The sequence below is a fragment of the Streptomyces sp. 1331.2 genome, from assembly GCF_900199205.1.
Taxonomy (GTDB): Bacteria; Actinomycetota; Actinomycetes; order Streptomycetales; family Streptomycetaceae; genus Kitasatospora.
This window is the reverse complement of record NZ_OBMJ01000001.1, coordinates 4,454,719-4,511,611: the sequence shown is the minus strand read 5'-3', so window position 1 is coordinate 4,511,611 and position 56,893 is coordinate 4,454,719. Positions and strand designations below refer to the sequence as shown.

At 74.0% G+C, this 56,893-nt stretch carries 45 protein-coding genes and 1 pseudogene (2 of these 46 running past the window's edge); 12 read left to right on the top strand and 34 right to left on the bottom strand.

What is annotated here, in order from left to right:
• Together CRP52_RS19340 and CRP52_RS19335 are read right to left on the bottom strand one after the other, a co-directional pair.
• Positions 1–101 carry the beginning of a DUF3017 domain-containing protein gene (locus tag CRP52_RS19340; RefSeq protein ID WP_097237542.1) on the bottom strand. 325 nt of this gene lie to the left of the window's left edge, so 101 of the gene's 426 nt are visible here — the first part of the coding sequence; the start codon lies at positions 99–101; its stop codon lies off the left edge, out of view.
• 19 nt (positions 102–120) lie between these two features.
• The gene (locus CRP52_RS19335) at positions 121–975 is read right to left on the bottom strand and encodes a bifunctional methylenetetrahydrofolate dehydrogenase/methenyltetrahydrofolate cyclohydrolase (protein WP_097237541.1); all 855 of its coding nucleotides are present in this window, start codon (positions 973–975) and stop codon (positions 121–123) included.
• 488 nt (positions 976–1,463) lie between these two features.
• Between CRP52_RS19335 and CRP52_RS19330 the strand changes: the two genes are divergently transcribed.
• Entirely contained in the window at positions 1,464–2,075 is a 612-nt protein-coding gene (locus CRP52_RS19330) for a hypothetical protein (protein ID WP_097237540.1), read from the top strand.
• Positions 2,076–2,188: 113 nt separating this feature from the next.
• On the opposite strand, the gene purH is transcribed toward CRP52_RS19330, so the two are convergent.
• Together purH and purN are read right to left on the bottom strand one after the other, a co-directional pair.
• Positions 2,189–3,766, bottom strand: coding sequence for a bifunctional phosphoribosylaminoimidazolecarboxamide formyltransferase/IMP cyclohydrolase (gene purH, locus CRP52_RS19325; protein WP_097237539.1), 1,578 nt, complete (start codon positions 3,764–3,766; stop codon positions 2,189–2,191).
• Positions 3,763–4,422, bottom strand: a complete 660-nt coding sequence (gene purN, locus CRP52_RS19320; protein WP_097237538.1) for a phosphoribosylglycinamide formyltransferase — start codon at positions 4,420–4,422, stop codon at positions 3,763–3,765. The genes purH and purN overlap by 4 nt, the downstream gene beginning before the upstream one ends.
• A gap of 417 nt (positions 4,423–4,839) precedes the next feature.
• Between purN and CRP52_RS19315 the strand changes: the two genes are divergently transcribed.
• Positions 4,840–5,523 (top strand): hypothetical protein, encoded by a 684-nt coding sequence (locus tag CRP52_RS19315; protein WP_097237537.1) that lies wholly within the window; start codon positions 4,840–4,842, stop codon positions 5,521–5,523.
• Between the two features lie 24 nt (positions 5,524–5,547).
• Here the strand turns inward: CRP52_RS19315 and CRP52_RS37050 are convergent, their stop codons facing one another.
• Positions 5,548–6,996, bottom strand: coding sequence for a cell division protein PerM (locus CRP52_RS37050; RefSeq protein WP_101948211.1), 1,449 nt, complete (start codon positions 6,994–6,996; stop codon positions 5,548–5,550).
• 132 nt (positions 6,997–7,128) lie between these two features.
• Between CRP52_RS37050 and CRP52_RS19305 the strand changes: the two genes are divergently transcribed.
• Entirely contained in the window at positions 7,129–9,054 is a 1,926-nt protein-coding gene (locus CRP52_RS19305) for a sigma factor-like helix-turn-helix DNA-binding protein (protein WP_097237536.1), read from the top strand.
• Between the two features lie 105 nt (positions 9,055–9,159).
• Here CRP52_RS19305 and sucD read toward each other — a convergent pair whose 3' ends face one another.
• The 5 genes from sucD to CRP52_RS19280 form a co-directional block, all read right to left on the bottom strand.
• Positions 9,160–10,050, bottom strand: a complete 891-nt coding sequence (sucD, locus tag CRP52_RS19300; RefSeq protein ID WP_097237535.1) for a succinate--CoA ligase subunit alpha — start codon at positions 10,048–10,050, stop codon at positions 9,160–9,162.
• Between the two features lie 18 nt (positions 10,051–10,068).
• Positions 10,069–11,241, bottom strand: coding sequence for an ADP-forming succinate--CoA ligase subunit beta (sucC, locus tag CRP52_RS19295; protein ID WP_097237534.1), 1,173 nt, complete (start codon positions 11,239–11,241; stop codon positions 10,069–10,071).
• Positions 11,242–11,543: 302 nt separating this feature from the next.
• Positions 11,544–12,725, bottom strand: a complete 1,182-nt coding sequence (locus CRP52_RS19290) for a VWA domain-containing protein (protein ID WP_097237533.1) — start codon at positions 12,723–12,725, stop codon at positions 11,544–11,546.
• Positions 12,726–12,831: 106 nt separating this feature from the next.
• The gene (locus CRP52_RS19285; protein ID WP_097237532.1) at positions 12,832–15,207 is read right to left on the bottom strand and encodes a DUF5682 family protein; all 2,376 of its coding nucleotides are present in this window, start codon (positions 15,205–15,207) and stop codon (positions 12,832–12,834) included.
• A complete protein-coding gene (locus CRP52_RS19280; protein ID WP_097237531.1) occupies positions 15,204–16,286 on the bottom strand; it encodes an ATP-binding protein in 1,083 nt (360 codons plus the stop codon). The genes CRP52_RS19285 and CRP52_RS19280 overlap by 4 nt, the downstream gene beginning before the upstream one ends.
• Before the next feature lie 178 nt (positions 16,287–16,464).
• Here CRP52_RS19280 and CRP52_RS19275 point away from each other — a divergent pair, with 178 nt between their 5' ends.
• Complete coding sequence (locus CRP52_RS19275; protein ID WP_097237530.1) at positions 16,465–17,766, top strand: SWIM zinc finger family protein; 1,302 nt, start codon at positions 16,465–16,467, stop codon at positions 17,764–17,766.
• A gap of 11 nt (positions 17,767–17,777) precedes the next feature.
• Positions 17,778–19,388, top strand: a complete 1,611-nt coding sequence (locus CRP52_RS19270) for a DUF5691 domain-containing protein (RefSeq protein WP_097237529.1) — start codon at positions 17,778–17,780, stop codon at positions 19,386–19,388.
• Positions 19,389–19,489: 101 nt separating this feature from the next.
• Here CRP52_RS19270 and CRP52_RS19265 read toward each other — a convergent pair whose 3' ends face one another.
• A complete protein-coding gene (locus tag CRP52_RS19265) occupies positions 19,490–19,894 on the bottom strand; it encodes a cobalamin B12-binding domain-containing protein (protein WP_030059180.1) in 405 nt (134 codons plus the stop codon).
• A 338-nt stretch (positions 19,895–20,232) separates the two neighbouring features.
• Between CRP52_RS19265 and CRP52_RS40545 the strand changes: the two genes are divergently transcribed.
• A complete protein-coding gene (locus CRP52_RS40545; protein WP_097237528.1) occupies positions 20,233–21,036 on the top strand; it encodes a M23 family metallopeptidase in 804 nt (267 codons plus the stop codon).
• 47 nt (positions 21,037–21,083) lie between these two features.
• Here CRP52_RS40545 and pcrA read toward each other — a convergent pair whose 3' ends face one another.
• The 3 genes from pcrA to CRP52_RS19245 form a co-directional block, all read right to left on the bottom strand.
• Positions 21,084–23,723 carry a DNA helicase PcrA gene (pcrA, locus tag CRP52_RS19255; protein WP_179852852.1) on the bottom strand — a complete coding sequence of 880 codons (2,640 nt, stop codon included), beginning with the start codon at positions 23,721–23,723 and terminating at the stop codon, positions 21,084–21,086.
• A gap of 100 nt (positions 23,724–23,823) precedes the next feature.
• Positions 23,824–24,501, bottom strand: a complete 678-nt coding sequence (locus CRP52_RS19250) for a LuxR C-terminal-related transcriptional regulator (RefSeq protein ID WP_097237526.1) — start codon at positions 24,499–24,501, stop codon at positions 23,824–23,826.
• Entirely contained in the window at positions 24,494–25,825 is a 1,332-nt protein-coding gene (locus CRP52_RS19245) for an ATP-binding protein (protein ID WP_097240189.1), read from the bottom strand. Before CRP52_RS19245 ends, CRP52_RS19250 begins: the two co-directional genes overlap by 8 nt.
• A 263-nt stretch (positions 25,826–26,088) precedes the next feature.
• Here CRP52_RS19245 and CRP52_RS19240 point away from each other — a divergent pair, with 263 nt between their 5' ends.
• Together CRP52_RS19240 and CRP52_RS19235 are read left to right on the top strand one after the other, a co-directional pair.
• Positions 26,089–27,498: a PspC domain-containing protein gene (locus CRP52_RS19240; RefSeq protein ID WP_179852851.1), complete on the top strand. Its 1,410-nt coding sequence runs from the start codon at positions 26,089–26,091 to the stop codon at positions 27,496–27,498.
• Positions 27,495–27,722 (top strand): hypothetical protein, encoded by a 228-nt coding sequence (locus CRP52_RS19235; protein WP_097237524.1) that lies wholly within the window; start codon positions 27,495–27,497, stop codon positions 27,720–27,722. Before CRP52_RS19240 ends, CRP52_RS19235 begins: the two co-directional genes overlap by 4 nt.
• 20 nt (positions 27,723–27,742) lie before the next feature.
• Here CRP52_RS19235 and CRP52_RS40825 read toward each other — a convergent pair whose 3' ends face one another.
• From CRP52_RS40825 to CRP52_RS19200, 8 genes and pseudogenes are all read right to left on the bottom strand, one after another.
• Positions 27,743–28,027, bottom strand: a complete 285-nt coding sequence (locus CRP52_RS40825) for a ubiquinol-cytochrome c reductase iron-sulfur subunit (protein WP_257033090.1) — start codon at positions 28,025–28,027, stop codon at positions 27,743–27,745.
• A gap of 207 nt (positions 28,028–28,234) precedes the next feature.
• Positions 28,235–28,762, bottom strand: a pseudogene (locus CRP52_RS40820) (DoxX family membrane protein); the annotation flags it as partial.
• A 196-nt stretch (positions 28,763–28,958) separates the two neighbouring features.
• Entirely contained in the window at positions 28,959–30,554 is a 1,596-nt protein-coding gene (gene guaA, locus CRP52_RS19225; RefSeq protein WP_097237523.1) for a glutamine-hydrolyzing GMP synthase, read from the bottom strand.
• A gap of 1,019 nt (positions 30,555–31,573) precedes the next feature.
• Complete coding sequence (locus tag CRP52_RS19220; protein ID WP_097237522.1) at positions 31,574–33,313, bottom strand: hypothetical protein; 1,740 nt, start codon at positions 33,311–33,313, stop codon at positions 31,574–31,576.
• 241 nt (positions 33,314–33,554) lie between these two features.
• Positions 33,555–35,360, bottom strand: a complete 1,806-nt coding sequence (locus tag CRP52_RS19215; RefSeq protein ID WP_097237521.1) for a GMC oxidoreductase — start codon at positions 35,358–35,360, stop codon at positions 33,555–33,557.
• A gap of 120 nt (positions 35,361–35,480) precedes the next feature.
• A complete protein-coding gene (locus tag CRP52_RS19210) occupies positions 35,481–37,112 on the bottom strand; it encodes a succinic semialdehyde dehydrogenase (protein ID WP_097237520.1) in 1,632 nt (543 codons plus the stop codon).
• 161 nt (positions 37,113–37,273) lie between these two features.
• Positions 37,274–39,055 carry a protein kinase domain-containing protein gene (locus CRP52_RS40535; protein ID WP_306458874.1) on the bottom strand — a complete coding sequence of 594 codons (1,782 nt, stop codon included), beginning with the start codon at positions 39,053–39,055 and terminating at the stop codon, positions 37,274–37,276.
• A gap of 161 nt (positions 39,056–39,216) precedes the next feature.
• Positions 39,217–40,269: a protein kinase domain-containing protein gene (locus CRP52_RS19200; protein ID WP_097237519.1), complete on the bottom strand. Its 1,053-nt coding sequence runs from the start codon at positions 40,267–40,269 to the stop codon at positions 39,217–39,219.
• Positions 40,270–40,326: 57 nt separating this feature from the next.
• On the opposite strand from CRP52_RS19200, the gene CRP52_RS19195 reads away from it, so the two are divergent.
• Positions 40,327–40,863 carry an SHOCT domain-containing protein gene (locus tag CRP52_RS19195; protein ID WP_097237518.1) on the top strand — a complete coding sequence of 179 codons (537 nt, stop codon included), beginning with the start codon at positions 40,327–40,329 and terminating at the stop codon, positions 40,861–40,863.
• Positions 40,864–40,871: 8 nt separating this feature from the next.
• Here CRP52_RS19195 and CRP52_RS40530 read toward each other — a convergent pair whose 3' ends face one another.
• On the bottom strand, positions 40,872–42,773 hold the full coding sequence (locus tag CRP52_RS40530; RefSeq protein ID WP_097237517.1) for a serine/threonine-protein kinase: 1,902 nt from the start codon (positions 42,771–42,773) through the stop codon (positions 40,872–40,874).
• A 252-nt stretch (positions 42,774–43,025) separates the two neighbouring features.
• On the opposite strand from CRP52_RS40530, the gene CRP52_RS19185 reads away from it, so the two are divergent.
• Positions 43,026–43,562, top strand: coding sequence for a hypothetical protein (locus CRP52_RS19185; protein ID WP_097237516.1), 537 nt, complete (start codon positions 43,026–43,028; stop codon positions 43,560–43,562).
• Between the two features lie 84 nt (positions 43,563–43,646).
• Here CRP52_RS19185 and CRP52_RS19180 read toward each other — a convergent pair whose 3' ends face one another.
• The 4 genes from CRP52_RS19180 to CRP52_RS19165 form a co-directional block, all read right to left on the bottom strand.
• The gene (locus tag CRP52_RS19180) at positions 43,647–44,774 is read right to left on the bottom strand and encodes a GuaB3 family IMP dehydrogenase-related protein (protein ID WP_097237515.1); all 1,128 of its coding nucleotides are present in this window, start codon (positions 44,772–44,774) and stop codon (positions 43,647–43,649) included.
• A gap of 203 nt (positions 44,775–44,977) precedes the next feature.
• Positions 44,978–46,480, bottom strand: a complete 1,503-nt coding sequence (gene guaB, locus CRP52_RS19175; protein ID WP_097237514.1) for an IMP dehydrogenase — start codon at positions 46,478–46,480, stop codon at positions 44,978–44,980.
• A 285-nt stretch (positions 46,481–46,765) separates the two neighbouring features.
• Positions 46,766–47,350 carry an RNA polymerase sigma factor ShbA gene (gene shbA, locus CRP52_RS19170; protein ID WP_030055869.1) on the bottom strand — a complete coding sequence of 195 codons (585 nt, stop codon included), beginning with the start codon at positions 47,348–47,350 and terminating at the stop codon, positions 46,766–46,768.
• A 497-nt stretch (positions 47,351–47,847) separates the two neighbouring features.
• On the bottom strand, positions 47,848–48,459 hold the full coding sequence (locus CRP52_RS19165) for a response regulator transcription factor (protein ID WP_014136228.1): 612 nt from the start codon (positions 48,457–48,459) through the stop codon (positions 47,848–47,850).
• Between the two features lie 561 nt (positions 48,460–49,020).
• Here CRP52_RS19165 and CRP52_RS19160 point away from each other — a divergent pair.
• Entirely contained in the window at positions 49,021–49,347 is a 327-nt protein-coding gene (locus tag CRP52_RS19160) for a WhiB family transcriptional regulator (protein WP_030055868.1), read from the top strand.
• Positions 49,348–49,444: 97 nt separating this feature from the next.
• Here the strand turns inward: CRP52_RS19160 and CRP52_RS19155 are convergent, their stop codons facing one another.
• From CRP52_RS19155 to groES, 3 genes are all read right to left on the bottom strand, one after another.
• Positions 49,445–50,443 (bottom strand): LysR family transcriptional regulator, encoded by a 999-nt coding sequence (locus CRP52_RS19155; RefSeq protein ID WP_097237513.1) that lies wholly within the window; start codon positions 50,441–50,443, stop codon positions 49,445–49,447.
• Positions 50,444–50,607: 164 nt separating this feature from the next.
• Complete coding sequence (gene groL, locus CRP52_RS19150) at positions 50,608–52,242, bottom strand: chaperonin GroEL (protein WP_097237512.1); 1,635 nt, start codon at positions 52,240–52,242, stop codon at positions 50,608–50,610.
• Positions 52,243–52,358: 116 nt separating this feature from the next.
• Entirely contained in the window at positions 52,359–52,664 is a 306-nt protein-coding gene (groES, locus tag CRP52_RS19145; protein ID WP_014136232.1) for a co-chaperone GroES, read from the bottom strand.
• A gap of 303 nt (positions 52,665–52,967) precedes the next feature.
• Between groES and CRP52_RS19140 the strand changes: the two genes are divergently transcribed.
• A complete protein-coding gene (locus CRP52_RS19140) occupies positions 52,968–54,140 on the top strand; it encodes a class I SAM-dependent methyltransferase (protein ID WP_257032633.1) in 1,173 nt (390 codons plus the stop codon).
• Between the two features lie 20 nt (positions 54,141–54,160).
• Here the strand turns inward: CRP52_RS19140 and CRP52_RS19135 are convergent, their stop codons facing one another.
• The 4 genes from CRP52_RS19135 to rimI form a co-directional block, all read right to left on the bottom strand.
• Positions 54,161–55,069 carry a polysaccharide deacetylase family protein gene (locus CRP52_RS19135; RefSeq protein WP_257032632.1) on the bottom strand — a complete coding sequence of 303 codons (909 nt, stop codon included), beginning with the start codon at positions 55,067–55,069 and terminating at the stop codon, positions 54,161–54,163.
• Between the two features lie 80 nt (positions 55,070–55,149).
• Complete coding sequence (locus CRP52_RS19130; protein WP_097237509.1) at positions 55,150–55,410, bottom strand: hypothetical protein; 261 nt, start codon at positions 55,408–55,410, stop codon at positions 55,150–55,152.
• Positions 55,407–56,498: a tRNA (adenosine(37)-N6)-threonylcarbamoyltransferase complex transferase subunit TsaD gene (tsaD, locus tag CRP52_RS19125; RefSeq protein WP_097237508.1), complete on the bottom strand. Its 1,092-nt coding sequence runs from the start codon at positions 56,496–56,498 to the stop codon at positions 55,407–55,409. Before tsaD ends, CRP52_RS19130 begins: the two co-directional genes overlap by 4 nt.
• A protein-coding gene (rimI, locus tag CRP52_RS19120; RefSeq protein WP_097240186.1) for a ribosomal protein S18-alanine N-acetyltransferase crosses the window boundary here: on the bottom strand, positions 56,491–56,893 show its 3' portion. Its footprint extends 86 nt past the window's final position; 403 of the gene's 489 nt are visible here — the last part of the coding sequence; its start codon lies beyond the right edge, outside the window; it ends in the stop codon at positions 56,491–56,493. The genes tsaD and rimI overlap by 8 nt, the downstream gene beginning before the upstream one ends.

Here is a 56,893-nt window from a genome sequence, read left to right as displayed (position 1 = left end):
GCGTGGTCGCGTCCGAGGGCCGAGGCCGAGCCCTCGGGCGGCATGGTGCCGGTGGTCTTGACCGGCCTGCGCCGGGACCGCGCCGGTCGCGGTTCAGTCATGCTCGCCGTCCCTGGGGTGTCAGATGCCGGCGCGGCGCTCGGCCGCCTCGACGATGTTGTTGAGCAGCATCGCGCGGGTCATCGGGCCCACGCCGCCGGGGTTGGGGGAGATCCAGCCGGCCACCTCGGCCACGCCGGGGTGGACGTCGCCGACGATCTTGCCCTCGCTGCGGCTGACGCCCACGTCCAGCACCGCCGCGCCCGGCTTGACGTCCTCGGGCTTGACCAGGTGCGGCACGCCGGCGGCGGCCACGATGATGTCGGCCTTGCGCAGGTGGGCGCTGAGGTCCCGGGTGCCGGTGTGGCACAGGGTCACCGTGGCGTTCTCGCTGCGGCGGGTCAGCAGCAGGCCGATGGAGCGGCCGACGGTGATGCCGCGGCCGACCACGACCACCTCGGCGCCGTCGATCTCGACGTCGTGGCGGCGCAGCAGCTCGACGATGCCCAGCGGGGTGCAGGGCAGCGGGCCGTCGATGCCCAGGGCGAGCCGGCCGAGGGAGGTCGGGTGCAGGCCGTCCGCGTCCTTGTCCGGGTCCATCAGCTCCAGGACCGGGTTCTGGTCCAGGCCCTTGGGCAGCGGCAGCTGGACGATGTAGCCGGTGCAGGAGGGGTCGGCGTTGAGCTCGCGGACGACGTTCTCGACGTCCTCCTGGGTGGCGGTGGCGGGCAGCTCGCGCTGGATCGAGGCGATGCCGACCTCGGCGCAGTCCTTGTGCTTCCCGTTCACGTACCAGCGGCTGCCCGGGTCGTCGCCGACCAGGACGGTACCGAGGCCGGGCGTGACGCCCTTCGCCTTGAGGGCCGCCACGCGGGCGGCGAGTTCGGACTTGATCGCGGCGGCGGTGGCCTTGCCATCGAGAATCTGGGCAGTCATGACCCCATTCTCCCGGATCGCGACAGGTCGCCGTACCACGGTCGGCCCGGAGATCGGACGGGTACGGAAGGTCGGGGCGACGTTGCGGTTGCGCCACAGTCTCGGCCCGGCCCGGGAACCGGCTGGACAGGGCGCGGCCGTCCGGATCACGATAAGCGGGCATTCCCGCCGCGATCCGGCCCGGTGACGGGCCGACGGATCCCGCGGCGGGGCGTTCCCGGGGGAAAGAGCCAGTGATCCGACCACAGCAGACCGAGCAGCCCGCGCGCCGTCGCGCCGCCTTCACCGCGCCGCGTCCGTCCCGGTCCGGGCTCGCCCGTCCACCGCACTGCTGAGCCGGCCGCCGGACCGGCCGTACCGCCCGTCACCGCCGCCGGGCTGTCACTGCGCCCGGATACCGTCCCGTTCCGTCGTCGACCCGACTCGCGACCGCAACCGGGGCCTCCGCCGTCCCGTCCCCGCGTCCCCGTAACTGCCCGGAGGCATCCATGAGTTACCCGCCCGACCCGAACAACCCGTACGGCCAGCCGCCGGCCGCCCCCGGCTACGGCTACCCGCAGCAGGCCCCGCCGGCCGCCTACGGCTACCCGCCGGCGGCGCCGGGCTACGGCTACCCGCCGGTGGCCCAGCCGCCGTCCATGCCGGGCCTGGTGATGACCAGCCGGGTGCTGCTGTTCGTCGTGGGTGGTGTGCAGGTCCTGCTCGCGGGCTTCCTGATCATCGTGGCCGCGGGCGCCAAGAAGGTCGCCAACGAGCACAGCACGAGCAGTGACACCGCGATCTTCGGCAACGCCGCGGCCGGCGTCCTGCTGGTCCTCGGGGTCGTGTACCTGCTCGCCGCGGTGCTCTCCATCACGCTCGGCGCGAAGTTCGGCAAGGGCGGTCCGGCGACCCGGATCACCACCATCGTGTACGGCTCGATCGCCCTGCTGCTCGGCCTGCTCGTGCTGGCCGGCGCGGTCACCGGGAGCGCCCAGGCCAACGGTGGTGCCGGGTTCGGCGTGATCGTCGGCGTGCTGTGGATCGCGATCTGCCTCATCTGGATCATCGCGATGAGCACCCGGGACGGCGTGGCCTGGTTCAACCGGCCGCGGTACTGACCGGTCCGTAACATGACGAGAGCGGCCCGGCTCCCTCCTCGGAGGGGGCCGGGCCGCTCTGTCATGGCGTCATGGCTTCAGCGGGCCCAGTGGGCTCAGCGGGCTCAGCGGGCTCAGTGGAAGAAGTGCCGCGCGCCGGTGAAGTACATGGTCACGCCTGCCTCGGCGGCCGCCGCGACGACCTCCTCGTCCCGGATCGAACCGCCCGGCTGGACGATGGCCCGGACACCGGCCGCGATCAGGATCGCCGGGCCGTCCGCGAACGGGAAGAAGGCGTCCGAGGCCGCGTACGCGCCCTTGGCCCGCTCCCCGGCGCGCTCGACCGCGAGCTTGCAGGAGTCGACCCGGTTGACCTGGCCCATGCCGACGCCGACCGAGGCGCCGTCCTTGGCCAGCAGGATCGCGTTGGACTTGACGGCCCGGCAGGCCCGCCAGGCGAAGGCCAGCTCGGCCAGCTCGGCCGCGGAGAGCGCCTCACCGGTGGCGAGCGTCCAGTTCGCCGGGTCGTCGCCCTCGGCGTGCACCCGGTCCGCGTCCTGCAGCAGCACGCCGCCGGAGATCGGGCGCACCTCCTGGCGGTTGACCGGAGCCTCGGGGGCGAGCAGCACCCGCAGGTTCTTCTTGCGGGTCAGCACCTCCAGGGCGCCCTCCTCGTAGCCGGGGGCCACGACGACCTCGGTGAAGATCGGGGCGATCTGCTCGGCCAGCGCGACGGTGACCGGGCGGTTGACGGCGATCACGCCGCCGTACGCGGAGACCGGGTCGCACTCGTGCGCCTTGCGGTGCGCCTCGGCGACGTCGGCGCCGGTCGCGATGCCGCACGGGTTGGCGTGCTTGATGATCGCGACGGCCGGCTCGGCGTGGTCGTACGCGGCGCGGCGGGCGGCGTCGGTGTCGACGTAGTTGTTGTACGACATCTCCTTGCCGTGCAGCTGCTGCGCGCCGGCCAGGCCGCCGGTGCCGTCGCTGTACAGCGCGGCGCCCTGGTGCGGGTTCTCGCCGTAGCGCAGCACGTTCTGCCGCTCCCAGGTCGCGCCCAGGAACTCGGGGAAGTCCGCGTCGCTCGGCGCGTAGCCGGCCTCGAACCAGGAGGCGACGGCCACGTCGTAGGCGGCGGTGTGGGCGAACGCGGCACCGGCCAGGCGCTTGCGGGTGGCCAGGTCGAAGCCGCCCTCGCGGACGGCCGTCAGCACGTCGCCGTAGCGGGCCGGGTCGACCACGACGGCCACCGAGGGGTGGTTCTTGGCGGCGGCGCGGACCATGCTCGGGCCGCCGATGTCGATCTGCTCGACGCACTCGTCCGGAGTGGCGCCGGAGGCGACGGTGGCCTTGAACGGGTAGAGGTTCACCACGACCAGGTCGAAGGGCTCGACGCCCAGCTCGGCCAGCTGCGCGCGGTGCGACTCCAGGCGCAGGTCGGCCAGCACACCGGCGTGCACGCGCGGGTGCAGGGTCTTCACCCGCCCGTCCAGGCACTCCGGGAAGCCGGTCAGCTCGGAGACCTCGGTCACCGGGACGCCGGCGGCGGCGATCCGGCCGGCGGTGGAGCCGGTGGAGACGATGGCGACACCGGCGGCGTGCAGGCCCTGGGCCAGCTCCTCCAGACCGGTCTTGTCGTACACGCTGATCAGCGCGCGGCGGATCGGCCGGACGTTCTCGGAGACAGGGGGCGTGGTGGAGGCGGCGCTCATGCCGGAATCCATACCTTTCGGTCCTCGATGCGGTGACCTTCGCGGGCCAGCCGGCCCACGACGTCGACGAGCAGCTTGCGCTCGACAGTCTTGATGCGCTCGTGCAGCGCTTCGCCGCCATCGGCGTGGTCGGCGTCGACGACCTCGACGACGCCCTGCGCGATGATCGGCCCGGTGTCCACGCCGGCGTCGACCAGGTGGACGGTGCAGCCGGTGACCTTCACGCCGTACGCGAGCGCGTCGGTGACGCCGTGGGCACCGGGGAAGGACGGCAGCAGTGCGGGGTGGGTGTTGACGATCCGCCCGGCGAAGGCGGCGATGAACTCGGGGCCGAGGATCTTCATGAAACCGGCCGTGACCACCAGGTCCGGCTCGTACTCGGCGACCGAGGCGGTCAGCGCGCGGTCCCAGGCGGCGCGGTCCGGGTGGTCCTTCACCCGGTGCACGAAGGTCGGCAGGCCCGCCGCCTCGGCACGCTCCAGACCGGCGATCCCGTCCCGGTCGGCGCCCACGGCGAGGATCTCGGCGCCGTACGCCGGGTCCGCAACGGCCTCGATCAGCGCCTGCAGGTTGGTGCCGGAACCGGAGACCAGCACCACCAGGCGGGCCGGTCCGGGCGTACGGGGCGGGAAGTGCTGGGCGGGGGCGGCGGCCACTGCGCGATTCTCCGTAGGTCGGGCGCCGTCCGCTGGTACGTCCACCGGTGGTGGGGCCACTACGAACGGCAGGTCGAGCGAGGGGGAACACCAGGAGAACCCGCCGCGACGCGGGCCCCGGGAACCTGTGAGCTGCTGACCGTCACCACGATAACGGCTGGTCGGACGGCCTCCGAACCCTCCCGGTGGCGCTACGCGCGTAGTTGAGACGGGGATCTCCTCGGGCCCGCCGCACCGGAGTTGCCGCCGGAGCCGGAGTCGCACCCGCAAGCCCACGGGCCCGACCGGGCGCCCGGAACACGTCCCGCCAGGCTCCGGGCAGAGGCCGCCGATGGGCCGACGAACGACTGCGGGATCATTGGGGAGCGCGGGAGACCGCGACGACCGAGTCCCGACCGACAAGGATTGGCTGAACCCATGAGCAGCGGCGACGACACCGGCGAGCGCAACCCCTTCGCTCCGCCGCCGGCGGATGCCCCGGACCAGCCGTGGCAGCCGCGCAGCCCCTGGACCGGCGAGGGCCAGGACGGCACCGGCGGCCAGGGCGGTGAGCGCCCGCAGCTGCCGCCGCCGTGGGGTTCCGGCCAGGGCGACGGCCGGCCCGGCCAGCGGCCGCCGGCCCCGCAGCCGCCCCGGCTCGACCCCGCCAACCCGGCCCACCGCCGCGCTCGCAACGCCGCGCTGGCCGGGCCGTTCGCGCTGGTCTGCCTCTTCGCGGGCTTCCACTGGATCGCGCTGCTCGTCGGGGTGCTCGGCATCGTCTGGGGCATCGGCGCGCTGCGCAGCCCCCGGCCCGCCGCGGCCGCCGCCGCGCCCGCCGGCCAGAGCGGCCCGGTCGGTCCGGTCGGTCCGGTCGGTCCGGTCGGTCCGGTCGGTCCGGTGCCCGGGGCCGCGGCGCCGAACCCGCTCACCCCGGCCGCGCTCGCCGGGATCCTGACCGGCGCGATGACCATCGTGGTCGCCACCTCGGTGATCGGCCTCGGGTACTACTACCGCGACTACGTCACCTGCGTGCAGGACTCGCTGACCGCCGTCGGCGCCGAGAACTGCGACCGCTACGCGCCGCAGTGGTACGTGGACTTCACCGGGAACACCGAGTAACCGCCGGCCCTTGTCGATCCTCCGTCAGTCCACCGGGTCGCCGGCGTCCGGGCCTCCGTCGGCGCGGACCGGCCGGGACAGCCGCAGCACGAGGGCGTACGTCCCGGCGCGCAGCCGCAGCGCGCTCCGGCGCGCCTGCCACCCGAGCCGGGCGTACGCGCTCTGACCGTCCGCCGGACCGAGCGTCGGCCGCGTCGGCTGCCCGGCCGGGGCGAGCCCGCGGTGCCGGACCAGCAGCGCGCCCGGCACGGCCACCAGCGCGAACCAGCCCGCCGCCGCCAGGCCCGTCCACCACGGCACCGGCCCCAGCCAGGCCATCCGCCCGCCGGCCAGCGCCCCGCCCGACAACCAGCCCAGCACGGCCGCCCCCGCCCCGAGCGACAGCGCCGCCGCCAGGCCGGCCGCCGCCGTCGCCGCGGGCGACCAGGGCTCCGGCCCGTCCCCGCCCGCTCCCCCGGGTCCGCCGGGCGGGCGCCGCAGGCCCACCGCCGCACGGCCCAGCAGCACCGCCGGCACCACGCCTGCCAGCAGCGGCAGCGCCAGCGCTGCCAGCCGCCACCCGCCCGGTCCGTCGGCCGGCAGCAGGGCGAACAGCGGGAACTCCGGCACCGGGCCGAGCACGGCGCCGCCCGGCGACACCACCGTCCCCGCCCCCACCACGAACCCGGGGCCCAGCGCGTACGCCGCGCCCCACAGCACCGCGTTCGGCAGCAGCACCAACGCCAGCAGCAGCAGCCCCAGCAGTGCGGCCGGCCCGCGCCCGAGCAGCGTCATCCCGCGCCCACCACCGGTCAGCGCGTCGGACACCGCCGACACCACTACCAGCAGCCCGCCCGCCGCGACCAGCCCCGCCCCGGCCGTCAGCGCCGCGGCCCGCACCACCGGCGCAGCGCCGGCCGGCCGGTACGACGGCGGGAGGCGGTCCAGCGGGGAGTCGGCGGCCTCCTCGGAGCCCGCGGGCTTCGCCGAGCGGACTCCGGCGGCCGTCGCCAGGGCCGCCACCAGTGCCACCACCAGCACGTCCAGCAGCACCCGGCTGCGGAACAGCCCGGCGCCCGCGCAGTGCAGTGCCACCACGACGGCCACCGCGCAGTAGCCCGCCCACAGCGCCACCGGGCCGCCCCAGCGCGAACGCAGCCCGCGCCGGGCCGCGACCCCGGCGCCCGCCCGGTGGAGCCGGACCACGGCCAGCGCGCCGAGCAGCAGCGGAGTGACCGTCAGCGGGGCGTCCGCGCCGCCGCGTAGCACCGGTGCACCGTGCCCGAGCAGCCAGAGCACCCCCGCCAACCGGGTGGCGGCGGCCGCACCGTCGTCCGCGTACGGGGTCATCACCCAGAGCCCGAGCACCGGCACCCCGACCACCGCCAGGCCGACCAGCGCCGTCCGTACGCCCGCCAACAGGTCGGCCAGCGCGGGGCGTCCGCCGAATTCCCCCGGCGCCTCCAGGATCGGACGGCCCATCAACTGCGTCATGCGCCTCATGGTGCCAAGGCGACTCGCCATGCTCCGTGAAGCGGCAAACCGCCGCCGTGTCCCAGATTATTGGCTTATGCGCATTTTCAGACCCTGCCCCCAAGCCGCCTGCGCCCCGGCCCGGAGCGTCTGATGGCCACACCGCCCGCCGCCGACTCCCCCGCACGCCCTGATCGGGACGCGGCCCAGCTGCTGCAGAAACTGACCCCCCGTGAGGCCCAGACCCTCGCCCACCTCGCCGCCGGGCACGACCTCCCGCGCACGGCTGCCGTCCTCGGCATCACCCCCGCCACCGCCCGCAGCTACCTCAGCCGTGCCATGCGCAAGCTCGGTGTGCCCACCGAGGCCGAGGCCGTCACCCTCGCCGCGGGCACCCTGCCGTACCCGCCGACCGCGACGGTGGTGAACTTCGTCGGCCTCACCCCGGCCTCCCTCGGGCCCGCCGCGGTCGGCGGGCGGCCGGCCACCGCCCCCGGCGGCGGGTCCGTCCGGGCGGACGGGGAGCAGCCGGCGCGGCCGCCCCGCCGAGAGCGCGGGGACACGGCGCACACGCCCCCGCCCGGGCACGCGGCGGCCCGGCCGGAGCGCACCGACACCGGCCGGGCGCAGGACAGCGCCGCGGCGGGCTCGGACGAACAGGACGACGCACCGCAGCCCGCCCCGGCCACGGGGAGGCAGCGGCGCCGCTCGGCTGCCGACCGTACGACGCCCCCCGAGGGTGCGGTTCCCCCCGGTGGGGGACGCCCGCAGGCGGGCCATGCGGGCGGGGTGGAGCGTGGCGACGTGGCTGCGGAGCAACGGGCCGCCACCATGGCCGAGGGGTCGCAGCACTCCTCCGGCGGTGGGCGGGCGCAGTCGACGCCCGCGGGCGCGGAGGCGCGTGGCGACACGGCGCCTGCGGCCCCGGATTCCACGACGGACAGCGGGAGGCAGCAGCCCGCGGGGACGGAAGGGTACGGCACCATGGCGCAGCTGGCTCCGCCCGCACCAGCCGCACGCGAGCGTCAGGAGTCGGTGCCTCCGGCCCCGGCCGGCCGCCCTGCGGGGAGTTTCGAGGAGCTGTACGAGTCGGCGTACACCCGCCTGGTACAGCAGGTGTTCCTGCTGACCGCCTGCCGACACCGGGCGGTGCACTGCGTGCGGCGGGCCTTCGGGGAGGCCCGGCGGGGCTGGCGGGCGGTGGCCCGGTCGGGGGATCCGGAGGGGTGGGTGCGGGTGCGGGCGTGCGAGTTGGCGCTGTCGCCGTGGCACCGGGGCGGGCCGCGGCGGGCGCACGCCTGGGCCCTGCCGCACCGGCGGATCAGGGTGCGGCCGGCCGACGAGGCGCAGGCCGTGCTGCCGGACCACGACCGGCTGACCGACCGGGACCGGGCGCTGCTGAAGGCCCTGCGGCGGTTGTCCCGGCCGCAGCGGCGGGCCCTGGTGCTGCACGACGGGCTGGGGCTGCCGGCGGCGGCGATCGCGGTGGAGGTGGAGTCGACGCGGGCGGCCGCCGAGGGCCGGGTGTGGACGGCCCGGGCGGCGCTGGCACGGTCGGTGCCTGACCTGGTGGGGCCCGATCCGGCGGCGCCGGGCTTCGCGGACGAGCTGAGCCGACTGCTGCACCGGGCGGCGGTGCGCGGGTGCCCGCAGCCGCACCGGTCGCCGGTGCCGGTGCTGCGGGCCCGGCACCGGCTGTGGACGGCGAGCCGGACGGGCGCGGCGGCGCTGCTGACGGCGGCGGTGGGCGGGGCGACGCTGGCGACCCTGGCGGGGGTGCGGCCCGCGGTGGTGTTCGGGCCGCCGGCCCCGCCGGCGCCCTCACTGTGCCTGCGCGCGGCCGAGGGAGAGGAGCCGGCCGTACCGCTGGCGCCGGGCGGTGCGCCGAACGGCATCACCAGCCTGTGGTGCAGCCCGGCGCCGGGTCTGGAGGCGGTGCTGGTGGAGCCGCACGCGCAGGCGGTCGCCCGCTGGGAGCTGCCGCCGGCGGCCCGGGGTGCGGGGGCCCCGCCGCCGCAGGGGCCGACGGTCTGCCGGCTGTGGTCGCCGCTGCCGTGCACGACGGGCCCACGGCACTGACGCGGTCGGAACGGACTGACGCGGTCGGAACGGACTGACACGGTCGGAACGGCGAGCGCCCCCGCCCGGGAAGGGCGGGGGCGCTCGTCACGCGCGGTGCGGGGATCAGGCCTTGGCGGCGATGATCTCGCGGGCCAGGCGGGCGGTCTCGGACGGCGTCTTGCCGACCTTGACACCGGCGGCCTCCAGGGCCTCCTTCTTCGCCTGGGCGGTGCCCGAGGAACCGGAGACGATGGCGCCGGCGTGGCCCATGGTCTTGCCCTCGGGGGCGGTGAAGCCCGCGACGTAGCCGACGACCGGCTTGGTGACGTGCTCGGCGATGTAGGCCGCGGCACGCTCCTCGGCGTCGCCACCGATCTCACCGATCATCACGATGATCTCGGTCTCGTCGTCCTCCTGGAAGGCCTTGAGGGCGTCGATGTGGGTGGTGCCGATGACCGGGTCACCGCCGATGCCCACGGCCGAGGAGAAGCCGATGTCGCGCAGCTCGTACATGAGCTGGTAGGTCAGGGTGCCGGACTTCGAGACCAGACCGATCTTGCCGGCGGTGGTGATGTCGGCCGGGATGATGCCGGCGTTCGACTGTCCGGGGCTGATCAGGCCGGGGCAGTTCGGGCCGATGATCCGGGTCTTGTTGCCCTTCGAACCGGCGTACGCCCAGAAGGCGGCGGTGTCGTGCACCGGGACGCCCTCGGTGATGACGACGGCCAGGCCGATCTCGGCGTCGATGGCCTCGATGACGGCGGCCTTGGTGAAGGCCGGCGGCACGAAGAGGACGGAGACGTCGGCGCCGGTCTTCTCCATCGCCTCGGCGACAGAGCCGAAGACCGGGATCTCGGTGCCGTCGACGTCGACCGTGGTACCGGCCTTGCGCGGGTTGACACCGCCGACGATCTGGGTGCCGGAGGCGAGCATGCGGCGGGTGTGCTTCATGCCCTCGGCGCCGGTCATGCCCTGGACGATGACCTTGCTGTCCTTGGTAAGGAAGATAGCCATGGTGTTAAGTCCCCTTCCTTACTTGTTGGCCAGCTCGGCGGCGCGGTCAGCGGCGCCGTCCATGGTGTCCACGCGCTGGACCAGCGGGTGGTTGGCGTCGTCGAGGATCTTGCGACCCAGCTCGGCGTTGTTGCCGTCCAGGCGGACGACGAGCGGCTTGGTGACGTTCTCGCCCTTGCTCGCCAGGAGCTCCAGGGCCTGCACGATGCCGTTGGCGACCGCGTCGCACGCGGTGATGCCGCCGAAGACGTTGACGAAGACCGACTTGACGTCGGGGTCGCCCAGGATGATCTCCAGGCCGTTCGCCATGACCTCGGCGGAGGCGCCGCCACCGATGTCGAGGAAGTTGGCGGGCTTGACGCCGCCGTGCTTCTCGCCCGCGTAGGCGACCACGTCGAGGGTGCTCATGACGAGACCCGCGCCGTTGCCGATGATGCCGACCTGGCCGTCGAGCTTGACGTAGTTCAGGCCCTTGGCCTTGGCGGCGGCCTCCAGCGGGTTGGCCGCGGCCTTGTCCTCCAGGGCCTCGTGCTCGGGCTGGCGGAACTCGGCGTTCTCGTCCAGGGAGACCTTGCCGTCGAGCGCGATGATCTTGCCGTCACCGGACTTGATCAGCGGGTTGACCTCGACGAGGAGGGCGTCCTCCTTGATGAAGACGGTCCACAGCTTCTGCAGGACCTCGGCGACCTGGTCGGCGACCTCGGCCGGGAACTTCGCCGCGGCGACGATCTCGGCGGCCTTCTCCGGGGTGCAGCCCTCGTTGGCGTCGACCGGGATCTTGGCGAGCGCGTCGGGGTTCTCCTCGGCGACGACCTCGATCTCCACGCCGCCCTCGACGCTGGCCATGGCCAGGAAGGTGCGGTTGGTGCGGTCCAGCAGGAACGAGACGTAGTACTCGTCCTTGATGTCCGCGGTCTGGGCCAGCATCACCTTGTGAACGGTGTGGCCCTTGATGTCCATGCCGAGGATCTGCTCGGCCTTGGCGACGGCGTCCGCCGGGTCGGCGGCGAGCTTGACGCCACCGGCCTTGCCTCGGCCACCCACCTTCACCTGAGCCTTGACGACGGCGCGGCCGCCGAAGCGCTCCGCGATGGCGGCAGCGTCTGCGGCGGTCTCGATGACATCGCCGTCAAGCACGGGCACACCGTGCTTGGCGAAGAGGTCCCTCGCCTGGTACTCGAACAGGTCCACGTGTTTGTCCTTGTTCGTGGTCGCGGATTGTGTCTCTACGAGCGTGCCACGGCAGGATCTTCGCTGCGGGTCGTCGGGGCGGTGCGGGTACGCAGAGGTACGGCCTTGCGGCCCACACAGCCACGGGCGCACACGTCAATCAACACGCGCGTCACGTCCGTCTGGCAGGTTATCCCCGTGGGACGGGCCTGTTCCGCCCGGGGCCTGCCCGTCCGGGGTGAGAACCGTCACAGAATGCCCGTGGCCTCGGGGCGAACGTCCGATCCGCCGATCGGGTGAATTGAGCCTTCCGGGTGAGACCGTCACACCCCCTGCTCCGCCCCCTTGACCAGGTGCTGCGGGATCGGACGCTTCTCGATGGCCGCCGCCATGATCCCGGGGAAGGCGTCCGGGGTGCAGGCGAAGGCCGGCGCGCCCAGGGCGGCCAGGGCGGCGGCGTGCGCGTGGTCGTAGGCGGGCGCACCCTCGTCGGAGAGCGCGAGCAGGGCGATGAACTGGACGCCCGCCGCCTTCATCGCGGCGACCCGCCTGAGCATGCCGTCCCGGATCCCGCCCTCGTACAGGTCGCTGATCAGCACCACGACGGTCTCGGACGGGCGGGTGATCTTCGACTGGCAGTAGGCGAGCGCGCGGTTGATGTCGGTGCCGCCGCCGAGCTGGGTGGCGAACAGGACGTCCACCGGGTCGGTGAGCTGCTCGGTGAGGTCGACCACCGAGGTGTCGAAGACGACCAGCCGGGTGTCCAGGCTGCGCATCGAGGCGAGCACCGCGCCGAAGACCGCCGAGTGCACGACCGAGGGCGCCATCGAACCGGACTGGTCGATGCAGAGGATGACGTCCTTCTTCACGGCCCGCTGGGCGCGGGCGTAGCCGACCAGCCGCTCGGGGACGACCGTGCCGTGCTCGGGCAGGTAGTTCCTCAGGTTGGCCCGGATCGTCCGGTCCCAGTCGATGTCGCGGTGCCGGGGCCGGTTGACCTTGGCGCTGCGGTCGAGGGCGCCGCCGAGGGTGGCCCGGGTCTTGTCGGCGAGCCGGCGCTCCAGGTCGGCGACGACCTTGCCGACCACGGCGCGGGCGGTCTCCCGGGTGGTCTCGGGCAGCGCGTGCTTGAGCGAGAGCAGGGTGCCGACCAGGTGGACGTCCGGTTCGACGGCCTCCAGCATCTCCGGCTCCAGCAGCAGCCGGTCCAGGCCGAGCCGGGCGATCGCGTCCTGCTGCATCAGCTGGACGACCGTGGACGGGAAGTACTCGCGGATGTCGCCCAGCCAGCGGGCCACCTGCGGGGCCGAGCCGCCCAGCCCGGCGCTGCGCCGGCCGCCGCGGGAGGCCCGGGCGCCCTCCTCGGGCGCGCCCCGGTAGAGCGCGGCGAGGGCGCCGTCCATCGCGGCGTCCCGGCCGCGCAGGGTGCAGCCGGTGCCGTCGGCCTCGCCGCCGAGCACCAGGCGCCAGCGGCGCAGCCGTTCGTCGGTCGTGGGCGCTGCCATCTCGTCCTCCTTCAGGGGGTCAGGGAGCAGGGGTCGGTCCGGGGACAGGGGTCCGCCCGGGGAGCAGGGGTCCGCCCGGGGGGCAGGTGTTGCGGCCGGTTCGGGGTCAGGTGTTGCGGCCGGTGGCCTGTCTGGGGATCGTCGGGCGGACGCCGAGCAGCAGGGCCACCACGGGGGCGGCGGCGTCGGCCCGGGCCCGGTCCAGCTCGCCCGCCGGGGCGGGCTCCGCCGGGGGCGCGTCGAGCGGGCCGGCCGCGACCCGGCTGCCGATGCCGGTGCGCACGCCCGCCTCCAGCCCGGCGAAGGTGCGGCGCAGCAGGGGCAGGACGTCGGTGAAGACCTCGCCGCTCACCCCGGTCAGCCACTCGTCGAGCAGGGCCAGCAGTCGGGGGTCGTGCAGCAGCAGGGCGCCGCCGCCGGTGAGGAAGCCCTCGACCCAGCCGGCCGCGTCCGCCGGGGCGTTGGCGACGGACAGGACCAGTCGCAGCCGGCGGCCGGCCTCCTCGGAGTCGAGCCGGCCGTCGTCCAGCAGCAGGCGGACGGCCCGGCCGCGGAGCAGGCCGGGGGCGCCGGTGGCCGGTCCGCCGGACGGCTCGCGCAGGGCCAGCGAGCGCAGGGCGGCGGCCCAGCGCCCGGCCAGACCGGCGTCAGCCGGTGCGGGTTCTGCGGGTTCGGCAGGCGTCGGTTCAGTGGTCCCGGCAGCCGTCCCGGGTTCGGCCGTGCCAGCGGCGGTCAGCAGGCCGATCGCGCCGTGCACCTCGTCCAGGCGGCCGCGCATCGCCGCCGCGCTCTCGGCGTCCAGCCCGACGCAGGCGGGCGGCAGTCCGACGCAGACCCGCTCGGCCAGGCCCGCCGCCGCCTCGGCGAGCGCGCCGTGGTCGGTGCCGCGCACGTCGCCGTAGCGCAGCGCGCGGACCAGCGCGGGCAGCGCGCCGGCCAGGTGCGCGACGTCGGTGTCCAGGGCCGCGCAGTCGGCGAGCACCCGCATCACGGCGGGCAGCGCGTCGGACAGCCCGGCCAGCAGGCAGGTCTCCACCAGGCCGGTCAGCTCGGCGAGTTCGACGGCGGCGCGGGCGGCACCGACCGCCTTGCCGCCGGCCGCCTCCTCGACCGTGGTGCCCCACTGGGCGGCCTCGGCGATCCGCACCGCGAACTCCGGCTGCCAGCACAGCCGCCAGCTCTCCCGGAACGTCCCGGTCGAGTTGACCGAGGAGCGGACCGGCACGCCCCAGTCCACGCCCAGCAGCCGCAGCCGGTGCAGCAGCCGGGAGCGGGCCGCGTCGGTCTCCTTGCGCAGGTCCAGGTCGACGTCCTTCGGTGCGGCCTCGGGCTTGAGGCGCAGCGAGCGCTGCAGCCGGGTGAGGTCGCGCTGCAGCGGCACGGCCGGCGCCGCGTCCGGGACCTCGCCCAGCTCGTCGCCGACCACCAGGCGGTCCCGGACGAGCTCCAGGGCGACGTCGGAACCCTCGCAGAGCACCGCGCGGACGGCGTCCAGGGTCTCGGTCAGCCCGGCGAGCGGGCGGCCGCGCAGGACGGCCAGGGCCTCGGCGAGCCGGACCGCCTCGATGACGTGCGCGGAGGAGACCGGGTGGTCCTCGGCCCGCAGGAGGTCGGCCGCCCGGGTGAGCCAGCGCGGCACCGGATCGCCGTCGGTGGTGAACAGGTGGTGGTACCAGCCGGGCGACTGCACGCCCGCGCCGTACCCGGTGGACTGGGCGAGCCGGCGGTGCGTCCACGGCACCCAGGTGATGTCCGTCCGCACCTTCTTCGGCAGCCCGGCGAGCAGCGCCCGGTCGTGCGCGACGGTGGGCATCCGCTCCAGCGCGGGGACGTGGAAGGCCCCGCAGACCACGGCGATCCGGCGGTGCCCGGCGCGGCGGGCGGCGCGGATCTGCTGGCGCATGTACGCCTCGCGCAGCAGGTCCCGGCGGGACTCGGCAAGGCCCTCGGCGCGCAGGGCGCCCATGGCGTCGGCGACGGCGGCGAACGGCGCCAGCGCGTCGGTGCCGGGCGCGCGGTGCTCGACCACGTCCTCCCACCAGCGCTCCGGGTCGTCGTGCCCGGCCGCCTCGGCGAGCAGCGCCAGCGGGTCGGCGGGCGGCGCGTCGGCGTCGTCCGGGCCGGTTGTCCCGTCGGGAGCGTCCCCGCCGGGGACGGCCGCGAAGCCGTGGGCCGCGGGCAGGTCGATGAAGCGGACCGGCAGGTCGTGCTCCACGGCGTGGCGGATCGCCACCCACTCCGGGGAGAACTCGGCGTACGGCCAGAAGGCGGCCTTCGCCGGGTCGTCCACCGCGTGGGCGAGCAGCGCGACCGGCGGCACCAGGTCCTTCTCGGCGGCCAGACGGACGATGCCGTCGGCCTCCGGCGGGCCCTCGACCAGCACTGCGTCCGGCTTCCACTGCGCCAGGGCGGCGGCCACCGCCCGGGCCGAGCCGGGGCCGTGGTGGCGGATGCCGAGGAGGGCGACCTCAGCCTCGGTCATGCCGTCACCTCGCGGGCGGCCCGGTAGAAGTCCTTCCAGCCGTCGCGCTCGCGCACCACCCCTTCGACGTACTCGCGCCAGACGGCCTGGTCCGCCACCGGGTCACGGACGACCGCGCCGAGGATGCCGGCCGTGACGTCCCCGGCGCGCAGCACGCCGTCGCCGAAGTGGGTGGCCAGGGCCATGCCGTTGGTCACCACCGAGATCGCCTCGGCCGTGGACAGGGTGCCGCTCGGGGTCTTGACCTTCGTCCGGCCGTCCGTGGTGATCCCGGCCCGCAGCTCGCGGAAGACGGTCACCACCCGCCTGATCTCCTCGGCGCCGCCCGGCAGTTCGGGCAGTTCCAGGGAGCGGCCGAGCTGGCCGACCCGGCGGGTGACGATCTCGACCTCCTCCTCCAGCGAGCCCGGCAGCGGCAGCACCACGGTGTTGAAGCGGCGGCGCAGCGCGCTGGACAGCTCGTTGACGCCGCGGTCGCGGTCGTTGGCGGTGGCGATCACGTTGAAGCCGCGCACGGCCTGCGTCTCGGAGCCCAACTCCGGTACCGGGAGCGTCTTCTCGGACAGGATGGTGATCAGACTGTCCTGCACGTCGGCCGGGATGCGGGTCAGCTCCTCCACCCGGGCGATCTTGCCGTCGGCCATCGCCCGCATCAGCGGCGAGGGCACCAGGGCGTCCCGGCTGGGGCCGTTGGTGAGCAGCTGGGCGTAGTTCCAGCCGTACCGGACGGCCTCCTCGGGCGTTCCGGCGGTGCCCTGCACCAGCATCGTCGAGTCGCCGCTGATCGCGGCCGCCAGGTGCTCGGACACCCAGGTCTTCGCGGTGCCGGGCACCCCGAGCAGCAGCAGCGCACGGTCCGTCGCCAGGGTCGTCACGGCGACCTCGACCACCCGGCGGGGGCCGATGTACTTGGGGGTGATCCGGGTGCCGTCGGCCAGTTCGCCGCCGAGCAGGTACGTCGCCACGGCCCACGGCGAGAGCTTCCAGCGCTCCGGGCGCGGACGGTCGTCCTGCGCGGCCAGCGCGGCCAGTTCACCGGCGAAGGCGTCCTCGGCGTGCTGCCGCAGAACGTCGGTCATGGGGGCTCCTTCGGGTCGGCCGCCGGGGGCACGGGTGCCCTGGCGGCAGGGTGATCGGGGGGAGCCAGGTCGGCGTCCCGGCCTGTGGGAACCACCCTGCACCGAGCCACTGACATCGGCCGCCGGCCGCCGGACGGACAGTCAGCCGATGTCAGTGCCGCCGCCTACGGTCGGTCGCATGGAGGAACGCTGGAGCACCGAACACGTCCTGTCCCTGGCACCTGACGCCTCATCGCAGAAGGCCGCGGGCAAGCTCTCCGCGCCCGCACCGTGGTCCGGCACCGGCACCGACGGCACCGCGGTGTGGGGCGAGTGCGAGGGCAGCGGCCGTACGCCGTACCGCACCGTGGTCGAACTCGCCACGCCCGCCTACCAGTGCAGCTGCCCCAGCCGGAAGTTCCCGTGCAAGCACGCGCTCGGGCTCCTCCTGCTGTGGAGCGGCACGCCGGAGGCCGTCCCGGCCGCCGAACCCGCCGACTGGGCGGCCGACTGGCTCAAGGGCCGCCAGGAGCGCACCGAGAGGCGGAAGACGCTCCCGCCGCCCGATCCGGAGGCCGCCCGCCGCCGGGCCGAGCGGCGCGGCGCCCGGGTCGCGGCCGGCGCCGCCGAACTGCGGCTGCGCCTCGCCGACCGGATCCGGCACGGCCTGGCCGACCAGTCCACTGCCGGCCCCTGGGAGGAGGTCGCCGCCCGGATGGTCGACGCACAGGCTCCCGGACTGGCCACTCGGGTGAGGGAGTTGGATACCACGCCGCAGGAGCGGCTGCTGGAGGAGTACGCGATGCTCCACCTGCTCGCCACCGCCGCCACCCGGGTCGACGAGCTGCCGCCCGAACTGGCCGCGACCGTCCGCACCCGGATCGGCTACACCCAGGACTCCGCCGAGGTGCTGGCCGGCCCGACCGTGCGCGACCGCTGGCTGGTGCTCGGCAGCCGCGACACGGCGGACGACCGGCTCACCACCCGCCGGGTCTGGCTGCGCGGAGCCAAGACCGGCCGCCCGGCCCTGCTGCTCGCCTTCGGCCGCCCCGGCCAGGCCCCCGACATCGCCCTGCCCACCGGCCACCTGCTGGAGGCCGAACTCGCCTACCACCCCGGCGCCCGACCGCTGCGCGCCCAGCTCGGCGACCGCTACGGCGCCCCCGAGGCCGGGCCGGCCGCCCCGCCCGCCGGGCTCACCGTCGCCGAGGCCGTGGCCGCTTACGGCACCGCCGTCGCCGACGACCCGTGGCTGGAGAGCTGGCCCGCCGTCCTCGCCGACGTCGTCCCGGTCCGCACCCCGGACGGCTGGTACCTGACGGACGGCCACCACACCGTGCCGATCCGCACCTCGACCGTCCCGGAGGCGGCGCTGTGGCGGCTGGCCGCCGTCTCCACCGGGCGCCCGCTGACGGTCTTCGGCGAGTACGGCCACCAGGGCTTCGCCCCGGTCACCGCCTGGCCCGAGGGCCACCGACCGGTCGGCCTCACCACTGCTTAGGAGCACCGAGAATGACGACCACCCAGGATCCGTGGGAGCCCCTGCAGACCAGCGCCCTGCTCGGCACCGAGCGCCGCCCGCTCCCGGCCACCGCCCTGCCGTTCGCCGAGGCCGTGGACCGCACCGACCCGGCCACCGCGCTGCTGGAGCTGGCCGCCCTCGCCACCGTCCGCCGTCGGGCCGGCGCGCTGCCCGTACCGGCCGCCGGACCGCCCGGCCCGGCCGCGCCCGAGGACACCCGCCCGGAGCTGCCCGAGCCGGCCACCCGCCGACTGGCCGTCCTGCTGGCCGGCCGGGCCGGCGGCAGCGGCGGCGGCACCCTGGCCAACCTGGCCGAGCTGCTGCCGCAGTGGCTCGCCACCGCCCGCGCCCGGGGCCTGCGGCCGCCCGCCGCACTGATACCCGGCCTGCTCGACGCGGCCCGCGCCCGCAGCGAACTGCGCAGCGACGCCGTGGCGTTGGCCGGTCCGCTGGGCCGCTGGCTGGCCGAGCAGAACCCCGACTGGCGGTTCGTCCTGCGCACCACCACCCAGGAGGCGGCGCAGCGGCCGGACGCCCCCACCGACCACCACCTGTGGCACGAGGGCCTGTTCGCCGAGCGCGTCACCCACCTCACCCTGCTGCGCCGCAGTGACCCGGCCGCCGGCCTGGAGCTGCTGCGGAGCACCTGGTCCACCGAGCGCGCCGAGGACCGCCTGCTCTTCCTGGACGCCCTCCAGGACGGCCTCTCCCCCGCCGACGAGCCGTTCCTGGAGGCCGCCCTCGGCGACCGCAGCAAGAACGTCCGCGCCACCGCCGCCGAACTGCTCTCCACCCTGCCCGGCTCCGCGCTGGCCCGCCGGATGGCCGAGCGGGCGCAGGCCGCCGTCCGCCTCGCCGAGGCGGGCACACACCTGCTGGTCACCCCGCCCACCGAGTGCGACGCCGCCATGCAGCGCGACGGGATCGCCCCCAAGTCACCCACCGGGCGCGGCGAACGGGCCTGGTGGTTCGGCGAGCTGGTGGCCGCCGCGCCGCTCTCGCTCTGGCCGGAGAGCACCGGGCTGACCCCCGAGGAGCTGCTCTCCCTGCGGGTCGGCGACAGCATCGACGAGACCAGCAGCAGCTGGGCCGACGACCTGCGGGAGGCCTGGGCCCGCGCCGCCGTCCGCCAGCACGACGCCGACTGGGCGCGGGCGCTGCTCGGCCCGGCCCCGGTGCCGCCCACCCGCGGCGCCGGCCGGGCCCGCGCCCCGCGCGCCACCGGCGCCCCGGCCAAGCTGCTGGCCGTCCTCCCGCCCGAGGAACGGGCCGCCTGGACGGCCGCCTTCATCGAGGTGCACGGGCTGGGCGAGGCCTTCCAGCTGCTCGGCGCCTGCACCACCCCGTGGACTCCGCCGCTGTCCACCGCCGTGGTGACGGCGCTGGCCCGGGCCGCCGCCTCCGGCGCGTACCCGTGGAGCCACAGCGGGGTGCTCGGGATGACGGAACGCGCGCTCGCCCCGGAGACGGCCGCCGCGGTGGCGGAGCTGGCCGCCGAGGCCGCCCCGGACTCCGCCTGGGCGGAGACCTTCGGGCGGCTCGCCGGCACCCTGCGCTTCCGGGCCGCGATGCTCGCGGAGCTGGCGGAGCCGACGGGCTGACAGGCTGACGGCACTGCGGGATGCCACCGGATGCGGCGGAGCGGGCCGGCCCCCGAGGGACCGGCCCGCGCCGCCGTACCGAAAGTCGGCTCGCCCGAAAGTCAGCTCGCCCGGAGGTTGGCCTCGACCCAGGCGACCACGTCCCGGGTCGGCGTGCCCGGGGTGAAGATGTCCGCGACGCCCATCGCCTTGAGCTCGGCGATGTCCTCGTCCGGGATGATCCCGCCGCAGAAGACCTTGATGTCCTCCGCGTCGCGCTCCTTCAGCAGCTCCAGCACCCGCGCGCAGAGCGTCATGTGGGCACCGGAGAGGATCGACAGTCCGATGCCGTCCGCGTCCTCCTGGATCGCGGTGTCCACGACCTGCTCGGGCGTCTGGTGCAGTCCGGTGTAGATGACCTCCATACCGGCGTCGCGCAGGGCACGCGCAATGACCTTGGCGCCACGGTCGTGACCGTCGAGCCCCGGCTTGGCGACCACCACACGGATCGGCCCCGACACACTCATCACTGCCTCCTGGACGTCGTCGTCCACCACCCGGCCAGGCCTTGTGGGCCACGGGCGCGGTTAACGGTCAATAACCAACCTGAGGGGAGGTTAGCGCCACCCGGCCCGCTTGACCGTTCCGCCTCCCAAGAGGAGGGCAAAGTCACAGCTCCAGGCCTTGCTACCGGCGGGTAGACCCGTTCCTTCCCGCGACCGGCGCACAGACCGCCCGGCCGACCCCTTGACAACCGGCGGTTTTTCCGGGGCGTCCGCCTTGCGGCTACAGTCACGGCAGTTTTCCCCTCGCCCTTCCCCTCGCCCGACGACGCGCCCGAGGCCCACCGAGGAGGCAGCCCCCGATGGCTCCCGAAGCAGCCGCCCGTCCGACCCGCGCGGAGCTGCGCCTCGCCGCCCGTGAGCAGTCCCGCGCCCAGCGCCGCGGCGCCGCCAAGGCCGCCACCCGGACGGCGCTGCTGCGGGTCGCGCTGCCGTCGGTGGCCGCGCTCGGGGTCGCCGCCGCGGCGGCGATCACCGTGCAGGGGGAGGCCGACCAGCAGCGGGCCGAGGCCGCCGGACGGGTGTCGCCGCAGTCCGCCGCCGCCCCGGACGACACGGCCGCCAGGGCGGCGGCCCAGCAGGTGGCGACGGCCGGCGGCCAGGCCCAGGCCTCGCGCGGCGACGCCCGCCAGCCGCTGGCCGGCGCCCAGCCCACCGATGCCCCGGCCGCGCAGCCCACCGCCGAGCCGACGCCCGAGCCGGTCAAGCCCAAGGTGGTCATGCCGGTCGCCCAGCACGGCCTCGGCGAACTGTTCGGCGAGGCCGGCACCCACTGGGCCAACCGCCACACCGGCATCGACTTCCCGGTGGACGGCGGCACCCAGGTCATGGCCGTCACCGACGGCACGATCCGCACCCAGTGGAACCCGTTCTACGGCTACATGTCGATACTCAAGATGCCCGACGGCACCGAGGCCTGGTACTGCCACCTGCGGGCGTACAAGGTCCGCAAGGGGCCGGTGAAGCAGGGCGACGTGATCGCCTTCGTCGGCAGCAGCGGCAACAGCACCGGGCCGCACCTGCACTTCGAGATCCGGCCCGCCAACGGCAGCGGGCCGGTCGACCCGCTGCCGTGGTTCCTCTCCAACGGCCTGGACCCGCGCTAGGGCAGGCCCTAGGACCGACCGCAGCTTCCGCGAGTCCGGAGCCGGAACTACAGCTTCTCGACGGGCGCGTAGCGCAGCAGCAGCTGCTTGCGCCCGTCCGCGCCGAAGTCGACGGTGGCCTGCGCCCGGTCGCCCACGCCCGTCACGGCCACCACCGTGCCCAGGCCGAAGCTGTCGTGGGTGACCCGGTCGCCGACCGCGAGCGAGACGGCCTCGCGCTCCACGACCCTGCCGCCGCGCCGCGCGGACTGCCCCCAGCCCGCCTTCGGGGCGGCGGCGGACGACGAGGACCGCGAACTCCCGCCCCCGGAGGAGGACTTGCCCCACGAGGAGCCCGAGGAGTAGCCGCGCTGGACCGGCGCCTGCGCCGCCCCCGTGCGCTTCCACTCCACCAGCGTCTCCGGGATCTCCTCCAGGAACCGCGAGGCCGGGTTGTACGCCGGCTGCCCCCAGGCGCTGCGCAGTACCGAGCGGGTCAGGTACAGCCGCTCGCGGGCCCGGGTGAGCCCGACGTACGCGAGCCGGCGCTCCTCCTCCAGCTCCTTGACCTGGTTGAGCGCCCGCATGTGCGGGAAGATCCCGTCCTCCATGCCGGTCAGGAAGACCACCGGGAACTCCAGGCCCTTGGCGGTGTGCAGGGTCATCATCGTGATGACGCCCTGCCCCTCCTCGTCCTCGTCCGGGATCTGGTCCGAGTCCGCGACCAGCGCGACCCGCTCCAGGAAGTCGGCCAGCGAGCCGACCGGCGGGGTGCCCTCCTCCCCGGCGTCCGGCCGCTCGCCCGGGTCCTGCTCGTATTCGAGGGCGACGGAGGCGAGCTCCTGCAGGTTCTCCACCCGGGTCTCGTCCTGCGGGTCGGTGGAGGCCTGGAGCTCGGCCAGGTAGCCGGTCTCCTCCAGGACGGCCTCCAGCACGGCCGCCGGGCCCGCGCCCGACTCGACCACCTGGCGCAGCCCGGCCATCAGGGTGTTGAACTTCTTCACGGCGTTGGCCGAGCGCGCGGCCATCCCGTACGCCTCGTCCACCCGCACCAGCGCCTGGGCGAAGGAGATCCGCTCCCGCGCGGCCAGCGCGTCGATCATCGCCTCGGCCCGCTCGCCGATGCCGCGCTTGGGCACGTTGAGGATCCGGCGCAGCGGCACGGTGTCCTCCGGGTTGGAGAGCACCCGCAGGTACGCCAGGACGTCCCGGACCTCCTTGCGCTCGTAGAAGCGCACCCCGCCGACCACCTTGTACGGCAGGCCGACCCGGATGAACACCTCCTCGAACACGCGGGACTGGGCGTTCGTCCGGTAGAAGATCGCGACGTCGCCGGGCTTGGCCTCGCCCTTGTCGGTGAGCCGGTCGATCTCGTCGGCGATGAACTGCGCCTCGCCGTGCTCGTCGTCCGCGACGTAGCCGACGACCTTCTCGCCGTGGTCCCCCGCCGTCCAGAGCTTCTTCTCGCGGCGGTTGGCGTTGCGCTCGATGACGGCGTTGGCGGCGCTCAGGATCGTCTGGGTGGAGCGGTAGTTCTGCTCCAGCAGGATCGTGGTCGCGTTCGGGTAGTCCTCCTCGAACTGGAGGATGTTGCGGATCGTCGCGCCGCGGAAGGCGTAGATCGACTGGTCCGCGTCACCGACCACGCACAGCTCGGCCGGCGGCACCTCGGCGAGGTGCGCGGCGGCCGGGTTCACGAAGTCCCCGTCCGCGGTGCGCTTGGGCGCGGCGGCGACGGACCCGCCGCTGAGCTCGCGGACCAGCATGTACTGGGCGTGGTTGGTGTCCTGGTACTCGTCGACCAGGATGTGCCGGAACCGGCGCCGGTAGTGCTCGGCGACGTCGGGGAAGGCCTGCAGCAGGTTCACCGTCGTCATGATGATGTCGTCGAAGTCCAGCGCGTTGGCCTCGCGCAGCCGCCGCTGGTACAGCGCGTACGCCTCGGCGAGCTTCTTCTCCATCGGGTTGGCGGCCTGGTCGGCGAAGGTCTCCTCGTCGATCAGCTCGTTCTTGAGGTTGCTGATCTTCGCCATGAAGGACTTCGGCGGGAACTGCTTCGGGTCCAGGTCGAGGTCCCGGCAGACCAGCGACATCAGCCGCTGCGAGTCGGCGGAGTCGTAGATCGAGAAGCTGGAGGTGAAGCCCAGCTGCTTGGACTCGCGGCGCAGGATCCGCACGCAGGCGCTGTGGAAGGTGGACACCCACATGGCCCGGGCGCGCGGGCCGACCAGCGACTCGACGCGCTCGCGCATCTCGCCGGCCGCCTTGTTGGTGAAGGTGATCGCCAGGATCTCCCCCGGCTGCACCCCGCGGGCGCCCAGCAGGTACGCGATCCGGTGGGTCAGCACCCGGGTCTTGCCCGAGCCGGCGCCGGCCACGATCAGCAGCGGCGAGCCCGCGTGCAGCACCGCCTCGCGCTGCGGGTCGTTCATCCCCTCCAGCAGCTGCGCCGGGTCGATCACCGTCCGGGCGGCGCCGTTGCGGTACCAGGCGTCCCGCTCCGCCTCGGCGGCGCCCCCCGGCTGATCGAAAGCCGCGGTGTGGAACAGCCCCTCCGGAATCGCCTCCTCGTACGCGTCGTACGGGAGGTCGTCCTCGTACGGCGGGGGCTCCTCGTCGACGGCGTCGACGGGCACGGCGGGCTGCTTCGACCCGGCGGCGGGTGCCTCGAAACCGGGGAGCGGGAGGTCGTCAAAGAGGCTACTCATGGCAATGACGAGTCTATGGCCACCCACCGACAACCCCGCCCGGCCCGGAGAACCCGGACCGGGCGGTGCGATACCAGGACACGCCCGGACGCCGCGGGGCTCAGACCAGGCGGCGGGCGGTGGCCCAGCGGGTGAGCTCGTGGCGGTTGCTGAGCTGGAGCTTGCGCAGGACGGCGGAGACGTGGCTCTCGACGGTCTTCACCGAAATGAAGAGCTGCTTGGCGATCTCCTTGTAGGCGTAGCCGCGGGCGATCAGGCGCAGGACCTCGCGCTCGCGCTGGGTGAGGCGGTCCAGGTCCTCGTCGACCGGTGGGGTGTCGGTGGCGGCGAAGGCGTCGAGGACGAAGCCGGCCAGCCGGGGCGAGAAGACCGCGTCGCCGTCGGCGATGCGGAAGACCGCGTTCACCAGGTCGGTGCCGGTGATGGTCTTGGTGACGTAGCCGCGGGCGCCGCCGCGGATGACGCCGATGACGTCCTCGGCGGCGTCCGACACCGACAGCGCCAGGAACTTCACCCCTCCCTGCTCGCCCATCAGCCCGGCCGAGCGGCGCAGCACCTCGACGCCGCCGCCGCCGGGCAGATGGACGTCGAGGAGCACCACGTCCGGCCTGGTCTCGGCGACGACCCGGACCGCCGAGTCGACGTCGTCGGCCTCGCCGACCACGTCGATGCCGGTCACCTCGGTGCGGCCGATCTCGGCCCGTACCCCCGTCCGGAACATCCGGTGGTCGTCCACCAGCACGACCCGCGCAGTACGCTCCGGCGCTGCCTCAGTCATCAGTTCTCTCCATCTCCAGCTCGACCTCGGTACCGCCGCCCGCCGCCGGCCGCACCCGAGCGGTGCCGCCGTTGCGCTTCATCCGGCCGATGATCGACTCCCGTACGCCCATCCGGTCCTCCGGCACCGTGTCCGGGTCGAAGCCGGGCCCGTGGTCGCGGACGAACACCGACACCGTCCTCCCCTCCACCTCGGCGTAGACCTGGACCGGTCCCCCGCCACCGTACTTGGCCGCGTTGACGGTCGCCTCCCTCGCGGCCTGCATCTGTGCCGCGATCTTCTCGTCCATCGGGCAGTCGCCGACGATGACCAGTTCGACCTGGACGCCGTGCCGGTCCTCGACCTCCGCGACGGCGGCGCGCAGGGTCTCCGCCATGGTGTCCGGCGCGGCCTCGGCGGCGGCCTCCGGGCGGTACAGCCAGAGCCGCAGCTCGCGCTCCTGCGAGCGGGCCAGCCGCAGCACCTCCTTGGGGTCCTCGGCCCGGCGCTGGATCAGGGTCAGGGTGTGCAGCACGGAGTCATGGATGTGGGCGGCGATCTCGGCCCGCTCCTGGGCGCGGATGCGGGCGGTGCGCTCGGCGCCCAGGTCCTGCCAGAGCCTCAGTCCGTACGGGCCGAGCAGCACCAGCACCCCGGCGAGCACCGCGAGCGAGGCCTCGACGACCGAGCCGATCGTGGAGCCGCTGCCCTGCATGGCGAGCAGCGCGATGGTGCCGACCACCGCGAGCAGCACACCGGCGCCGACCCGGGTGTAGGCGCCGCGCCGCTTCTCGCCCTCCTCGATGCCGAACCAGCGCTGCCAGCGCGAGTCGTCGGCCTGCCGCCAGACCAGCGCGACGCCGACGCCGATGGCCAGCAGCGGCCAGGTGTACGGCTTGGCGGTCTGCCAGCCGAGCACGTTGAGCAGGGCGATCAGGCCGATCACGACCATGACGAGCGCGGCGAGCTGGCCGAGGCCGCCCTGCCCGCCCTTGGCGGCCGGCACCGCCTCCGTCCCCTCGGCGGGCGCCGTCGTCGGCTCGCCCTGCAGGGTGTGCTGGAGCAGCCGGCGCAGTCGGCCGAGCCAGCCGCCGGCGGGGGCCTTGCTCAGCAGGCCGCCCTGCAGCCCGGGCGCGGCCGGGACGAACACGCCGTTGACGTACATCCACTGGGCGCCGCCGCGCGCCGAGGGCTCGCCGATGCCGATCGGCACCACGAACCAGAACGCGGCGTACAGCAGCGCGCCGATCCCCTGCGCGAAGAACAGCAGGACGAAGGCGAGCCGCACCCACAGCACCGGCAGCCCGAGGTGCACCGCCAGGCCGTGCGCGACGCCGCCGAGCATCCGCCCCTGCGGGCTGCGGTAGAGCCGGCGATAGGGCGGCTTGCCGCCGTCGGGCGCGCCGGGGTCGGCGCCGGCCGACTGCGCGGCGTCGGGGGCGATGGTTCGGGGATCGGTACCGGGGGCTGCCACGCCACCGATGGTTCCACGCGCGCCCCTGCGGGCGCATCAGGGTGTGTCCCTTGCCCGTATCAGGGACAACTCAGGGTACGGGCAGGGGTGCTCCCGGTTGGGCCGGACCGGCACCTGCCGGAAGGATGGTGCCCATGACCGAGGACCAGCGCATCGAGGAGGCCGGGCCCGCCGCCCCGCCGGAGCCGGAACGCCCGCCACTGACCAGGGCCGAGCACCACCGCGTGGTGGCCGGCGTCTGCGGCGGCCTCGGCCGGCACCTGGACATCGACCCGGTGGTCTTCCGGGTGGTCACCGTGGTGCTCTGCCTCTCCGGCGGCCTCGGCCTGTTCCTGTACGGCCTGGCCTGGCTGATCGTCCCGACCGACGACGAGTCCAAGGGCCGCGGCGGGCGCACCGAGCTGCAGCGGGTGCTCACCGGCCGGGTGGACGGCCAGTCGATCGGCGCGGTGCTGCTGACCGTGATCGGCACCGGGGTGTTCTTCTCCTCGATGGGCAACGGCGACCAGATGTTCCCGCTGCTGCTGCTCGCCGCCCTGGTCTTCCTGGCGGTGCGTTACGACCCGGAGCGGCGCCGCGGCCGGGGCCGCGGACGCCGGCACGGCGGCCCGTACGACCGTCACTTCCCCGAGTCCGGGGGCTACGCCTGGCCGCGGCCGGCCCGGGGCGAGACGGCCGCCGCCGAGCACCCCGCGCAGCCGGCCGCCGGGACGGCCCCCGGCGCGAGCGGCTACCTGTGGGATCCGCGCCACCCCGAGCGCAACCCGTACGGCGCGGGCTCCGCGACTCCCACCCCTCCGCTCGGCACCCCGGTGCCGCCGGTGGGCGGCCCGGCCCAGCCGTGGTGGCAGCGCACCGACCTGCCCGAGGGCGACCCGCTGCGCAAGGAGCGCGCGAAGCGCCGCCCCGAGCCCGCCGCGGTGCGCCGCCCCCGGGAGCGCTCGGCGCTCGGCTTCTTCGGCTTCCTGCTGGCGATCGGCGCGGCCTCCGCGGTCTGGGCCGTGCAGTCCGGCCACCACGGCAACCCCACCGTGGCGGGCGCGACGGTGCTGGCCACCGCCCTGCTGGTGATCGGTCTGACCCTGCTGGTGGGCGCGAAGTTCGGCCGGGCCCGCAGGCTCGTGGTGACCGGCCTGCTGCTCTCGCTGGCGCTGGCCTTCGTCGGCCACTCGCCGGACGCCATGCGGAACGCCGTCGGTGAGCGCGACTGGACCGTCACCACGGCCGCCGACCTGCACGACCGCTACAACCTCGGCGCCGGCGACATCAAGCTCGACCTGGCTCGGCTCGACCCGGCCGGGGGCACCCTCGCCACCAAGGTCGACCTCGGCGCGGGCGAGATGACCGTCATCGTGCCGGCCGACGTGACGGTGGACCTGACCGCACGGGTCGGCCTCGGCGACATCGACGTCCCCGGCGACCGCAGCAACAGCACCGGCCGCCACACCTATCTGATCGGCCCGGCCGACGGCCAGGCCGCCAAGGGCACGCTCACCCTCGAACTCGGCATCGGGCTCGGCAACATCAAGGTGGTCCAGCAGTGAGGAAGCACCGGCTCGACCTGTTCTCGCTGATCGCGGGCGCACTGTTCACCGTGCTCGCCCTGCTCTACCTCGTCGCGGCGCTCAACGACCAGTCGGTGAACGGACGGATCGTCATCCCGGTCACCTTCATCGTGCTCGGCGCCGGCGGCCTGGCCGGCGCGGTCGCGGCGGTGGCCCGACGCGGCCGCCCGGACCGCGAGGACTACGGCGTCGACGAGGAGTAGCCCCCGGAAGCCCCCTGGCCTCAGCTCTGCTGCGGGCCCAGGGTCAGCTTGTCCCCGTCCTTGGTGACGGCGTACTTCGGCAGCGGCTTGACCGCCGGCCCGTTGACCACCGCGCCGGTGGCGGCGTCGAACCGGGAGCCGTGGCAGGGGCAGTACAGCTGGCCGTTCTTGGGGGCGTCCACCGCGCAGCCGGAGTGGGTGCACACCGAGGAGAGGCCGCAGTACTGGCCGGCCTTGGGCTGCACGATGTAGACGGCGTCCCCGGTGGCCGGGTCCTTGACCTGGGCCGATCCGCCGACCGGCACGCTCGCGGCGGGCACCGTGGGGGCCTGCGCCGGGGCGGCGGAGACCGGGGCGGCCGACTGCTTGGGCGCGGCCTGCTTGCCCCGGCCGAAGGTACGGGTCAGCGAGCCGGTGAGCAGCCCCGCGCCGCCGATCGCGACGGCCGCGATCCCGCCGTCCACCAGCGCCCGGCGCTTGACCTGGTCCTCGCCGAGCCCGCGCTCGCGGTCCCGCCCGGCCCGGCGGGCGAGGTAGCCGTCCACCGACAGGTACGGGGTGCCGGCCAGCACCAGCGGGATCCAGGCCATCAGGTAGGCGAGGTCGTTGCCGAGGTAGTACGGCGCGACGCTCCAGCTGACGGTGAGCCAGAGGCTGAGGTTGAGGAGGGCGCCGCCGAGCGCGGCGACCCGGCCCCAGAGGCCGAGCAGGGTGCCGAGGCCGACCGCCAGCTCGCCGAAGGCGACGGCGAGCGCGAACAGCGTCGGGTGGTCGAGGGCGGGGCCGAGCAGGAAGGAGATCGGGCTGCCGCCGGCCTTGGCCGCCTGGGTCTGCGAGACGAAGGAGGCCGGGTCGCCGGCCCCGGCCAGGAAGTGCGCGTCCGAGAGCTTGTCGAGGGCGGCGTAGACGAAGGTGACGCCGAGGAAGAGCCGCAGCGGGAGCAGCGCGTACCTGGACGCGATCGACCGTCGCTGCACCGCCCGTTCGGCCCGGCCGGGCGCTCCCCCGCCGGCCGGCACCGCGTTGCTGGCCTCCGACATCCCGCACACCTTCCCTCTCGGCCTGCCACTTCCTGACAGGTCCGGTCCGCATTCTGCCCGTTCCTGATGTCTTTCGGTGGGAGGTCCCACCCGGCGGTCGGCACACCCGCACCACGAACGCCCGCGCCGCCGCTCCCTCCAGTACGGGAACGACGGCGCGGGCGTTCAGGCTCCGGTCAGGGACCGGCGGGAGTGCCTACTCCCACTCGATGGTGCCCGGCGGCTTGCTGGTGACGTCGACGACGACGCGGTTCACGTCGCGGACCTCGTTGGTGATCCGGGTGGAGATCTTGGCCAGCACGTCGTACGGCAGGCGCGACCAGTCGGCGGTCATGGCGTCCTCGGAGGAGACCGGACGCAGCACGATCGGGTGACCGTAGGTGCGGCCGTCGCCCTGCACGCCCACGCTGCGCACGTCGGCGAGCAGCACGACCGGGCACTGCCAGATCTCGCGGTCCAGGCCGGCCGCGGTCAGCTCCTCGCGGGCGATCGCGTCGGCCTCGCGGAGCAGGTCCAGGCGCTCCTTGGTGACCTCGCCGACGATCCGGATGCCCAGGCCCGGGCCGGGGAACGGCTGGCGCTGGACGATCTCCTCCGGCAGGCCGAGCTCCTGGCCGACCATCCGGACCTCGTCCTTGAACAGCTTGCGCAGCGGCTCGACCAGCTGGAACTGCAGGTCCTCGGGCAGGCCGCCGACGTTGTGGTGGGACTTGATGTTGGCGGTGCCGGTGCCGCCGCCCGACTCCACGACGTCCGGGTACAGGGTGCCCTGGACCAGGAAGTCGACCGACTCGCCGTGCTCGCCGGCCTCGGCGATGATCTCGGCCTGGGCCTGCTCGAAGACCCGGATGAACTCGCGGCCGATGATCTTGCGCTTCTCCTCGGGGTCGGTGACCCCCTTCAGCGCGTCCAGGAAGCGGTCGGCGGCGTCGACGACCTTCAGCTGCACGCCGGTGGCGGCCACGAAGTCCTTCTCGACCTGCTCGGTCTCGCCCTTGCGCATCAGGCCGTGGTCGACGTACACGCAGGTCAGCCGGTCGCCGATGGCCTTGTTGACCAGGGCGGCCGCGACCGCGGAGTCCACGCCGCCGGACAGGCCGCAGATCGCGCGCTTGGTGCCGACCTGCTCGCGGATCAGGGCGATCTGCTCCTCGACCACGCTGCCGGTGGTCCAGGTCGGGGCGATGCCGGCGCCGCGGTAGAGGAAGTGCTCCAGGATCTGCTGGCCGTGGTCGGAGTGCAGCACCTCGGGGTGGTACTGGACGCCGTAGAGGCGGGCCTCGTCGTTCTCGAAGGCCGCGACCGGGACCACGTCGGTGGAGGCGGTGACGGTGAAGCCCTCCGGCGCGGCGGAGCAGGCGTCGCCGTGCGACATCCACACCGAGTGCTGCGCGGGGACACCCTCGAACAGGGTGGAGCCGGTGCGGGAGACGACCAGGGGGGTACGGCCGTACTCGCGGGCACCGGTGTTGTCCACCGTGCCGCCGAGGGTCTTGGCCATCAGCTGGAAGCCGTAGCACATGCCGAAGACCGGGACACCGGCCTCGAAGATCGCACGGTCGAGCTGCGGCGCGCCCTCTTCGTAGACCGACGACGGGCCGCCGGAGAGGATGATCGCCTTCGGGTTCTTGGCGAGCATCTCGGCGACCGGCATGCTGCTCGGCACGATCTCGCTGTAGACCCGCGCCTCACGCACCCGACGGGCGATGAGCTGGGCGTACTGGGCGCCGAAGTCGACCACCAGGACGGTGTCGTTGTCCGGCGCGGACTGGACGGGAATTGCAGAGGACACAGACGGCCTTCCGGCAGCGGTATCGAGGTGTCGCGCGGAGCCGCCTCCCCGGCGGGGGCTGCGGCAGCGGACGGGTGTGGGGTGTCTGGACACCGATTCTACCGGGCTGTCCGGTTTCACTCGTCTGCACGTCCAAAGGACCGTGACCGGGCGGGGCCGCGGTTCGTTGCTTCTGACGACCGTACGGCCGCGCCGCGTCCGCCAGACGCGCCGCCCGACCCCCGCGGGGCCACCGCCGTACGGCTTGCAGGACCACGCGTGGAGCTACACACCAGTCCACCGGCGCACGTGGCGCCGCCGCCCGGCCCGCCGGGAGCGCGGCTCCGTGGGACCGTGCGCGGGTGCGGCGGCCGGCCAGCAGGGGACAGCGAACCCGGCCGCGACTGGGCCGAGAGGTGGGACGGCCGGACTTCGGGGACGCCCGGGACCGGCCGTCGCACCCCCGGCCCGCGCCGGGGCACACCCCGGGCGCACTCCCCATCCGTCCCGCGCCGCTACGCGCGTCCCCGTGCGCTGCAACCACGCGAACCACTACACACCGTGATCATGCGCGGCCTGGGTGGCAGCAAATGGCCTGTGCCGAACTGTGCCGAATCGGTTGCAGAGCAAGCCCCTCGTCCAGCACGATGCTCCTTGTAAGCGGTTCTCCCGGCGACCTGACGGCTCACCGAGGAGGCCGCCCGCGATGCTCCGCAGTCGCCGCGCAGGGGAGGCGACAGCGATTTTCACTTCACGCTCCGTGAGCGCGGAACCGGCGCAGACCTACCGCTGTCCGCCGCACCACGGGCCCGCGCGCCCCGCTCCGCCGGCCACCCACGCCGGAGCCGCGAGCGCGCACCCCGAAGCCAACCGACACGACGGCGCTCCTCCCCCGGCGCCGTCACCCCAGCACCGGCGCGGCCCTGACGCCGAGTGCTGAGCGACAAAGGGCCCCGTTCCCCCGCGGGGCCCTTTGCCCTTTCCGGGGCGCGCCCGGATTCCAACGCCCGGCTTCCACGCCCGGCTCTCCGGTGCTTCGCTCAGGGGTGCTCGCGCCACACGCTCGGGTCGACCGGGTCCTCGGCCGGCGCCCGCGGCGTCTCGGCCGGGGCCGCCGTCCCGGCGGCGGGGGCGGGCGGCACCTCCTGCGAGCCGATCACCTCGCTCACCCCGCTCGTGGGGACGGGCGTCACGTCCTGCGGCCCGGCGGCCTGCGGCGGGACGCCGCCGTGGGCCGGGACGCCGCCCTGGGCCGGGACGCCGTATGCCGGAACGCCGGGCGGCGGCGTCGGCCCGTACGGCACCTCCGGCGGCACCGCCGCGTACGGAGCCCCGCCGCTCGGAGCGTCGTACAGCATCTGGCCCGCACCCCCGCCGCGGACGGACGCCAGCAGCGGCGGCACCAGCAGCGCGCCGGCCGCCGCCCAGACCGCGTTGGCCGCCAGGACGCTGAGGAAGGTCAGCCCGACCGAGTTCTCCTGGCTCACCTCCAGGTCGGAGGTCGGGCTCCAGCCCGCCATGGACGAGGTCCGGGTCAGCATCGCCCCGGCCGCCGCCATCAGCAGGGTGAGCACCCCGGCGTACACCGCCGCCAGCCGCAGCCGGTCGGCCGCGTCCAGCTGCCGCCGGTACGCCGTCCAGCCGAGCGCGCCCGCCGCGAACAGCGCCAGCAGACCGGCCCAGCGCCAGTCCGCGCTCACCGTGTCGTGCAGGTCGAAGAAGGAGAGGTCAAGGTCCTCGCCCCGGTTGCGCCAGGACGTCTCGCCGCCGGTCACGCCGTCGTGGGCCCGGAGGGTCGCCCCCGAGCCGAAGCCGAGCAGGTTGAGGCCGAGGTTGGGCAGGAAGGCCAGCGAGATCCCGGTCTCCGAGCCGCTGTCGCCGTTGGCCGCGACCAGGACGAAGCCCACCACCGAGGACAGGCCCACCGTCACCGCCAGCGCCCGGCCCGCGGCCAGCGCGGCCACCGCCCAGCCGCGCACCGACCGGCTGCGCCAGGCGGCCCAGCGCAGTGCGTCGGTGCCGTACACGGCGAAGGCCAGCAGCCCGGCCAGCAGGAGGGTCCAGCCGACGGTCTCCAGCCAGCCGGCGCCCGCGGTGACCGAGGGCCGGGACAGGCTCTGGCCGGTGCCGCCGGTGTAGTCGGGGACGTCGTAGTCGCCGCGCGGCCGCCAGGTGGTGCCGCCGACCGCCCAGAGCACCGTGGTCACCCCCGCGAGGACCACGGCGGTGCGCAGCGCCTCGCCGGCGGCCTGGCCCCGGGTGAGCTGGCCCGCCACCGCCTTGCGCCGGCGCAGCCCGGCCCGCAGGCCGAACCAGAGCGCCAGGCACCACAGGACGGTGACGGTCATCGGCACCGCCCGCAGGACGAGGTCCAGCCGATCGGCGTGGCCCCGGCTCAGCGGGCTCTGGTAGCCGATCTTGAACGGGGCACCGAGCGCACTCAGCACCATCGAGAGCATCCCGCCGAAGCGGTCCCCGAACTCGGGCGACTGGAACCGGTAGTCGTACTGGTAACCGCTCGGGACGGCCGCGATCAGCGCCGCCGCCAGCAGGACGGCGGTCGGCGCGAGCGCCGCCTTGAGCGCCGGGCGCCAGTCCGGCCCGGTGAGCAGGCGCTGGACGGGCGGCTGCTGGTCGTACGGCTTTCCGGCACCCCAGCTGCCCAGCGCGGGCGGAACGGGCGGGGCGCCCGGCGGCGGGCCGTACCCGGGCGCGACGGGCGGCGCGGCAGACGGCCCGTACCCCGGCGCAGCAGGCGCACCCGCCGGCGGCGGCGGCACCGTACCCGGCGGTGCCGGAGCCGCGACCGACGGTGGAGGCGGCGCGACCGGCCGCCCGCACGAACCGCAGGTGTCCGTTCCCTCCACCGAAGTCGCGCCGCACGATGCGCAGTCGGCCATGAACCGCTTTCCCCCCGCTCGACGAGTCCCCGAGCTGCCCCAGGGAGCCCGTTTATCCCATCGGATCCGAACGGATGTCAACCGGGAACCCCGGCAAGCGGATTGGCCCGCCGAGAGGGGTTCAGCCGCGCTTCTTCGGGACCTCCGGGACGGGCAGCAGTGGCAGCCGAAGCGCCCCGAACGCGCCCTCCGGCACGGCCGGCCGCACCGGCGCCACCGGGGTGACCCGCCGGTAGGCCTGGTCCTGGGCCGGGCGCGGGTCGGCCTCGCCCTTGTTCGGCCACATCGACATGGCGCGCTCGGCCTGGGCGGTGATGGTGAGCGAGGGGTTGACGCCGAGGTTGGCGGAGACGGCCGCGCCGTCCACCACGCTGATCCCGGGGTACCCGTACAGCCGGTGGTACGGGTCGACCACGCCGGTCTCGGGGGCGTCGCCGATCGGGCAGCCGCCGAGGAAGTGCGCGGTCATCGGGATGTCGAAGATCTCGCCGACGGTGCTGCCCGCGAAGCCGTTGATCTCGTCGGCCAGCGCCTGGGCGCCCTGCTCGGCGGCCGGGATCCAGGTCGGGTTGGGGGCGCCGTGGCCCTGGCTGGAGGTGAGCCGGTCCTTGCCGAGCGGGCCCTTCTTCAGCGAGACGGTGATCGAGTTGTCCAGCGACTGCATCACCAGGCCGATGATCGTCTTCTCGGACCAGCCGCGCTGGTTCATCGAGCGGGCGAAGGTCACCGGGTGCAGCACCGAGTTGCCCAGGTAGCGCAGCCAGCGCGGGCCCCGGCCGTCGCCCTTGACCTGCGCGATCGACAGCGCGCCCATCGCGTTGGAGCCCTTGCCGTAGCGGACCGGCTCGATGTGGGTGTTGGCGTCCGGGTGGATCGAGGAGGTGATCGCGACGCCCTTGGTGAAGTCCGCCTTGCTGCCGTAGCGCCGGTCGGTGGTCTGCGCGCCCACCAAGGCCTCGGAGTTGGTGCGGGTCAGCTCGCCGAGCCGCGCCGAGATCCGGGGCAGGTGCCCGGCGGCGCGCATCCGGTGCAGCAGCGACTGGGTGCCGTAGGTGCCGGCCGCGACCACGACCCGGGCGGCGGTGATGGTCCGTGCGCCCGCCTTCACCCGGTCGGTCTTCGAGCGGGAGTCGGTGCGGCGCACGTCCACCGCAAAGCCACCATGACCATCGGCCCCGCCCTGCTCCCGGATCCGGGCCACCGTGGTCAGCGGGTGGATCTCGGCGCCGCCCCGCTCCGCCAGGTACAGGTAGTTCTCGGTGAGCATGTTCTTGGCGCCGTGCCGGCAGCCGGTCATGCACTCGCCGCACTCCACGCAGGCCTTGCGGGCCGGTCCGGCACCGCCGAAGTACGGGTCGGCGACCTCGTCGCCGGGCGCCGCCTTGGCCGTGCCGTCGGTGTCCTTGCCGTCGCCGAAGAAGACCCCGACCGGCGCCATGTGGAAGGTGTCGCCGACGCCCATCCGCTCGGCGGCCGCCTTGAGGTGGACGTCGGAGGGGGTGACGGTCGGGTTGAGCCGGACCCCGAGCATCCGCTGCGCCTGGTCGTAGAACGGCGCCAACTCCTCCTGCCAGTCGGTGATGTGGCGCCACTGGCGGTCCTCGAAGAACGCCTTCGGCGGCACGTACAGGGTGTTGGCGTAGTTCAGCGAGCCGCCGCCGACCCCGGCACCGGCCAGGATCAGCACGTTGGCCAGCAGGTGGATCCGCTGGATGCCGTACAGCCCGAGCTGCGGCGCCCACAGGTAGTTCGGCAGGTCCCAGGAGTTCCTGGGCAGCTCGTCCCGGTCGAAGCGCCGCCCGGCCTCCAGGACGGCGACCCGGTAGCCCTTCTCGGTCAGCCGCAGCGCCGCCACCGCACCGCCGAAGCCGGAACCGACCACGACCACGTCGTAGTCGAACTCCGCCGCACCTGCGGACTCCACCATCTGCCACTGCTCCTTCGCCGGGATGAACTTGCCTGTGGGAAGCGCGAGTCCGGGCCCCACACCACCGGGGCCCGGTACCACGTGGGCCCCGGTGCCACCTGGGCACTGGGCCGCCTGGGCCTACCGGAAGCGCAGCGCCTTGAGCGCCCGCAGCCCGCCGGTCATCACCGCGGCGAACTGCTTGTCGTCCAGGCCGAACGAGGGCGCGATCGGCATCAGCCGCTGGGTCGCGATGGTCTGCGCCTCGGTGAAGCGCAGGATGCCCTCGGCGCCGTGCCGGCGGCCCAGCCCGGAGTCGCCCATGCCGCCCATCGGCGAGGCGACCGAGCCGTACGCGGCCGCGTACGCCTCGTTGACGTTGACCGTCCCGGTGCGCAGCCGGGCCGCGACCGACCGGCCGCGCCGCAGGCTCCCGGTCCAGACGCTGGAGTTCAGGCCGTACGGCGTGGAGTTGGCGGCGGCCACCGCCTCGTCGTCGGTGTCGAAGCGGTAGACCGAGACGACCGGGCCGAAGGTCTCCTCGGCGCAGACCGCCATCTCCGGGGTGACGCCGTCGAGGATGGTCGGCTCGAAGAAGAACGGGCCCAGGTCCGGCCGGGCGCGCCCGCCGGCCACCACGGTGGCGCCCGCCTTGACGGCCTCCTCCACGTGCCGGGTGGTGGTCTCCAGCTGGCGGACGGAGACCAGCGAGCCCATGTCCGCGCCGTACGCGAGGCCGCCGCCGAGGCGCAGCGCCCGGGTGCGGGCGGCGAAGCGCTCCAGGAACTCGTCGGCCACCGAGCGGTGCACCAGCAGCCGCTCGATCGAGATGCACAGCTGTCCGGCGGAGGAGAAGCAGGCCCGTACGGCGCCCGCGGCGGCGGCGTCGAGATCGGCGTCGGAGAGCACCAGCATGGCGTTCTTGCCGCCGAGTTCGAGCGAGGCGCCGACCAGCCGGGCGGCGGCCCGCTGGGCGACGTCACGGCCGGTGCGGGTGGAGCCGGTGAAGGAGACGTAGTCGGCGTGCTCCACCACGGCGGGGCCGATCACCGGGCCGTCGCCGATCACGACCTGCCACAGGTCGGCCGGCAGCCCGGCCTCGACCAGCAGTTCGCGGGCCCACAGGGCGGTCAGCGCGGTCTGCGTGTCGGGCTTGTTGACCACCGCGTTGCCGGCCGCGAAGGCGGGCAGGGCGTCGCCGACGGACAGCTCCAGCGGGTAGTTCCAGGGCGAGATGTGGCCGATCACGCCCTTGGGGCGGCGGGCCTCGACCGCGTGGGTGAGCACCGGCAGCGCGCCGCCGCGTCGCTTGTCCCTGAGGTACGCGTGCGCGGCCCGCCCGTAGTGCCGGGCGGCCATGGCGACGGCCAGCACCTCCTCGAAGGCGTGCAGTCGGGCCTTGCCGGTCTCCGCCTGGATCAGGTCCAGCACCTCGTCCTGCCGCTTGAGCAGCAGGTCGTGGAAGCGCAGCAGGACGGCGGCGCGGCGGCGGACGGGCAGCGCGGCCCAGGCGGCCTGGGCGCGGCGGGCCAGCTGGAAGGCGACCTCGACGTCGGCCGGGGTGGACTGCGGCAGGCCGGCCAGCCGCTCGCCGGTGAGCGGGGCGACGGTGTCCACCAGGTCGGGCTCGCCGGTCGCCGTGACGCCGGCGGTCAGCCGGGCGACCAGGGACGGCGGGACGGCCGCCGTGACGGTCCGGCCTCCGCCGGGGGCCGCCGGATTGCCGGCGCCGGGCTGTTCGGTGGCCACTGCATCTGCTGTGAGGTCCGACATACGGCGCAGCCTAGGCCTTCGGCGCCCGGTCCGGTACCCGTCGGTAACCGGAATCTGCCGCAGTCGGTCGAAAGCGGGCACCCCGCTCCTCAGCGGGCCGGCGCCCCGCTCGACCGGTCGGCGCCGGCGCCCCGCTCAACGGGTCGGCGCCGACCACCCGCTCAACGGGTCGGCGTGAAGTAGTGGAGCACGGCGTTGAAGCGCTGCTCCGCCTCGTTCCACTCGTTGCCCTTCTCCGGGCTGGAGGAGTAGATCGCGTAGCTGGTGCCGTCGTCGTCGATGAACTCGGCCTCGATCGCCCGCCGGCGGCCGCCGCCCTGCGCGGCGTAGCTGAACTCCCAGACGGCCGCCTCGTGGCCGTTCACCTGGACGCCGGTCAGCTTGTGCTGCTTGTAGTCCTTCAGCGACTTGGAGACGCTGCTCTCCATCTGCCGCATGTGCTCCAGCGGCTTGACCGACTGCCCGACGGTGACGGCGAACTGCAGGTAGTGCACCTTGCCGTCGGGGCTGTAGAAGATCTGGTTGTCCGGCGCGCTGCTGCGCTGCCAGGCGGGGGTGCCCGAGGGCAGCGGGAAGCGGAAGCCGGCCGGGTCGTCGACCCAGTGGTAGCCGTCGGGCGCCGCGGGGCCGGCGTCGCCGGTGGGCCCCGGCGGGGTCGACTCGGCCGGCCCGGTCGGCGTCGGGTCGTCGGTGCCGCCGCCGACCACCTCCCGGGTGGCGAGGAAGGTCGCCGCGGCCGCCAGCAGGCCGACGGCCACCGCGATGGCGACGATCTTCGCCGTGTTGCGGCGCTTGGCCGGCCCGCGCGCGGGCAGGACGGAGTGCGCGACCGGCGCGACCGGGGCGGTGTGCGCCTGTGCGGCGGCCAGAGCGCCCCCCGCGGTGTCCTGCCCGACCAGGGCGGGCGCGGCCGACTTCGGCTCGGTCGGTCCCTCGGAACCCACCGGGCCCCGGGAACCCATCGACCCCTGGGAACCCGCCGGGCCCTGGGAGCCCTCCGCCCCCTCGGCCGGCTCTGCCCCGGCCCCCGCACGGCGGTCGACCACCGGCACCGACTGGGTGGGCATCCGCACCGGCGCGACCGATTTGAAGCCCATCGTGTGCCCGGCCTGGACCTCGGCGAGCATCCGGGCCGCCTCGTCCGCGGTCGGCCGGTCGGCCGGGTCCTTGGCCATCAGCGCGGCCAGCACCGGCCCCAGCGAGCCGGCCCGGCGCGACTCCGGCAGCGGCTCGTCGACCACCGCGGCCAGCGTGGTGATCGGCGAGTCCCGGCGGAACGGCGACTGGCCCTCGACCGCCGCGTACAGCGTCGCCCCGAGGCCCCACAGGTCGGAGGCCGGGCCCGGCCGCTCGCCCTGGGCGCGCTCCGGCGCCAGGTAGTCCGGCGAGCCGACCAGGTCACCGGGCCGGGTCAGCTCGGTCGAGCCCTCGTACTTCGCGATGCCGAAGTCCAGCAGCACGACCCGCCCGGTGCCGCGCTCCAGCAGCACGTTGGCCGGCTTCACGTCCCGGTGCAGCACGCCCAGCTGGTGGCCGCGGTGCAGCGCGGCCAGCACCTGGCTGCCGACCTCGGCGGCCGCGCGCGGCTGCAGGGTGCCGTCCTGGCTGATCACGTCGGCCAGCGAGCGGCCGTCGACCAGCTCCATCACGATCCACGGCCGGCCGTCCTGCTCCAGCACGTCGTGCACGGTGATCACGCCGGGGTGCTTGATCCGCGCGGCCGCGCTGGCCTCGCGCTTCATCCGGGCGTGCAGGATCTGCAGGTCCTCCTCGGGGAGGTGGTTGACGGTCAGCTCCTTGACCGCGACCTCACGGTCCAGCATCCGGTCCCAGGCCCGCCAGACGGTGCCCATGCCGCCCCGGCCGAGCCGCTCGCCGAGCTCGTACCGCCCGGCCAGCAGCCGCTCCGCGTCGGCCGCCTCCGGCCGGTCCTGCACACCCATCTGCGACCGCTCCCCCACACATTCCGCCTGCCGTCACCGTGACGAAGGACCTGGTGCAGACCACTGTTCGAACAAATCCCACGCACACATTAGGCGTACGTCGGCGCCCCCGGTAATCACGCCCACCCCCCGGACCGGCGGACCCGGATCCGCCCGGGCCGTCAGCCTGCGAACAGCACCACGGCGGCCATTCCCAGCGCGAGCAGCACAAACACGGCCCCCACCAGGAGCGGACCCAGCAATGAGGGAGGTATCCGCGGCGGCTTCGACCCGCCGCCCACGGATTCCCGCCGCCGCGGCACCAGCGGAGCCTCCGGCTTCAGCATCACCGCCCGGGCCACCCGCTCCTCGTCCACCGGCTCCGGCGCACCCGCCAGCAGCTCCGCCAGCTCCCGCCGTACGTCCTCCGCCGTCGGCCTGCGCGCCGGGTCGGGCTGCAGCAGCCGCTCGACCAGCGGCCCCAGCGGCCCGCAGACCGCCGAATGCTCGCGCCGCCCGTCCCGTACGGCCGTCACCAGCTCCGGCACCCCGCCCTCCGGGTACGGCGAGCGGCCGGTGACCAGCCGGTGCAGCAGCACCCCGAGCGCCCAGCAGTCACCCGCCGGACCGCCGTCCAGCGGCCAGCGCTCCGCGACCGCGCCGACCAGGGTGGCCCGCACCTCGTACCGCCGCCGCCCGCCCGGCCCGCCGAGCTCCTCGGCCAGTGCCTCCTGGGCCACCCCGGCGAGCAGCCCGCCGAGCATCGCCGCGCCGTCCTCGCAGACCAGCACCGACTCGGCGGTCAGGTTGCCGTGGGTGAGCCCGGCCCCGTGCAGCGCCCGCAGCGCACCGGCCAGGTCCGCCGCCAACTCGGCCGCCCGGTACGGCGACAGCGGCCCGCCGACCAGCAGTTCGGCCGCCGTCCCCCCGGCCGGCCGCTCCTCGACCGTCCACAGTAGCTCGTCCTCGACGAAGGCCCCGAGCCCGCGCAACAGCCGCGGGTGCCCGGTCGGGGCGGTCGAGCCGACCGCCGCCACCCGCCGCACCAGCCGGTCCGCCTGCGCGGCCGCCGCATCCTCCGGGTCCAGACCGGTGGTCAGCAGCCCGGGCAGCTCCAGGCCGCGCAGCAGAACCGATTCGCCGGTCCGCTCGTCCACCGCGTGCGCGCACAGCGGTTCAGGACGGTCCGTCAGCCGGTACCGCCCGGCCGCCAACTGCCCGGGGCCGCCTCGCATGCCAGTTCCTCTCGCTCACCGAGCAGCCTACTGAGCGGCTCCTTTACGCTCGGTCCCATGGAATGGACCGATCTGATCGACACCGCCTTCAGGGTGGCGGGCAACAACAACAAAGCCAACCAGGCCGAAACCGTCCGCACCGTGGAGGCGGCCGTCATCGACGGCGAGGAGCCCGTCGCCTCCACCGCCGGGCGCCACCCCGACCACTTCCGCAAGGGGGTGCTCGTCCTGACCACCCATCGGCTGCTCTTCCTGAAGGACGGGAAGCCGCCGGTACCGGTTCCGCTCGCCGCCGTCACCGACGCCACCGTCGCCCGCTCAAAGCTCAACGGAGAGATCCTGACGGTCGTCGCCCTGACCGGCTCGCACCGCTTCGAGGACGTGGTCGAGGCCGACGACTTCGCCGAGCGGATACGGGAGTCCGCCCGCCTCGCCCGCACCGCACCGGCGGCCGCGCCCACCGTCACCCTGGCGAAGCCCGCCCCGGGCGGCGAGCAACTCATCGACCAGCTCGAACGGTTGGCCGCCCTGCACACCTCCGGCGCCCTCACCCCAGACGAGTTCACCCGCGCCAAGCAACGCCTGATCGGCTGACTCGGCCCCTATGGCGCCGGCTGGAAACTGGCGAAGACGACGTCCCGGACCGGGGCCTGCGCCGCCCACTGCGCGTCCGGGACGATCCAGTAGATCGAGTAGCCGTACTTGGCCGGAGTCCCGGTCACGAAGCCCCGGTTGAGCGAGTGCATCTTGGGCGTGCCGTTGGTCCACTCCCAGTCGGCCGCGTTCGTCCACTGCCGGTAGGTGATCGCCGAGAGGTTCAGCCGCTGGTAGTTGCTGACCTGGCCGCGCAGGTCGGGCTCGGACTCCTGCCAGTCCGCCACGGCACTCGCACCCGGCGAGGTCGTCCACTCGATCCGCAACTGGCTGCCGTCGGCCGCGTTCTTGAAGATCCGCCGGTTCGACGTGGACTCGCCCGGCTGCAGCCCCTCCGGCAGGAACACCGAGAACCCGCTCGGGTCCTTGTACTCGTGGTACCCCGCCGGCACCGCAGCCCCCGGCGCAGGCTGCGCCGGGGCGGGCGCCTGAGCAGCCGGCGTGCTCGCCGGCGCAACGGGAGCCGAAGGTACGGGAGCCGACGGAACGGGCGCCGGCGCACCGGCCTCCGCCCCCGGCGTCCCGGCAGCCGTGGCAGCCGGCGCAGGAGCCGCCGCACTCGGCGTGACCTCGGTAGCCGTCACCGCCGGCGACGTGGCCCCCGCACCGTGCGTCGACCCACCCGCCGAACCGCCACTCCCACTGCCCACGGCCTTGACCACCGCGACCACACCCGCGATCACCAGCAGCACCACGACCACGGTGGCAATGGCCAACCGCCGCCGACCGGTGCGCGGATCAGCCCCGGCGGCCTGCGTCGCACCCAGCGTCCACTCACTGGTCACCGGCCGGATCGGCTCGGGCGCCGGCTCGACGGCCTCGACAGCCGGCTCCTCGTCCCGGGCCCGACTTCCCACCCGGACCGTCCCCAGCAGCCCACCCACGGCCCGCTTCCGGCCTTCCTCGGCCCGCTCCGGCTCCGCCTTCGCCGCAGGCTCCCCCGCCTCCGTCGAAGCCGCCTTCGCCGACGCGGCAGCCACCGGCACCGCGTGCTCGGTCGTCGACTCGGCCTTCGACGTGGCCTCCGCGACCACCCGCTTGAGCATCGACCGGGTCTGCGAGGCGTTCAGCCGCTCGGCCGGGTCCTTCGCCAGCAGCCCCTCGATCACCGGCAGCAGCGCCCCGGCGTTCACCGGCGCGGTCAGGTCCTCGGTCATCACCGCGGTCAGCGTGGCCAGTGCCGAGCCCCGGTCGTACGGCGGCCGGCCCTCGACCATCGCGTACAGCGTGCCGCCCAGCGACCACAGGTCGGCCGGCGGCCCGGGCTTCTGCCCGCGGGCCCGCTCGGGGGATATGTACGAGGGGGCGCCGACCAGCATGCCGGTGGAGGTGACCGAGGCGTCGCCCTCGACGCTGGCGATGCCGAAGTCGGTGAGCACGACCCGGCCGTCGTCGCCGATCAGCACATTGGACGGCTTGACGTCCCGGTGCAGGATGCCCAGCGCGTGCGCGGCGCTCAGCACGCCCAGCACGTCGAGCGCGATCTCGGCGGCCCGGGCGGGGGCGAGCGGCCCGTCCTCCCGGATGACGTCGGCCAGCGAGCGGGACTCGACCAGCTCCATCACGATCCACGGCCGGTCGTCCTCGTCGACCACGTCGAAGACGGTGACCGCCGAGTTGTGCCGGATCCGCGCCGTGGCCTTGGCCTCGCGCAGCGTCCGGGTGATCAGCCGGTGCTTCTCCTCCTCCTCGACGCTGGCGTTCATCCGCAGTTCCTTGACCGCGACGGTCCGGCCCAGCATCTCGTCCTCGGCGCGCCAGACGGTGCCCATGCCGCCGCGTCCGAGCACGCCGTTCAGGCGGTAGCGGCCGGCCAGGAGGCGGCCGGTGGAACCCTGCGCCTGGGTCATTCGGAACGTTCCCCCATGTGCTGCCGGCGGTGGTGGTGACGGCGCGTCGGCCCGGCCTCGGTCCCAACGCCCAAGCCTCCATCATCTCCTGTCCCGGGGGCCCTCGACCACCCACCCCCCGTCCCAAGCAGGGACGAACCGGAACGGGAGCGGCGCTCCGTGCCCGATCTGTGATCGAAAACTCGCCAAGATCCACCGAGTCACTGCTACCGTTCAGCAGCTCATAGTCTTTTCCGGGGGGACTCGACGCCCATGACCGCCTCCGCGCCGGGCACTGACGGCCCATCGGCCCGTCCGCAGGCCGCCCAGCACTACTCGGTCGCGCCGCTCCCCCTGTCACCCGAGGGCTACGTCGCCCCCGGCATGCCCGGCGCCCCCGTCACCGGCTACGACCCCGTCGACCCCGCCCCCCGGGCCACCCCGCGCCGCCGCACCGCCCTGGCCGTCACCCTCGCCCTGCTCGCCATGCTGCTCAGCGGCCTGGCCTACGGCTACGCACCCCTGCGGGCCGCCGACAGCCTCGGCTGGCTGGCCATCGCCCCCGCCGGCCTGGTCGCCCTCCCCCTGGGCCGCCTCGGTGGCCGGAACCGACTGCTCCCCCCGCTCGGCGCCCTCCTCGCCGCCGGAGCCCTCCTCCTCGGCCAACTGATCGAACACCTCCGCCGGACACCCCCCGACAACACCCTGGCCACCTGGCGCGCCGACCTGCGCCCCCTCGACGCCGCCTTCTACGCCATCGCCCTCATCGGCGGCTTCCTCCTCACCCGCCGCACCGCCAACCGGGGCTGACCCACCCCCACCCCCGGCCGAAGCCCCCGAACAGCCCGAAGGCCCCCGCCGGAACTCCCGGCGGGGGCCTTCGAGACAACAGACTCAGCGGTGATCGAGCGCCGGGTTGACCGTCACCTCGACCCGCTGGAACTCCTTGAGCTCCGTGTACCCCGTGGTGGCCATCGCCCGCCGCAGCGCACCGAAGAGGTTCATGGTCCCGTCCGGAGTGTGCGACGGACCGGTCAGGATCTCCTCGGTGGTCCCGACCGTCCCGAGGTCCACCCGCTTGCCGCGCGGCAGCTCCTCGTGGACGGCCTCCATGCCCCAGTGGATCCCCTTGCCCGGAGCATCGGTCGCACGGGCCAGCGCCGCACCGATCATCACCGCGTCCGCGCCACAGGCGACCGCCTTCGGGATGTCACCGCTGAACCCGACGCCACCGTCCGCGATCACGTGCACGTAGCGGCCACCGGACTCGTCCATGTAGTCACGACGCGCAGCCGCCACATCGGCGACGGCGGTCGCCATCGGCACCTGGATGCCCAGCACGTTCCGGGTGGTGTGGGCGGCACCCCCACCGAAGCCCACCAGCACGCCGGCCGCGCCGGTCCGCATCAGGTGCAGCGCCGCGGTGTACGTGGCGCAGCCGCCGACGATGACCGGAACGTCCAGCTCGTAGATGAACTGCTTGAGGTTGAGCGGCTCGGCGGCGCTGGAGACGTGCTCGGCCGAGACGGTGGTGCCACGGATGACGAAGACGTCGACGCCGGCGTCCACCACGGCCTTGGAGAACTCGGCGGTGCGCTGCGGCGAGAGCGCGGCGGCGGTGACGACACCCGAGTCGCGGACCTCCTGGATCCGCTGCTTGATCAGCTCGGCGCGGATCGGCGCCGCGTAGATCTCCTGCAGCCGGCGGGTCGCGGTGGCCTCGTCGGTGATCGCGGCGATCTCGTCCAGCAGCGGCTGCGGGTCGTCGTAGCGGGTCCACAGGCCTTCCAGGTTCAGCACGCCCAGACCGCCGAGGCGGCCGATGGCGATGGCCTGCTGCGGCGAGACCACGCTGTCCATCGGGGCGGCCAGGAACGGCAGCTCGAAGCGGTAGGCGTCGATCTGCCAGGCGATCGAGACCTCCTTCGGGTCCCGGGTACGGCGGCTGGGGACGACGGCGATGTCGTCGAAGGCGTAAGCCCGGCGGCCGCGCTTGCCTCGCCCGATCTCGATCTCAGTCACTTCGAGCCCTTCTGCTGTGTTGCTCATGCCCGCCGGGTCACCCCGGCAGACCCCAGTATCCCGTACCGCCGCGCCTCCCGCCCCGACGCCCCAGCCGTCCCACGCCTCCCGCCCCACCGCCCCAACCCCCCGAACATGCGGAAGGGCCCGCCGCAGCAGGCCCTTCCGTGGTCAGCCGGTCAGCGCGTCACCGCGCCGCCGCCTCAGCGCGCCGAGTAGTTCGGCGCCTCGACGGTCATCTGGATGTCGTGCGGGTGGCTCTCCTTGAGCCCCGCCGAGGTGATCCGGACGAAGCGCCCCTTGCTCTCCATCTCGGCGATGGTGCCGGCCCCGACGTAGCCCATGGTCTGGCGCAGGCCGCCGACCAGCTGGTGCAGCACGGCCGACAGCGGACCGCGGTACTGCACCTGGCCCTCGATGCCCTCCGGGACGAGCTTGTCGTCCGAGGCGACCTCGGCCTGGAAGTAGCGGTCCTTGGAGTACGAGCGGCCCTGGCCGCGGGACTGCATGGCGCCCAGCGACCCCATGCCGCGGTAGGACTTGAACTGCTTGCCGTTGATGAACAGCAACTCGCCCGGGGACTCCTCGCAGCCGGCCAGCAGCGAGCCGAGCATCACGGTGTCGGCACCGGCGGCCAGCGCCTTGCCGATGTCGCCGGAGTACTGCAGGCCGCCGTCGCCGATGACCGGCACGCCGGCCGCCTGGCAGGCCTGCGCGGCCTCGTAGATGGCGGTGATCTGCGGGACGCCGATGCCGGCGACCACGCGGGTGGTGCAGATGGAGCCGGGGCCGACGCCGACCTTGACGCCGTCCACGCCGGCGTCGATCAGCGCCTGGGCGCCGTCGCGGGTGGCCACGTTGCCGCCGACCACGTCGACGCCGACGGCCGACTTGATCTTCGCGATCCAGGCCAGCGCGTTGTGGCTGTGGCCGTGCGAGGTGTCCACGACGAGGAAGTCCACGCCGGCCTCGACCAGGGCCTGGGCCCGGTCGAACGCCTCGGCGCTGGCGCCGACGGCGGCGCCGACCAGCAGTCGGCCCTCGGCGTCCTTGGCGGCGTTCGGGTACTGCTCGGCCTTGACGAAGTCCTTGACGGTGATCAGGCCCTTGATCCGGCCCTCGTCGTCGACCAGCGGCAGCTTCTCGATCTTGTGGCGGCGCAGCAGCGCCATCGCGTCCACGCCGGAGATGCCGACCTTGCCGGTGATCAGCGGCATCGGGGTCATGATCTCGCGGACCTGGCGGCTGCGGTCCGACTCGAAGGCCATGTCACGGTTGGTGACGATGCCGAGCAGCTTGCCCGCCTCGTCGGCGATCGGCACACCGGAGATGCGGAACTTGGCGCACAGCGCGTCGGCCTCGGCCAGCGTGGTGTCCGGGCCGACGGTGATCGGGTCGGTGACCATGCCGGACTCGGAGCGCTTCACCAGGTCGACCTGGTTGGCCTGGTCCTCGACCGACAGGTTGCGGTGGAGCACGCCGACGCCGCCCTGGCGCGCCATCGCGATCGCCATCCGCGACTCGGTGACCTTGTCCATCGCCGCGGAGAGCAGCGGGATGTTGACGCGGACGTTCCGGGAGACCCGCGAGGAGGTGTCGACCTCGTTCGGCAGCACCTCGGAGGCCCCGGGCAGCAGCAGGACGTCATCGAACGTGAGCCCGAGCATGGCGAACTTCTCGGGTACGCCTGCGGCGTTGTAAGACATTTGGGGGGTACCTTCCGTGGCCGGCCTTATCCGCTCACGCCCTGAGGGTGGGGGCGCATTCATCGCTCACTCGCGCAGACCGCCGAAAGCCGGGTGCAATAGGAGGATCCTCCAAGGGGACCCAGCGCGCACCCGTGAAACTTTGGCAACCCGCCCAGGCGCCGATACCCCATGGTACTGGCACCGCGAATGTGTCCTCGTGTGCCCTTGACAACATCCCCGCCCCGCCGCTCATTCCGCTGGTCGGCGGCCCGCCGCCGAGCCGAGGTCAGGGCGCAGGACGTCTCAGGAGGACTCCTCGGCCAGCGCCCGCAGCCGACTGAGCGCCCGGTGCTGGGCCACCCGCACGGCACCCGGCGACATCCCGAGCACCTCGCCGGTCTCCTCCGCCGACAGCCCGGCCGCCACCCGGAGCAGCACCAGCTCGCGCTGACGGGCCGGCAGGTTGGAGAGCAGTTCCTTCGCCCAGGCCGCGTCGCTGCTCAGCAGCGCCTGCTCCTCCGGGCCGAGCGCCTCGTCCGGCACCTCGGGCAGGTCGTCCTGCGGGACGACCGTCGAGCCGGGCCCGCGCATCGCGGCCCGCTGCAGGTCGGCGATCTTGTGCGCGGCGATGCCGTACACGAAGGCCTCGAACGGCCGCCCCTGGTCCTTGTACCGGGGCAGCGCGCAGAGCACCGCGACGCAGACCTCCTGTGCGACGTCGTCCACGTGGTGCCGGGCGCCACCGGGCAGCCGGGCCAGCTTGGCGCGGCAGTACCGCAGCGCCAGCGGATGGACGTACGCGAGCAGGGCATCGATCGCCGGGCCCTCACCCCGCACTGCGGCCGCCACCAGCTCACCCACCAGGGGCGAGCCGCCCGTGCCGAGCACCGGCGGACGACCGGAGCCGAGCACCGGCGGACGGCCCGGGCCCGCCACGGCGCCGTCCGGATCGGCGTACGAAGAATCGGCGTACGACGGATCGTGGCCCGGGCCGGAGGGCTCGGCCTCCACCGGGTCCGCCTGGCCGGCCGCACCGGCGACGTCGTCGCGCATCGGTCCATGGTGCCTGGTCGAGCGGGAAAACGCGGCACCGCGTCCGGAGTTGTGCACCGGAACGTTATGCGCTGCCGCACCGTAGGGCGTGCCGCGCACCACCGGCCCCTCCTGCACCGTGCCGCCTCCCGCCCCGCCGTCGGTGGTCCCGTCCTTCGCGCCGTCCGCCGAGTGTCCTGCGGCTGCGTGGTTCGCCGCAGTGCCTGTCCGCTGGTCCCCGAGGTGCTCCACTCCTCCATGGTGCAACCTCGGGACCGTAACGTCACACGCCTGTGCGGCCCCTGCTCCGGGAATCACCCACGGCGCGCCGCATCCTGCGGCGCCGCCGGTGGTCAGCGGACCAGGCCCCAGCGGAAGCCCAGCGCCACCGCGTGCGCGCGGTCCGAGGCTCCGAGCTTCTTGAACAGCCGTCGGGCGTGGGTCTTCACGGTGTCCTCGGAGAGGAACAGCTCGCGCCCGATCTCGGCGTTGCTGCGCCCGTGGCTCATGCCCTCCAGGACCTGGATCTCACGCGCCGTCAGGGTCGGCGCCGCGCCCATGTCGGGGCTGCGCAGCCGGCGCGGGGCGAGCCGCCAGGTCGGGTCGGCGAGGGCCTGGGTGACGGTGGCCCGCAGTTCGGCGCGCGAGGCGTCCTTGTGCAGGTACCCGCGGGCGCCCGCGGCCACCGCGAGCGCGACCCCGTCGAGGTCCTCGGCGACGGTGAGCATGATGATCCGCGCGCCCGGGTCGGCGGACAGCAGCCGCCGGACCGTCTCGACCCCGCCGAGGCCGGGCATCCGGACGTCCATCAGAACGAGATCGGAGCGGTCGGCCACCCAGCGGCGGAGGACCTCCTCCCCGTTCGTCGCGGTGGTGACCCGGTCCACACCGGGTACGGTCGCGACGGCGCGGCGAAGCGCCTCGCGGGCGAGCGGGGAATCGTCGCAAACGAGAACGGAAGTCATGACCGTCGTCCTCCGCAGCTGATCCGCGTCACGTTGAGCCTCCTGGCTGGTACGAACCTCTCCGACACGGCCGATCGGCGACAGACTCCGTGCTGATCGCCCCAACTTGCCCGCGATCGTTCCCGACGTCCGGCGCCCGCTAACCGCCTCCGCACTTCCAACGACCGTCACTCGAATGAGTTACGGCCTTCAGGGCCATCTCCACCACTGTACGTGGCCAACTCATTACCGATCAGCCGCATCGCGGTGCACACGCCGCACTTTTCCGCAGCTCGCGCGCGGTCGGCGTACGACCCGCACATCGATTCGGTGCGTCGCGCGCCCGTCGGCCACCCGATTGCCACGTCCACGCCCGCCGAACCCCTTGCCCACTTTGCCCGTTTTTATAGCTTTCGTATGGTCATTGACTGTTGTGCCAGTGTGTGGGTGACTTGTCCATGGAGTTGCCTTAAGTCATATTTCCAGGTGTCCACACCAGTGCATCGAAGCCCCGCCGTGCCGCTCGGCAGCAGCCCGCCGAACGCCCGGCCGGCGGCCGACAGCCTCTGAAGGGAATGAGCCATGGCAGATTTCTCCCGCCTCCCCGGTCCCAACGCGGACCTCTGGGACTGGCAGCTCTCCGCAGCCTGCCGTGGCGTGGACAGCTCGCTCTTCTTCCACCCCGAGGGCGAGCGCGGGGCCGCGCGCAGTTCGCGCGAGGCCAGCGCCAAGGAGGTCTGCATGCGCTGCCCGGTGATCGCCGAGTGCGCGGCGCACGCGCTGGCGGTCCGCGAGCCGTACGGGGTCTGGGGCGGGATGACCGAGGACGAGCGCGAGGAGATGCTGGGGCGCTCGCGGCACCGGCTGGTGGAGGTCCCGCTGACCCCGCCGGCCGTCGCGCAGCACTAGACCCGCCTCCACGGTGCGCCGTGAAGAAACGTTTCTTCGCGGCGCCTCAGCCTGCGCACGGCCGATAGGGGCTCTGCGGGAGTTCCGTCACCCGCCGTCAGCGGGCCGCCGCCGCCCCCGCCAGCCGCTCCAGCATCAGTGCCACGGCCGGCACCTCGGCCAGGTCCGGCAGGGTCAGCGCGACCACCTGGCGCACCGCCGGCGCCCCGGAGGCCGTCCGCACCGGCACCGTCGACACGCCGTCAGGGCGCACCGACTGCAGCGCCAGCCTGGGCAGCACCGCCACCCCAAGCCCGGCCGCCACCAGGCCGACCACCGCGGGGTAGTCGTCCGTCGCGAAGTCGATCCGGGGCTCGAAGCCCGCCCCCGCGCACAGTTCCACCAGGTGTCCCCGGCACTGCGGGCAGCCGGCGATCCACTGCTCCCCCGCCAGCTCGGCCAGCCCCACCGGGCCGCCCCGCCCGGCCAGCGGGTGGGCGGCGGGCAGCAGGCCCACCAGCGGGTCGTCCAGCAGCGGGGTGACCACCAGATCGGACCAGTCGGTGCCGGCGGTCAGCTGCTGGGCCTCCAGGTTGGCCTCGGCCCGCGCCTCGCGCGGCGTTCCGTGGGCGGGGGCCGGGAGGGCGGCGGCACCGTCGGACTGCGGGTAGCGGAAGGCCAGCGCGATCTCGCACTCGCCGCCGCGCAGCATCGCCAGCGACTCCGGCGGCTCCGCCTCGACCAGCGACACGCGCACCCCCGGATGGCCGTCCCGCAGCCGGGCGACCGCGGGCGGCACCAGGGTGGAGCTCGCGGTCGGGAAGGAGACCAGTCGGACCCGGCCGGCCCGCAGCCCGGCGATCGCGGCCACCTCCTCCTCGGCGGCGGAGAGCCCGGCCAGGATCCCGGTGGCATGCTTGAGCAGCACCCGCCCGGCCTCGCTGAGCTGCATCCCCCGGCCCGAACGGACCACCAGCGGGGTGTCCACCGACTTCTCCAGGGCCTTCATCTGCTGGCTGATGGCGGGCTGGGTACACCCCAGCTCACGGGCGGCGGCGGAGAAGGAGCCGGTGCGGGCGACGGCACGCAGGACGCGCAGATGGCGGGCCTCGATCATGCCTCAGTTATAAGGCAATCTTTTGATAATGCAAAATTCTACTGATAATTGAAGCCTGAACGCCCGCCCCGAGGCATTCATGAGGCAAGCGGGCGACTGAACAGCCGGAGGCCCGGCCGCGCCCACGAGGGGTGCGGCCGGGCCTCCGGTCAGTGGTTCGGGCCTCAGTGCGAGTGGCCGTGGCCGCCGTGCGAGTGGCCGTGACCGTTGTCGGCCTCGTCCTCCTTCTTCTCCACCACGAGGGTCTCGGTGGTGAGCAGCAGGGAGGCGATCGAGGCGGCGTTCTCCAGGGCGGAGCGGGTGACCTTGACCGGGTCGATGACGCCGGCCTTCACCAGGTCGCCGTACTCGCCGGTGGCGGCGTTGTAGCCCTGGCCGGCCTCCAGCTCGGAGACCTTGGAGGTGATGACGTAGCCCTCCAGGCCGGCGTTCTGGGCGATCCAGCGCAGCGGCTCGTGCAGCGCCTTGCGGACGACCGCGACACCGGTCGCCTCGTCGCCCGACAGGCCCAGGCCGCCGTCCAGCACCTTGGCGGCGTGGACCAGGGAGGCGCCACCGCCGGCGACGATGCCCTCCTCGACCGCGGCGCGGGTCGCCGAGATGGCGTCCTCCAGGCGGTGCTTGCGCTCCTTCAGCTCCACCTCGGTGGCGGCGCCGACCTTGATGACGCAGACGCCGCCGGCCAGCTTGGCCAGGCGCTCCTGCAGCTTCTCGCGGTCCCAGTCGGAGTCGGTCGCGGCGATCTCGCCCTTGATCTGGGCGACGCGGCCGGCCACGGCCTCGGCGTCACCGGCGCCGTCGACGACGGTGGTCTCGTCCTTGGTGATGGTCACGCGGCGGGCGGTGCCCAGCACGTCCAGGCCGACCTGGTCGAGCTTGAGGCCGACCTCCTCGGAGATGACCGTGCCGCCGGTCAGGGTGGCCAGGTCGCCGAGGATCGCCTTGCGGCGGTCGCCGAAGCCCGGGGCCTTGACGGCGACGGCGTTGAAGGTGCCGCGGATCTTGTTCACGACCAGGGTCGACAGCGCCTCGCCGTCGACGTCCTCGGCGATGATCAGCAGCGGCTTGGACGCACCGCCCTGCAGGATCTTCTCCAGCAGCGGCAGCAGCTCCTGGATGGAGGAGATCTTGCCCTGGTTGATCAGGATGTACGGGTCCTCCAGGACCGCCTCCTGACGCTCCGCGTCGGTGACGAAGTACGGCGACAGGTAGCCCTTGTCGAACTGCATGCCCTCGGTGAAGTCCAGCTCCACGCCGAAGGTGTTCGACTCCTCGACGGTGATGACACCGTCCTTGCCGACCTTGTCGATCGCCTCGGCGATCAGCTCGCCGACCTGGGTGTCCTGCGCGGAGAGGGACGCGACGGCGGCGACGTCGTCCTTGCCCTCGATCTCGCGGGCGACGGACAGCAGGTGCTCGGAGACGGCGGCGACGGCCTTGTCGATGCCCTTCTTCAGGGCGGCCGGGCCGGCGCCGGCGGCGACGTTGCGCAGACCCTCGTTGACCAGGGCCTGGGCCAGCACGGTGGCGGTGGTGGTGCCGTCACCCGCGACGTCGTTGGTCTTGGTGGCGACCTCCTTGACGAGCTGCGCGCCAAGGTTCTCGTACGGGTCGTCCAGCTCGACCTCACGGGCGATGGTGACACCGTCGTTGGTGATGGTCGGGGCGCCGAACTTCTTGTCGATCACGACGTTGCGGCCCTTGGGGCCGATGGTCACCTTGACGGTGTCGGCCAGCTTGTTGACACCGCGCTCCAGCGAGCGGCGGGCGTCCTCGTCGAACTGCAGGATCTTCGCCATGTTCCCTATTCCCTCGGGGATGCGGTCGGCCCACCGGCCGCCGAACTACGTGAACCAACAACCACGCCCCGGGCCCCTGTCACTTGGGACACGGATCCGGGGCGGGTCGGAACGACTTACTTCTCGATGATCGCGAGAACGTCGCGGGCCGAGAGGACCAGGTACTCCTCGCCCTGGTACTTCACCTCGGTGCCGCCGTACTTCGAGTACAGGACGATGTCACCGACGGCGACGTCGAGCGGCAGACGCTGGCCGTCCTCGAAGCGGCCCGGGCCGACGGCCAGGACGACGCCCTCCTGGGGCTTCTCCTTGGCGGTGTCCGGGATAACCAGGCCGGAGGCCGTGGTGGTCTCGGCGTCGAGCGGCTGGACCACGATGCGGTCCTCGAGCGGCTTGATGGCAACCTTGCTGCTGGTGGTCACGTCCGAGCTCCCCTTCGGAGATTACGGGGCTTTCTAACGGGTAGGTGGCGAACCTGCGGGCCTGCCGTCGCGGGGGTCAGACACGCGTCTTCGCGTTAGCACTCCCCCAGTGGGGAGTGCCAAGGACGACCATAGGCCGGTGTTAGCACTCCGTCAACCAGAGTGCCAACGGCGCGCCCGGAGAACCCGGGCTACGGACGAGTAGCCGTACTCATGTGCGGCCCTCCTCGGGCATCCTCCGGCGCCGACCCGACCGGCCGCCCGCCGACACCGCTTCGACTTCCGACCGGTCAGAATGACCTCGTGGACACCGAGAACCTCCAGCCCCTGCTCACCCCCGAGGGCCAGTCCCTGCTCGCCGAACTGCGCGAGTTCGCGCCCGAGGAGGAGCTGGCGCTGGCGACCCGGCTGCGGCGGGAGCACCCGGCGGAGCTGGTCTCGGCGGCCTTCGGGCAGGCCCGACTGCGGCAGCGGGCGCGGGCGAAGTTCGGGACGGACGCCGACCTGATGTACTTCACGCCCAACGGGGTCGAGCAGTCCACCCGGCGCAGCGTGGCCGAATGGCGGGCCCGGCGCTTCGCCGAGCTGGGCGTACGGCGGCTGGCGGACCTCTGCTGCGGCATCGGCGGGGACGTGCTGGCGCTGGCCCGGGCCGGGATCCAGGTGCTGGCCGTCGACAAGGACCCGGCGGCGTGCGCCGCCACCGCCGCGAACGCCGCCGCGCTGGGCCTGGCCCACCTGGTCGAGGTGGTCTGCGAGGACGTCGCCGAGGTGGACGTCACCGGCTACGACGCGGTGTTCACCGACCCGGCCCGGCGCACCTCGCGCGGCCGGGTCTTCGACCCGGAGGCGTACGCGCCGCCGCTCTCCTGGGCGATCGAGGCGGGCCGCCGGACCCCGATCGGGGCGCTGAAGGTCGCACCGGGCATCCCGCACGAGGCCGTCCCGGAGGACGCCGAGGCCGAGTGGGTCTCCGACCACGGCGACGTCAAGGAGGCGGTGCTCTGGTTCGGCACCGGGGCCGCCCGCCCGCACCGCGCCACCCTGCTGCCGCAGGGCGCCAGCCTGACCGGCGGCGACCTTCCCGACCCGCCGGCCGGCCCGGTCGGGCGCTACCTGTACGAACCGGACGGCGCGGTGATCCGGGCCCACCTGGTCGCCGAGGTGGCCGAGCAGGTCGGCGGCCGGCTGATCGACCCGAAGATCGCCTACCTGACCGCGGACGAGCTGGTCGCCACCCCGTACGCGCACGCCTTCGAGCTGACCGACGTACTGCCGTTCAACATCAAGAAGCTGAAGGCCCTGCTGCGCGAGCGCGCGGTCGGCACGGTGGTGATCAAGAAGCGCGGGATGGCGATCACCCCGGAGGAGCTGCGCCGTCAGCTGAAGCCCTCCGGGCCGAACACCGTCACGGTGATCCTCAGCCGCACCGACCGCGGCCCGCTGATGATGCTGGGGCAGCCGGTCCCGTCCTGAGGAAGTCACGAGGCAGGAAGTTACGAGGCCGGCGCCTGGATGTAGTCCTCCAGCCGGGCCACCGAGAAGCCCTGCTCCTGGATCCGGGCCAGCAGGTCGCCGAACATCTGGGTCATCGTGGCGCCCTTGAGCTCCTTGGGGCCGCGGAAGTGCGCCAGGATGATGTCGCCGGGCTTCAGCTTCTTGTCCGCGGCCTGGTACTGCATGTCGTGGATCTGCATCGACTCGCGCCACAGCACGATCGCGCGCGGACCGCACTGCTGCACCGAGGTGTTGAGCGTCGGGGTGTTGGCGCCGTCGCCGAACGGCGGGCGGAACAGCAGCGGGGCGGTGCCGTACTGCTGGGTGAGCGCGGCCTGGTCGTCGCAGACCTCGGACTTCTGCTTGTCCGCCGGCAGCTTGCTCATCACCGGGTGGTCCACGGTGTGGTTCTGGATGTGGTTGCCCAGCGCCTGGAGTGGCTTGAAGTAGCCGTAGTCGTTCTTGACGATGTCCTTCGTCAGGAACATCGAGATCGGCACCTTGAGGTCGGTCAGCATCTCGACGAACTTCGGGTCCTTCTCGGCGCCGTCGTCGATGGTGATGAAGACCACCTTGTCGGACGTCTTCACCTCGCTGAACACCGGTACCGGGCCGGTCCGTTCGAGCTTGATCGGCTTGTCCGCGGGCGGCGCCGGGGCGGGGGCGAGCGGGGTGAGGCTCCACTTCGCCCAGGCCGCCGCGCCGGCGCCCGCCGGGGCGGGGGCACCGGGGGTGGCGGCCGCGGCGGTCGGGGCGGCCCCGGCCGGCTGGGGCGCGCTCGGCGCCGTCGTCGTGGCGGCCGGGGCGGCGCTGCCGCCCCCGTTGTCGCCGCACGCGGTGGCGAAGGCCAGCAGCGCCAGCGCCCCGACCGCGTACGTCCTGGTCCTGCTCCGCCCGTTCCTGCTCACCGCACCGCGCTCCCGGTTCCCGTCCAGCCTTCTCTCCGCCATGCACGTTAGCGGCCGGGGCGGCGGTTCCCGATCACCGTCTACTCGACGTGCTCGCTGGTGAAGGACCAGCGGTGCACCGGGCGGCCGAGCAGTTCGGCCGGCGGGTCGGGGAGCGGCACCGGCTCGCCGCTCCACCAGGTGATCAGCAGCACCCTCTCGCCCGGGGCGGAGAACAGTTCGAGGCGTTCCAGCCCGGCCGCGCCGCGCACCGCCGGCAGCGCCGACTCCCTTGCCCAGTAGGCGAGTTCGGCCGCCCGGCCGTCCGCCGCCCGGGCCTCCCACATCGCGGCGACGGTCATCCGGCGCCACCGCCGAGGGCGTCGTACGCCTGGCCGTGGAGGTGGGTGTGGGGCACGTGGACGTCCGTCACCGGCAGCGAGGAGTCGGCGGACAGGTCGAAGGCGGAGGGCGCGCGGTCGCGCCAGACCATCTCGGCGCCCAGGGCCGCGACCATCGCACCGTTGTCGGTGCACAGGCCCGGCCGGGGCACCCGCAGCCGGATGCCGGCCCGGTCGCAGCGCTGCTGGGCCATCTCGCGCAGCCGCGAGTTGGCCGCGACGCCGCCGCCGATCATCAGGTGGTCGACGCCGTTGTCCTTGCACGCCTTGACGGCCTTGCGGGTGAGCACGTCGGTGACCGCCTCCTGGAAGGACGCCGCCACGTCGGCGATCGGCACCTCCTCGCCGGCCCGGCGCTTGGCCTCCACCCAGCGGGCGACGGCGGTCTTCAGGCCGGAGAAGGAGAAGTCGTACTCCGGGTCGTTCTTGCCGGTCAGGCCGCGCGGGAAGGCGATCGCCTTCGGGTCGCCCTCGCGGGCCTTGCGGTCGACCACCGGGCCGCCGGGGAAGCCCAGGCCGAGCACCCGGGCGACCTTGTCGAAGGCCTCGCCGGCCGCGTCGTCGATGGTCGCGCCGAGCGGGCGGACGTCGGTGGTGATGTCCTCGCTGAGCAGCAGCGAGGAGTGCCCGCCGGAGACCAGCAGGGCCATCGTCGGCGAGGGCAGCCGGCCGTGCTCCAGCTGGTCGACGCAGATGTGCGAGGCGAGGTGGTTGACCCCGTACAGCGGCTTGTCCAGCGCCCAGGCGTACGCCTTCGCGGCGCTGACGCCGACCAGCAGCGCGCCGGCCAGGCCGGGGCCGGCGGTGACGGCGATGCCGTCCAGGTCGCTCGCCTTGATCCCGGCGGTCTCCAGGGCGCGCTCGATGGTGGGGACCATCGCCTCCAGGTGCGCGCGGCTGGCGATCTCCGGGACGACGCCGCCGAAGCGGGCGTGGTCGTTGACGCTGGACGCGACCGCGTCGGCCAGCAGCGTGGTGCCGCGCACGATGCCGACGCCGGTCTCGTCGCAGGAGGTCTCGATGCCGAGGACGAGCGGTTCGTCAGCCATGGTGGGTGTCCTCAATGTCCTTCGGGTCAGTGCGGTCAGTGCCGGGGTGGTCGAGGCGCATCACCAGCGCGTCGACGTTGGCGGGCTGGTAGTAGCCGCGCCGGATGCCCACCGGTTCGAAGCCGTGGCGCTCGTACAGCCGCTGGGCGCGCAGGTTGTCCACCCGCACCTCCAGCAGCAGTTCGGCGCAGCCGCGCCGGGCGGACTCCCGGATCAGGTCGGTGAGCAGCGCCGTGCCGAGGCCGCCGCCCTGGTGGCGGTCGTCGACGGCGATGGTCTGGACGTCGCCCTCGCCGGCGACCGCCATCAGTCCGGCGTAGCCGACGATCGCGCCGTCCGCGGCGGTGGCGACGGTGTAGTGGCGGGTGCCGCCGGGGTGGGCCTCGGCCAACTCG

Bases quoted from the DNA above. Each gene is read 5' to 3' on its own strand.
- CRP52_RS19335 (WP_097237541.1), bottom strand. From the start codon at position 975: ATGACTGCCCAGATTCTCGATGGCAAGGCCACCGCCGCCGCGATCAAG.
- CRP52_RS19330 (WP_097237540.1), top strand. From the start codon at position 1,464: ATGAGTTACCCGCCCGACCCGAACAACCCGTACGGCCAGCCGCCGGCC.
- purH (WP_097237539.1), bottom strand. From the start codon at position 3,766: ATGAGCGCCGCCTCCACCACGCCCCCTGTCTCCGAGAACGTCCGGCCG.
- CRP52_RS19315 (WP_097237537.1), top strand. From the start codon at position 4,840: ATGAGCAGCGGCGACGACACCGGCGAGCGCAACCCCTTCGCTCCGCCG.
- CRP52_RS37050 (WP_101948211.1), bottom strand. From the start codon at position 6,996: ATGACGCAGTTGATGGGCCGTCCGATCCTGGAGGCGCCGGGGGAATTC.
- CRP52_RS19305 (WP_097237536.1), top strand. From the start codon at position 7,129: ATGGCCACACCGCCCGCCGCCGACTCCCCCGCACGCCCTGATCGGGAC.
- sucD (WP_097237535.1), bottom strand. From the start codon at position 10,050: ATGGCTATCTTCCTTACCAAGGACAGCAAGGTCATCGTCCAGGGCATG.
- CRP52_RS19290 (WP_097237533.1), bottom strand. From the start codon at position 12,725: ATGGCAGCGCCCACGACCGACGAACGGCTGCGCCGCTGGCGCCTGGTG.
- CRP52_RS19285 (WP_097237532.1), bottom strand. From the start codon at position 15,207: ATGACCGAGGCTGAGGTCGCCCTCCTCGGCATCCGCCACCACGGCCCC.
- CRP52_RS19280 (WP_097237531.1), bottom strand. From the start codon at position 16,286: ATGACCGACGTTCTGCGGCAGCACGCCGAGGACGCCTTCGCCGGTGAA.
- CRP52_RS19275 (WP_097237530.1), top strand. From the start codon at position 16,465: ATGGAGGAACGCTGGAGCACCGAACACGTCCTGTCCCTGGCACCTGAC.
- CRP52_RS19270 (WP_097237529.1), top strand. From the start codon at position 17,778: ATGACGACCACCCAGGATCCGTGGGAGCCCCTGCAGACCAGCGCCCTG.
- CRP52_RS19265 (WP_030059180.1), bottom strand. From the start codon at position 19,894: ATGAGTGTGTCGGGGCCGATCCGTGTGGTGGTCGCCAAGCCGGGGCTC.
- CRP52_RS40545 (WP_097237528.1), top strand. From the start codon at position 20,233: ATGGCTCCCGAAGCAGCCGCCCGTCCGACCCGCGCGGAGCTGCGCCTC.
- pcrA (WP_179852852.1), bottom strand. From the start codon at position 23,723: ATGAGTAGCCTCTTTGACGACCTCCCGCTCCCCGGTTTCGAGGCACCC.
- CRP52_RS19250 (WP_097237526.1), bottom strand. From the start codon at position 24,501: ATGACTGAGGCAGCGCCGGAGCGTACTGCGCGGGTCGTGCTGGTGGAC.
- CRP52_RS19245 (WP_097240189.1), bottom strand. From the start codon at position 25,825: ATGCTCGGCGGCGTCGCGCACGGCCTGGCGGTGCACCTCGGGCTGCCG.
- CRP52_RS19240 (WP_179852851.1), top strand. From the start codon at position 26,089: ATGACCGAGGACCAGCGCATCGAGGAGGCCGGGCCCGCCGCCCCGCCG.
- CRP52_RS19215 (WP_097237521.1), bottom strand. From the start codon at position 35,360: ATGGTGGAGTCCGCAGGTGCGGCGGAGTTCGACTACGACGTGGTCGTG.
- CRP52_RS19210 (WP_097237520.1), bottom strand. From the start codon at position 37,112: ATGTCGGACCTCACAGCAGATGCAGTGGCCACCGAACAGCCCGGCGCC.
- CRP52_RS40535 (WP_306458874.1), bottom strand. From the start codon at position 39,055: ATGGGTGTGCAGGACCGGCCGGAGGCGGCCGACGCGGAGCGGCTGCTG.
- CRP52_RS19200 (WP_097237519.1), bottom strand. From the start codon at position 40,269: ATGCGAGGCGGCCCCGGGCAGTTGGCGGCCGGGCGGTACCGGCTGACG.
- CRP52_RS19195 (WP_097237518.1), top strand. From the start codon at position 40,327: ATGGAATGGACCGATCTGATCGACACCGCCTTCAGGGTGGCGGGCAAC.
- CRP52_RS40530 (WP_097237517.1), bottom strand. From the start codon at position 42,773: ATGACCCAGGCGCAGGGTTCCACCGGCCGCCTCCTGGCCGGCCGCTAC.
- CRP52_RS19185 (WP_097237516.1), top strand. From the start codon at position 43,026: ATGACCGCCTCCGCGCCGGGCACTGACGGCCCATCGGCCCGTCCGCAG.
- guaB (WP_097237514.1), bottom strand. From the start codon at position 46,480: ATGTCTTACAACGCCGCAGGCGTACCCGAGAAGTTCGCCATGCTCGGG.
- CRP52_RS19165 (WP_014136228.1), bottom strand. From the start codon at position 48,459: ATGACTTCCGTTCTCGTTTGCGACGATTCCCCGCTCGCCCGCGAGGCG.
- CRP52_RS19160 (WP_030055868.1), top strand. From the start codon at position 49,021: ATGGCAGATTTCTCCCGCCTCCCCGGTCCCAACGCGGACCTCTGGGAC.
- CRP52_RS19155 (WP_097237513.1), bottom strand. From the start codon at position 50,443: ATGATCGAGGCCCGCCATCTGCGCGTCCTGCGTGCCGTCGCCCGCACC.
- groL (WP_097237512.1), bottom strand. From the start codon at position 52,242: ATGGCGAAGATCCTGCAGTTCGACGAGGACGCCCGCCGCTCGCTGGAG.
- CRP52_RS19130 (WP_097237509.1), bottom strand. From the start codon at position 55,410: ATGACCGTCGCCGCGATGTGGGAGGCCCGGGCGGCGGACGGCCGGGCG.
- tsaD (WP_097237508.1), bottom strand. From the start codon at position 56,498: ATGGCTGACGAACCGCTCGTCCTCGGCATCGAGACCTCCTGCGACGAG.